53 protein-coding genes and 1 other RNA gene (1 of these 54 only partly in view) are annotated in these 57,671 nt (G+C 38.9%); 17 read left to right on the forward strand and 37 right to left on the reverse strand.

Features of this window, described 5'->3' with window-relative positions:
- Nucleotides 1–23: 23 nt before the first annotated feature.
- Both HMPREF0013_RS11235 and pnuC read right to left on the reverse strand, forming a co-directional pair.
- Nucleotides 24–323 carry a hypothetical protein gene (locus tag HMPREF0013_RS11235; RefSeq protein ID WP_005803025.1) on the reverse strand — a complete coding sequence of 100 codons (300 nt, stop codon included), beginning with the start codon at nucleotides 321–323 and terminating at the stop codon, nucleotides 24–26.
- 14 nt (nucleotides 324–337) lie between these two features.
- A complete protein-coding gene (gene pnuC, locus HMPREF0013_RS11240; RefSeq protein ID WP_005803027.1) occupies nucleotides 338–919 on the reverse strand; it encodes a nicotinamide riboside transporter PnuC in 582 nt (193 codons plus the stop codon).
- A gap of 245 nt (nucleotides 920–1,164) precedes the next feature.
- Here pnuC and HMPREF0013_RS11245 point away from each other — a divergent pair, with 245 nt between their 5' ends.
- On the forward strand, nucleotides 1,165–1,953 hold the full coding sequence (locus HMPREF0013_RS11245; protein ID WP_005803029.1) for a crotonase/enoyl-CoA hydratase family protein: 789 nt from the start codon (nucleotides 1,165–1,167) through the stop codon (nucleotides 1,951–1,953).
- 111 nt (nucleotides 1,954–2,064) lie between these two features.
- Here the strand turns inward: HMPREF0013_RS11245 and pgaD are convergent, their stop codons facing one another.
- From pgaD to HMPREF0013_RS11270, 5 genes are all read right to left on the reverse strand, one after another.
- Nucleotides 2,065–2,484, reverse strand: a complete 420-nt coding sequence (gene pgaD, locus HMPREF0013_RS11250; protein ID WP_002117522.1) for a poly-beta-1,6-N-acetyl-D-glucosamine biosynthesis protein PgaD — start codon at nucleotides 2,482–2,484, stop codon at nucleotides 2,065–2,067.
- 83 nt (nucleotides 2,485–2,567) lie between these two features.
- Nucleotides 2,568–3,827, reverse strand: coding sequence for a poly-beta-1,6-N-acetyl-D-glucosamine synthase (gene pgaC, locus HMPREF0013_RS11255; RefSeq protein ID WP_005803031.1), 1,260 nt, complete (start codon nucleotides 3,825–3,827; stop codon nucleotides 2,568–2,570).
- 13 nt (nucleotides 3,828–3,840) lie between these two features.
- Nucleotides 3,841–5,835 carry a poly-beta-1,6-N-acetyl-D-glucosamine N-deacetylase PgaB gene (gene pgaB, locus HMPREF0013_RS11260; RefSeq protein ID WP_005803033.1) on the reverse strand — a complete coding sequence of 665 codons (1,995 nt, stop codon included), beginning with the start codon at nucleotides 5,833–5,835 and terminating at the stop codon, nucleotides 3,841–3,843.
- Nucleotides 5,836–6,081: 246 nt separating this feature from the next.
- Nucleotides 6,082–6,420, reverse strand: coding sequence for an FKBP-type peptidyl-prolyl cis-trans isomerase (locus HMPREF0013_RS11265; protein ID WP_002117532.1), 339 nt, complete (start codon nucleotides 6,418–6,420; stop codon nucleotides 6,082–6,084).
- A gap of 88 nt (nucleotides 6,421–6,508) precedes the next feature.
- Entirely contained in the window at nucleotides 6,509–7,039 is a 531-nt protein-coding gene (locus HMPREF0013_RS11270; RefSeq protein ID WP_005803035.1) for a YaeQ family protein, read from the reverse strand.
- 189 nt (nucleotides 7,040–7,228) lie between these two features.
- Between HMPREF0013_RS11270 and dctA the strand changes: the two genes are divergently transcribed.
- Entirely contained in the window at nucleotides 7,229–8,491 is a 1,263-nt protein-coding gene (gene dctA / locus HMPREF0013_RS11275) for a C4-dicarboxylate transporter DctA (RefSeq protein WP_025464111.1), read from the forward strand.
- Nucleotides 8,492–8,536: 45 nt separating this feature from the next.
- On the opposite strand, the gene HMPREF0013_RS11280 is transcribed toward dctA, so the two are convergent.
- Nucleotides 8,537–9,535 (reverse strand): CobW family GTP-binding protein, encoded by a 999-nt coding sequence (locus HMPREF0013_RS11280; RefSeq protein ID WP_005803039.1) that lies wholly within the window; start codon nucleotides 9,533–9,535, stop codon nucleotides 8,537–8,539.
- Nucleotides 9,536–10,035: 500 nt separating this feature from the next.
- Between HMPREF0013_RS11280 and HMPREF0013_RS11285 the strand changes: the two genes are divergently transcribed.
- Entirely contained in the window at nucleotides 10,036–10,236 is a 201-nt protein-coding gene (locus HMPREF0013_RS11285; protein ID WP_005803041.1) for a hypothetical protein, read from the forward strand.
- Nucleotides 10,237–10,367: 131 nt separating this feature from the next.
- Here HMPREF0013_RS11285 and HMPREF0013_RS11290 read toward each other — a convergent pair whose 3' ends face one another.
- From HMPREF0013_RS11290 to HMPREF0013_RS11305, 4 genes are all read right to left on the reverse strand, one after another.
- Nucleotides 10,368–10,883: an acyl-CoA thioesterase gene (locus HMPREF0013_RS11290; RefSeq protein ID WP_005070756.1), complete on the reverse strand. Its 516-nt coding sequence runs from the start codon at nucleotides 10,881–10,883 to the stop codon at nucleotides 10,368–10,370.
- Between the two features lie 250 nt (nucleotides 10,884–11,133).
- Nucleotides 11,134–11,748 carry a MarC family protein gene (locus tag HMPREF0013_RS11295; RefSeq protein WP_002117499.1) on the reverse strand — a complete coding sequence of 205 codons (615 nt, stop codon included), beginning with the start codon at nucleotides 11,746–11,748 and terminating at the stop codon, nucleotides 11,134–11,136.
- 11 nt (nucleotides 11,749–11,759) lie between these two features.
- Entirely contained in the window at nucleotides 11,760–13,826 is a 2,067-nt protein-coding gene (locus HMPREF0013_RS11300) for a choline transporter (protein ID WP_005803043.1), read from the reverse strand.
- A gap of 121 nt (nucleotides 13,827–13,947) precedes the next feature.
- Nucleotides 13,948–15,570, reverse strand: a complete 1,623-nt coding sequence (locus HMPREF0013_RS11305) for a BCCT family transporter (RefSeq protein WP_005803045.1) — start codon at nucleotides 15,568–15,570, stop codon at nucleotides 13,948–13,950.
- 264 nt (nucleotides 15,571–15,834) lie between these two features.
- Here HMPREF0013_RS11305 and betI point away from each other — a divergent pair, with 264 nt between their 5' ends.
- From betI to HMPREF0013_RS11325, 7 genes are all read left to right on the forward strand, one after another.
- Nucleotides 15,835–16,458 carry a transcriptional regulator BetI gene (gene betI, locus HMPREF0013_RS11310; RefSeq protein WP_005070763.1) on the forward strand — a complete coding sequence of 208 codons (624 nt, stop codon included), beginning with the start codon at nucleotides 15,835–15,837 and terminating at the stop codon, nucleotides 16,456–16,458.
- Nucleotides 16,451–17,923 (forward strand): betaine-aldehyde dehydrogenase, encoded by a 1,473-nt coding sequence (gene betB, locus HMPREF0013_RS0105285; protein ID WP_017481349.1) that lies wholly within the window; start codon nucleotides 16,451–16,453, stop codon nucleotides 17,921–17,923. The genes betI and betB overlap by 8 nt, the downstream gene beginning before the upstream one ends.
- A gap of 95 nt (nucleotides 17,924–18,018) precedes the next feature.
- Nucleotides 18,019–19,677 (forward strand): choline dehydrogenase, encoded by a 1,659-nt coding sequence (gene betA / locus HMPREF0013_RS0105290; RefSeq protein WP_017481348.1) that lies wholly within the window; start codon nucleotides 18,019–18,021, stop codon nucleotides 19,675–19,677.
- 510 nt (nucleotides 19,678–20,187) lie between these two features.
- Complete coding sequence (gene mqo / locus HMPREF0013_RS11315) at nucleotides 20,188–21,828, forward strand: malate dehydrogenase (quinone) (protein ID WP_017387098.1); 1,641 nt, start codon at nucleotides 20,188–20,190, stop codon at nucleotides 21,826–21,828.
- Between the two features lie 90 nt (nucleotides 21,829–21,918).
- The gene (locus HMPREF0013_RS0105295) at nucleotides 21,919–22,389 is read left to right on the forward strand and encodes a hypothetical protein (RefSeq protein WP_005803052.1); all 471 of its coding nucleotides are present in this window, start codon (nucleotides 21,919–21,921) and stop codon (nucleotides 22,387–22,389) included.
- A gap of 216 nt (nucleotides 22,390–22,605) precedes the next feature.
- The gene (locus HMPREF0013_RS11320) at nucleotides 22,606–23,484 is read left to right on the forward strand and encodes a homocysteine S-methyltransferase family protein (RefSeq protein WP_005803054.1); all 879 of its coding nucleotides are present in this window, start codon (nucleotides 22,606–22,608) and stop codon (nucleotides 23,482–23,484) included.
- 5 nt (nucleotides 23,485–23,489) lie between these two features.
- Nucleotides 23,490–24,824: a basic amino acid/polyamine antiporter gene (locus tag HMPREF0013_RS11325; protein ID WP_005803057.1), complete on the forward strand. Its 1,335-nt coding sequence runs from the start codon at nucleotides 23,490–23,492 to the stop codon at nucleotides 24,822–24,824.
- 55 nt (nucleotides 24,825–24,879) lie between these two features.
- Here HMPREF0013_RS11325 and HMPREF0013_RS11330 read toward each other — a convergent pair whose 3' ends face one another.
- Together HMPREF0013_RS11330 and HMPREF0013_RS11335 are read right to left on the reverse strand one after the other, a co-directional pair.
- Nucleotides 24,880–26,793, reverse strand: coding sequence for an esterase/lipase family protein (locus tag HMPREF0013_RS11330; protein ID WP_005803059.1), 1,914 nt, complete (start codon nucleotides 26,791–26,793; stop codon nucleotides 24,880–24,882).
- A 148-nt stretch (nucleotides 26,794–26,941) separates the two neighbouring features.
- Complete coding sequence (locus HMPREF0013_RS11335; protein ID WP_005803061.1) at nucleotides 26,942–27,649, reverse strand: YoaK family protein; 708 nt, start codon at nucleotides 27,647–27,649, stop codon at nucleotides 26,942–26,944.
- A gap of 321 nt (nucleotides 27,650–27,970) precedes the next feature.
- On the opposite strand from HMPREF0013_RS11335, the gene HMPREF0013_RS11340 reads away from it, so the two are divergent.
- Entirely contained in the window at nucleotides 27,971–28,246 is a 276-nt protein-coding gene (locus tag HMPREF0013_RS11340; protein WP_000061143.1) for a hypothetical protein, read from the forward strand.
- Nucleotides 28,247–28,248: 2 nt separating this feature from the next.
- Here the strand turns inward: HMPREF0013_RS11340 and HMPREF0013_RS11345 are convergent, their stop codons facing one another.
- The 9 genes from HMPREF0013_RS11345 to HMPREF0013_RS11385 all read right to left on the reverse strand — a co-directional run bounded on the left by HMPREF0013_RS11345 (nucleotide 28,249) and on the right by HMPREF0013_RS11385 (nucleotide 38,710).
- Nucleotides 28,249–28,689, reverse strand: coding sequence for a YbaN family protein (locus tag HMPREF0013_RS11345; protein WP_005803063.1), 441 nt, complete (start codon nucleotides 28,687–28,689; stop codon nucleotides 28,249–28,251).
- 28 nt (nucleotides 28,690–28,717) lie between these two features.
- Nucleotides 28,718–29,317, reverse strand: coding sequence for a biliverdin-producing heme oxygenase (locus tag HMPREF0013_RS11350; RefSeq protein WP_005803065.1), 600 nt, complete (start codon nucleotides 29,315–29,317; stop codon nucleotides 28,718–28,720).
- 32 nt (nucleotides 29,318–29,349) lie between these two features.
- On the reverse strand, nucleotides 29,350–30,270 hold the full coding sequence (locus tag HMPREF0013_RS11355; protein WP_005803067.1) for an energy transducer TonB: 921 nt from the start codon (nucleotides 30,268–30,270) through the stop codon (nucleotides 29,350–29,352).
- Between the two features lie 10 nt (nucleotides 30,271–30,280).
- The gene (locus HMPREF0013_RS11360; RefSeq protein ID WP_079377674.1) at nucleotides 30,281–31,747 is read right to left on the reverse strand and encodes a porin family protein; all 1,467 of its coding nucleotides are present in this window, start codon (nucleotides 31,745–31,747) and stop codon (nucleotides 30,281–30,283) included.
- A gap of 102 nt (nucleotides 31,748–31,849) precedes the next feature.
- Nucleotides 31,850–32,641 (reverse strand): Slam-dependent surface lipoprotein, encoded by a 792-nt coding sequence (locus HMPREF0013_RS11365; RefSeq protein WP_002041986.1) that lies wholly within the window; start codon nucleotides 32,639–32,641, stop codon nucleotides 31,850–31,852.
- A gap of 190 nt (nucleotides 32,642–32,831) precedes the next feature.
- Nucleotides 32,832–36,005 (reverse strand): TonB-dependent receptor domain-containing protein, encoded by a 3,174-nt coding sequence (locus HMPREF0013_RS11370; protein ID WP_005803072.1) that lies wholly within the window; start codon nucleotides 36,003–36,005, stop codon nucleotides 32,832–32,834.
- A gap of 139 nt (nucleotides 36,006–36,144) precedes the next feature.
- A complete protein-coding gene (locus tag HMPREF0013_RS11375) occupies nucleotides 36,145–37,161 on the reverse strand; it encodes a FecR family protein (protein WP_005803074.1) in 1,017 nt (338 codons plus the stop codon).
- Nucleotides 37,162–37,683, reverse strand: a complete 522-nt coding sequence (locus HMPREF0013_RS11380; RefSeq protein ID WP_005803076.1) for a sigma-70 family RNA polymerase sigma factor — start codon at nucleotides 37,681–37,683, stop codon at nucleotides 37,162–37,164.
- A 136-nt stretch (nucleotides 37,684–37,819) separates the two neighbouring features.
- On the reverse strand, nucleotides 37,820–38,710 hold the full coding sequence (locus tag HMPREF0013_RS11385) for a LysR family transcriptional regulator (protein ID WP_005803078.1): 891 nt from the start codon (nucleotides 38,708–38,710) through the stop codon (nucleotides 37,820–37,822).
- 187 nt (nucleotides 38,711–38,897) lie between these two features.
- On the opposite strand from HMPREF0013_RS11385, the gene HMPREF0013_RS11390 reads away from it, so the two are divergent.
- The 4 genes from HMPREF0013_RS11390 (at nucleotide 38,898) to HMPREF0013_RS11405 (ending at nucleotide 43,754) form a co-directional block, all read left to right on the forward strand.
- Nucleotides 38,898–39,842, forward strand: coding sequence for a dihydrodipicolinate synthase family protein (locus HMPREF0013_RS11390; RefSeq protein ID WP_000050879.1), 945 nt, complete (start codon nucleotides 38,898–38,900; stop codon nucleotides 39,840–39,842).
- Nucleotides 39,843–40,014: 172 nt separating this feature from the next.
- Complete coding sequence (locus tag HMPREF0013_RS11395; protein WP_005803081.1) at nucleotides 40,015–41,400, forward strand: MFS transporter; 1,386 nt, start codon at nucleotides 40,015–40,017, stop codon at nucleotides 41,398–41,400.
- Nucleotides 41,401–41,478: 78 nt separating this feature from the next.
- Entirely contained in the window at nucleotides 41,479–42,825 is a 1,347-nt protein-coding gene (locus tag HMPREF0013_RS11400) for an OprD family outer membrane porin (RefSeq protein WP_005803083.1), read from the forward strand.
- A 644-nt stretch (nucleotides 42,826–43,469) separates the two neighbouring features.
- Entirely contained in the window at nucleotides 43,470–43,754 is a 285-nt protein-coding gene (locus HMPREF0013_RS11405) for a hypothetical protein (RefSeq protein ID WP_005803085.1), read from the forward strand.
- A 272-nt stretch (nucleotides 43,755–44,026) separates the two neighbouring features.
- On the opposite strand, the gene HMPREF0013_RS11410 is transcribed toward HMPREF0013_RS11405, so the two are convergent.
- The 7 genes from HMPREF0013_RS11410 to HMPREF0013_RS11440 form a co-directional block, all read right to left on the reverse strand.
- Nucleotides 44,027–44,512, reverse strand: coding sequence for an NF045616 family extracytoplasmic (lipo)protein (locus tag HMPREF0013_RS11410; RefSeq protein WP_025464113.1), 486 nt, complete (start codon nucleotides 44,510–44,512; stop codon nucleotides 44,027–44,029).
- 73 nt (nucleotides 44,513–44,585) lie between these two features.
- Complete coding sequence (locus HMPREF0013_RS11415; RefSeq protein ID WP_005803088.1) at nucleotides 44,586–45,029, reverse strand: hypothetical protein; 444 nt, start codon at nucleotides 45,027–45,029, stop codon at nucleotides 44,586–44,588.
- A 25-nt stretch (nucleotides 45,030–45,054) separates the two neighbouring features.
- Entirely contained in the window at nucleotides 45,055–45,537 is a 483-nt protein-coding gene (locus HMPREF0013_RS11420) for an NF045616 family extracytoplasmic (lipo)protein (RefSeq protein WP_005803089.1), read from the reverse strand.
- A 49-nt stretch (nucleotides 45,538–45,586) separates the two neighbouring features.
- Nucleotides 45,587–46,045 carry a hypothetical protein gene (locus HMPREF0013_RS11425; protein ID WP_005803091.1) on the reverse strand — a complete coding sequence of 153 codons (459 nt, stop codon included), beginning with the start codon at nucleotides 46,043–46,045 and terminating at the stop codon, nucleotides 45,587–45,589.
- 6 nt (nucleotides 46,046–46,051) lie between these two features.
- Complete coding sequence (locus tag HMPREF0013_RS11430; protein ID WP_000506972.1) at nucleotides 46,052–46,684, reverse strand: hypothetical protein; 633 nt, start codon at nucleotides 46,682–46,684, stop codon at nucleotides 46,052–46,054.
- A 1-nt stretch (nucleotide 46,685) separates the two neighbouring features.
- Complete coding sequence (locus tag HMPREF0013_RS11435; protein WP_005803094.1) at nucleotides 46,686–47,225, reverse strand: PAAR domain-containing protein; 540 nt, start codon at nucleotides 47,223–47,225, stop codon at nucleotides 46,686–46,688.
- A 17-nt stretch (nucleotides 47,226–47,242) separates the two neighbouring features.
- Nucleotides 47,243–47,671: a PAAR domain-containing protein gene (locus HMPREF0013_RS11440; protein WP_005803095.1), complete on the reverse strand. Its 429-nt coding sequence runs from the start codon at nucleotides 47,669–47,671 to the stop codon at nucleotides 47,243–47,245.
- Nucleotides 47,672–48,012: 341 nt separating this feature from the next.
- Between HMPREF0013_RS11440 and HMPREF0013_RS11445 the strand changes: the two genes are divergently transcribed.
- Both HMPREF0013_RS11445 and HMPREF0013_RS11450 read left to right on the forward strand, forming a co-directional pair.
- The gene (locus HMPREF0013_RS11445; protein WP_005803097.1) at nucleotides 48,013–48,501 is read left to right on the forward strand and encodes a hypothetical protein; all 489 of its coding nucleotides are present in this window, start codon (nucleotides 48,013–48,015) and stop codon (nucleotides 48,499–48,501) included.
- Nucleotides 48,502–48,629: 128 nt separating this feature from the next.
- Entirely contained in the window at nucleotides 48,630–49,157 is a 528-nt protein-coding gene (locus HMPREF0013_RS11450) for a hypothetical protein (protein ID WP_005803099.1), read from the forward strand.
- A gap of 114 nt (nucleotides 49,158–49,271) precedes the next feature.
- Here the strand turns inward: HMPREF0013_RS11450 and HMPREF0013_RS11455 are convergent, their stop codons facing one another.
- The 7 genes from HMPREF0013_RS11455 to HMPREF0013_RS11475 form a co-directional block, all read right to left on the reverse strand.
- Nucleotides 49,272–50,222: a hypothetical protein gene (locus HMPREF0013_RS11455; protein WP_005803101.1), complete on the reverse strand. Its 951-nt coding sequence runs from the start codon at nucleotides 50,220–50,222 to the stop codon at nucleotides 49,272–49,274.
- A gap of 321 nt (nucleotides 50,223–50,543) precedes the next feature.
- On the reverse strand, nucleotides 50,544–51,650 hold the full coding sequence (locus HMPREF0013_RS11460; protein WP_005803104.1) for a restriction endonuclease subunit S: 1,107 nt from the start codon (nucleotides 51,648–51,650) through the stop codon (nucleotides 50,544–50,546).
- A gap of 5 nt (nucleotides 51,651–51,655) precedes the next feature.
- Entirely contained in the window at nucleotides 51,656–52,081 is a 426-nt protein-coding gene (locus HMPREF0013_RS25285) for a hypothetical protein (protein ID WP_019767906.1), read from the reverse strand.
- A gap of 14 nt (nucleotides 52,082–52,095) precedes the next feature.
- Nucleotides 52,096–53,703 carry an HsdM family class I SAM-dependent methyltransferase gene (locus HMPREF0013_RS11465; RefSeq protein ID WP_225247875.1) on the reverse strand — a complete coding sequence of 536 codons (1,608 nt, stop codon included), beginning with the start codon at nucleotides 53,701–53,703 and terminating at the stop codon, nucleotides 52,096–52,098.
- Nucleotides 53,704–53,879: 176 nt separating this feature from the next.
- Nucleotides 53,880–54,239, reverse strand: a transfer-messenger RNA (tmRNA) gene (ssrA, locus tag HMPREF0013_RS24485).
- A 160-nt stretch (nucleotides 54,240–54,399) separates the two neighbouring features.
- Nucleotides 54,400–56,385, reverse strand: a complete 1,986-nt coding sequence (gene ggt, locus HMPREF0013_RS11470) for a gamma-glutamyltransferase (RefSeq protein WP_017481339.1) — start codon at nucleotides 56,383–56,385, stop codon at nucleotides 54,400–54,402.
- A gap of 303 nt (nucleotides 56,386–56,688) precedes the next feature.
- Nucleotides 56,689–57,671: the 3' portion of a DHA2 family efflux MFS transporter permease subunit gene (locus HMPREF0013_RS11475; protein WP_005803108.1), read on the reverse strand. Its footprint extends 541 nt past the window's final position; only the last 983 of its 1,524 coding nucleotides appear in the window; the start codon falls outside the window, past its right edge — the gene reads right to left on this strand; it ends in the stop codon at nucleotides 56,689–56,691.

A 57,671-nucleotide genomic window follows, 5' to 3' on the forward strand; every position in this document is an offset into this window, starting at 1 on the left:
TTTTTTAGATTTTATTTTATAAATCAAAAATTACTTTTTAAAACATTCCCATTCATATCCTGAAAGATAATTGTCGAATTATTTTCTTTAATATCAAATTTCAAATACTGTTGTTTAAACTGAATAACTGCATAAAACTCTTCAGCACCATCATCTAAACCAGTAGCTGAAATCTGGCTACCTTGTGGAAAACCGTTGAGCCATGCAGCGTTATAAAAATCAGATACAGAATTAAATTCACAATATTCTTTTGGCTTGGCCATTATTTTTGCAGCCATTTGATCAAACTGTTGTTGTTTATAAACCTCTAAGCTCAACAACATGATCGCTCTCCAAATTAAAGCTGGTTTGAGGCTAAAAGCTGTTTCTTTTTAACTTTTTCCCATTGATACCAACCATAAGCGGCCATCATAACAAATGCTGCATATAACGCAGCTGTTAAAAATAAATCTTTATAGATGAACATCCCGACATAAATAATATCGACAAATACCCAAAGTATCCAAGTCGCAATATGTTTTCGGCTAGTCCAATACGTTGCGAGCAAACTAAATGCGGCAAGTTGTGAGTCGAGCATAGGAACTGCTGCATCGGTAAAGTTTTTAAGAATTAAGCCAAAAAGCAAACCACCTACCGCAGCAATAATCATTTGGATGATAGCGGTTTGAACTGCAATCGGTTCAATTCGAATATCGTGATCTTGCTGCTTTCCTTTAAGCCAGTAGTAAAAGCCATAAAAATTTACCACCATAAAAAAGAACTGCAAAATCGTTTCGCCATATAGCTTAAATTCGTAAAACAAATACGCATATAAAACAAAGGCAAAGAAATTAAACAGCCAACACCACATATTACGGATTACCGTTAATCCGACTCCAATCAGGCTAATCAAGACCGCAAAGATTTCTAGAGGTGACATAAAACAGCTGCTTATTGAGATCAATTTGACGAGGTATTATGAGAAAAATATAAAGCTAAGCAAACTGCTAATTTAAATAAATGATGGAAATTAAAGTTATCTTAGGATTGGTCCTTTCGCATGAATTTGATTTACTTCAATACATAGACAAAAGAAATACTGATCGAGTCATCAACAAATTATATTTGCTAGTTTTTAAATGATTGTTTAAAACATGATTAAAGACAAATAAAGAGCATGACAATATGTCAAATCAAGAAGGAAAAGTCAGCCGTGAAACTCGCGGGCATATTTTTTTAATTGGTCTAGATCGGGCAGCAAAACGTAATGCTTTTGATAGTCACATGATCAAAGACTTATCACTAGCACTCACTGAATATGAAAATAATGATGCCCTGCGCTGCGCGGTTATTTTTGCTCATGGCGATCATTTTACAGCTGGTTTAGACCTAGTTGAGTTACAACCTAAACTCGCTACAGGTGTTTTTGATTTTAGTGAAAATGAGATTAACCCTTGGGGCACAATCGGCCAAAAGCTCAGTAAACCTTTGATAGTAGCGGTACAAGGTTATTGTTATACCGCTGGTATAGAACTATTTCTTAACGCAGATATTACGATTGCGAGTGAAAATACACAATTTGCTCAAATGGAAGTTCAACGTGGCATCTTACCTTTTGGCGGAGCTACTGCACGTTTTACTCAAGCCGCAGGCTGGGCCAAAGCCATGCGTTATTTACTCACTGGTGACTTTTTCGATGCAAAAGCAGCATTTGACATGAACCTGATTACCGAAATATGCCCAGAAGGCTCTCAGCTCAACCGTGCAATAGAACTTGCTGAATATGTTTCGCAAGCTGCTCCTCTTGCTGTAAAAGCGACTCTCGCCTCTGCTCGCGAAGCCATTAATGAAGGTTATGAAACTGCTTTTAGCCAATTACAGGGTCATCTTCAGCCTTTACTCACCACAGAAGATGTTCAAGAAGGTGTGTTTGCCATGTTGCAAAAAAGACCGCCTGTTTTCAAAGGTAAATAATACCCGCACAAGCACTGCACTCTACAGTTTAAAACTTATGGATATACTGAAATTAGCGTAAAAAAAGCCCACATGATGCGGGCTTTTTTCATTAATTTTCATTAATCTTCTTTATTCAACTCTAACGATTTTACCTAATTCATCATGGTGAACGACTGTAATTTTCTGACTACGTCCCTGCTCAATTTCATGTTCAGGTAAATCAAAATAGCGCGCATAATCATCTGTCTGTTTTGCTTTAAGCGCATTACCGCCAACACGATGCTCAGGCAGCACATGACTCCACAACAATAAGCAAATTGCACAAGCAATTAACGCAGTAATGCCATGTTCAATGCCCAAACCAAAGGCACTAAACAAACGGTGAACTAAATGTGTTTTTTGGAGTTCAGCCAATACCCAGATCAGTACAAATGGACGCCACAGCAACAACCAAACCGCCCACATCATGGCCGTGCTTGTTGTAGAAGCATAGCGTTTATGCCATGGTAATTGACGGCGTAAATCAATAATCAACGAATTTGTCTTCATTTCTCTCTTTACCTAACGAAGTGCTGCGGTTTTCCCCAGACATCAATACAGCACGATCTTTAAAATCTCATGACTCTTGCATTTCATCCACGAATGCCCCGATCCGGGCTCACCCAACGCGCACGTTTCTCATCTCCACGTTTTAAAACTTTCGGAAATGCCACAATAGTTGCCGAGATGGTGATTAGCCAAAAGACCAATGGATACCAGATCATCCAGAAATAGTTTTTTCCTAGATGTGGTTCATAACGACTATCCATCCATTTGCTTAAAGCAAACTGAATGAGACAAGTCGCCCCCAATAAAATACCGCTACCATACGGTAAAAATGGAGAGCTCACAACGGCTAAAGCAGGGACTGGTAAAATAAAATGTACCAACCATAATAAAGCCATCGCGAGCATTAAATATGACCAAACTAAGGTTAAGCACAGCTCAAACATTAATGGCCATAAAAAATTTAATTTTGGCTTAGTGAACACATCAATATTTTTAATTAATACTTGTGCTCCACCCATAGCCCAACGTAAACGTTGTTTCCACAAACCGTTTAAAGTTTCAGGCATTAAAATCCAGACTAAGGCATTCGGTTCAAAACGAATGTCCCAGCCTGCACGCTGCAATTTCCACGTAATATCGATATCTTCAGTCAACATATTTGGTGACCAATAGTCCACTTGGTGAACAGCGCTCTTACGAAAAGCGGTAATTACACCCGATACGGTAAATAAGCGTCCAAAGGTACGTTGTGCACGTTTAATCATGCCGACAATCGAAGAAAACTCACCGACCTGAATACGCCCTAATAAAGTTGAGCGAGTACGGATACGTGGGTTACCCGTCACAGCTGCAACTGTTGGATTTTCCTGAAAATGACGAATCATCCACTTTGCTGCATGAGGATCAAGTAAAGCATCCCCATCAATACCAATTAAAAACTCGGCATCGGTCATTAAGCTTCCGGCTTGCAACCCCATGGCTTTACCTTGGTTTTGAGCCAAATGAACAATACGGAGTTTTTCATGTTGTGCTGCTAAACGGTCGAGTACCTCGCCTGTATTGTCCGAGCTACCATCATTAATCGCAATCACTTCAAAATGAGGATAGTCCAGTTTTAACGCATGGCTAATGGTTTCTTCTGCATTATCCCCTTCATTAAAACAAGGAATTAACACAGCGACTTTTGGATAACTCTCTAATGGAGCAGGTTGATCGTAAGGCGGAGCCTGACGTTCTTTCCAATAGAAAATGATCGCGCCAATCATCCATAAATACGACATGAATAATGGATAATAGAAAACGAATTTTAAGGCATGCGACCATATTGCAGCAAAGATTGTCATGTTTTAGCCTCAACTACGGCACAAGACGAGATGATTTTTCAGCAAATGCTTTATGCATAGTGTCCACATCCGGTTGATCTTTAATTGGGTCATCTGGGTAATATCCGACATGCATTACACCTTGCTGATAAAGAGAATGAATTGTTGCGGCCATTTCAGTTGAAGGTACCTTTTCGTTTTTACGCCAGTCGGTTGCCTGTAATTCAAAAACAGTTTTCTTAATGCCATTTGGATATTGTTTCACACGATCAATCATGTCTTTATAGAATTGATCAGAGTTATCGACCTGTTCCATATACGGCATTGCCATAATAGCCGTAAAGTCATAGCGTTTTAACGACTCTTCAAGCGATTGTGAATACCAGTTTTCTGCATATGGTTTTAAAGCAACTTGCGCATATAAGTTACGTGCGGTGAGCAAGAACGGTTCATATTGTCGCACGTCATCAACAAGTTGCATTGCAAAATCATCTAGATATTTTGTCTTATATGCAGTCCACTTTTGCAAATCTTGATCGTTATCGCGAATTTTTGCCAAATCTGTAGGTAAACCTTGTTTCGCATAAGCTTTTAAGGCATCTGGGCTTGCATCTTCATAGTCAGATAAGGTGACGTCGTCATGGAATAAAATTCCGTTAAATGAAGATGACTTAGCCAAATCTTGATAAATCTCACGAATAGTTTGGCGTGCGTCTGCTGAGAACGGACTTAAACGGATATACCCCATGTTGAGGTGTTCACCAGATTTTGCCTGCTGAGTCACTACCAAATCTTTAGAAACTGGATCAGTTTTTGGTAGTTCCCATGCCAATAAAGGCATCCATGCATAAATACGACTTACAGGCGTACGGGTTTGAATTTGCCATGCTACACGGTTAAACAAGTCGGCACGCATTGGAAGGTGACGGTTCGGGAAATAAACCATATCGGCAGAGCCATTGGCATCTGGATCTGAAAATGCTTGTAAATAGACAGTATTTACACCCATCGCATTAATTCGGTCTAATAAGTGACCTAGATTACGCTCTTGCTGTTTCGGGTCTGGATCATAAATATAGTCCAGATCGATATGCATAATTTTTTGCGGACGATTGTTATCCGTTAAATTCAATTCACGATTTTTAATTTCTTGAGCCAAATCATCAGTCGTCATATCGCCTTCTACCAAAATACGGCTCATATTTTGTAGAGATTGTTTTGCGTGATCAGCCCCATCATCAAGTGTAATGGTAATTGGCATACCCAGCTTTTTAGCAATTTGAACAGTTTGCATATTATAGCGACCATAAGGCCAGACCATAATACGTGGTGAACGTAAGCCGTGTGCTTTTAGTAGTTCGTTATTTTTCTTTAAGTCGTTATAGATACGTGACTGATATTGTGCATCGTTCTCGTAAGTTTGAGTTTTTACATCATAAAAACGAGTTGTTGCAGCAGGTTCAGAGTTGCCTTGTGGGTTGCCTGTAATACCACGGTGCAAATGATAGCTATGGCTTGCGATCTCAACAAAGCCACTATCTTGCATCTCTTTCAGCTCAGGCCAGCTTAAGATTTTGTCACGTGGAATTTCTTCCCCTGAAAAATCGACTTTCTGCCCTGCTTTTGGCTCTAACCATGAACCTACGACAGCTAGAACAACCGGAATTTTTTTAGCTTTAATAATAGGATAAGCATTTTGATAAAAAGATTGATAACCATCGTCTACAGTTAATAGAACAGGTTTTGTAGGTAGTTGAAATTTACCTTGATGAGCACGGATCAACTGATCAACCGTAATAAAATGGAATCCATTTTTTTGCAGCCATTCAACATGCTGTGTAAATTGTTGCGTCGTTACTGCATATTGAGGAATTAATGCATTTTTAGTATCGGTAATTTCATGATAACCAATCACCGTAAGTGTTGATGCGTCCAGTTTAGGTGGTTTGGCTAATGCCATACCCGACAAGCCAGCCAAAGCCAAGCCAAGTGATATGTTCAACAAAGGAGATGCAAAGCGGATAATCATGAAATAGCGTCTCAATAACAATATAGATTATTTATGCGAAGTTTGATTTTTAGAACGCAAACTTTTTTGAAATTTGGTCTTAATATCATCCTGCCCACAAATGAACAGTTTTTCAGTTAGCATTTATAATCAAATAATCTGAAAATAATCTTAAATATTCATAAAGCTAAAATATAAATTAATAATGTATTTATATTTAAAGCTCATATAAACAAGAAAGCCCTCTAAAGGGCTTTAAGTTCTTCACTAGTCACGAGTTTTGACATCGAATAATTCAATTTCAAAAATTAAATTAGAATTAGCTGGGATAATCTTACCCATTTTACGCTCGCCATAAGCTAAATGAGCAGGTACGATTAATTTACGCTTGCCGCCAACTTTCATTCCCATAATGCCTTGGTCCCAGCCTTTAATTACACGGCCTGTTCCAATCACACATTCAAAATAATTACCGCGGTCAATTGAAGAATCGAATTTTGTGCCATCTTCTAACCAACCTGTATAGTGAGTCGTGATTAAAGCGCCTTTAACAGCCTCTTTACCCTCGCCTACTTTTAAATCGATAATTTCCAATTCATTTGACATGGTTTACCCCTTAATCTGAATCTTTAAAATCGCAGTTGGTACATTAGTGTACCAACTGAATCTGTAGAATTTGTTGCGCTTTTCTGTGTTACTGTAACTGTGTCCACACAACAGTTGCCTGGCCCTTTTCACCTAAAAGCGTCCACTCGTTGTCCATGACATTTAATTGAAGCTGCATCGTACGTTCACACAGTTGCTCTAGCTCTACTGTACTTTGAGGGGCAATTTGCCAAACCTGAACGTTACTTAACGTTTTAATTTTACTGTTTCGTTTCCACCAGTCTTCGACTTGTGTGCCATAAACAACAATCGCCACTGTTTTACAACGTGCACTGGCTTTTTTGACTTTATCTTCAGATGGCAAACCAACTTCAATCCATGTTTCTAACTGACCCGTTAAATCTTTTTGCCATAACGCTGGCTCGTCAGTTTCAAAAAGGTCTTTAGTAAACTCAAGCTCATCACTTGCGAAACGAGCAAAGGCCATCAAACGAACCATTAAGCGTTCTAAAGTTTCCGAAGGATGCAAGGCAAGCGTCAGTTGATAATCACCATAAATATGGTAATCCATATTGGCAATATTCAAGTCTGCCTTATAAATTGTTGCTTTAAGCGCCATGATTAATATGTCCCAAAATTTGGCGCTAAGGATACTCGATTTTGGATAAGAAATTATAAAAAAACTGAACAATCCAAAGCATAGTCATGTGAAATTTGCATATTCTTCCAAAACACTCAGCTTATTTTATAGTTGGCCGGCTTTTTGCTTTAGAGAGAGATATTTTCCTCTTGCTAAAATTGATGACTTATGTGGCTAAAGCTCAAGCGTAGTTTATTTTTACAGGTTCTTTGTGCTCTCTTTCTTGGGGTTGCAGTTGGAATCGGCTTTCATGATTTCTCCCTTTCTCTAAAGCCATTAGGTGATGGTTTTATTTCTTTAATTAAGATGCTGATTGCACCAATTGTGTTTTGTGTGGTTGTACTGGGAATCTATGGTGCAAACGACATTAAAAAAATGGGCAAAGTCGGTGCAAAAACCATTCTTTATTTTGAAGTGGTCACCAGTATTGCCTTAATTTTAGGCATTATTGTGGCTTATGTATTTAAACCGGGCGTCGGTATGAATATCGATATTAGCCATTTAGATGCAAAAGATTTAAGTACGTATACCGAACGTGCCCACGAGATGCATACGGGTTCGGAATTTCTACTCAATATTATTCCGAAGACCTTCACTGCTGCTTTTGCAAACGGCGATATTTTACAGGTTTTATTGATCGCTATTTTATTTGGTGTTTCCCTACTTTTAATTCCTAAACATTTAGCAGAGCTGGTACGTCAAGCGCTTGAAGCTTTTTCGGAAGTCTTCTTTAAAATTATGGGACTTATTATTCGTTTAGCTCCAATTGGTGTATTCGGTTCAGTCGCCTATACCACTGCTAAATTTGGTTTAGATTCACTCTTACAATTGGGTTATTTAATTTTACTGTTTTATGCAACCTGCATTTTATTTGTCGTTATTGTTTTAGGTTCGATTTTAAAACTTGCCGGTCTCAACATTTTCAAATTTGTGGGCTATTTTAAAGATGAACTCGCTATTGTTTTAGGTACCGCTTCTTCTGACTCTGTTCTTCCTCAAATTATGAAAAAACTCAAAAATTTGGGAATTAAAGATTCAACTGTCGGTCTGGTTATTCCAACTGGTTATTCATTTAATCTAGATGGCTTTTCAATTTACTTAACTTTAGGCGTGATCTTTATTGCACAGGCCTGCAATATTAATTTGTCTATGCATGACTTACTGGCTATTTTGCTGGTTTCACTCATCACATCTAAAGGGGCGCACGGCATTCCCGGCTCGGCTTTAGTTATTCTTGCAGCCACGCTTTCAGTGATACCAAGTCTCCCTGCAATTGGCTTAGTGCTTCTACTTTCAGTCGACTGGTTTATCGGAATTATTCGTGCCTGTACCAACTTAATTGGTAACTGTGTCGCGACCGTAGTGATTGCTCACTGGGAAAAAGATATTGACCATGCGCAAGCTAAAGCTGTGTTAGATAGCAAACCTTAATCCCACTCTTCAGAGAACATTGAATTACTTTTGGTTTAATGTTCTCTATTCTTCAAGCTGACAGGCAAGTAATGCTGTTTCAAAAGCTAACCAATCATGGTTATGTTCGCTAATGATTTCAATACGGTTATCAATGCCCTCTTCACCAGACTTATAATTAAACTGATCAGGATTAAAGTTAAAAACTTTCCACCCTTGATCTGTGTTAAAAATTCCCTTAATTCGAAGCCAGTCTTGCTGCGCACATAATAAATCTAGCAAATTATAAAAATCGAATTTCCAGCGTTTAGGTAATTTCCAACCTGCCACAATATAGCCTTGTGCCGACTCGACATAATGATAAGGTAATTGCTGAATTTCCTTCTTAACCTCGGTTTCAGTCATTTGTTTTTGAAGTTTAAGTAAAGGTTGTATAAATCGCTCAGTTAAACGAGCAGCTACATCAATTTTATTTAACGCTAACTGACCATGTTCAGTTTTAATCCACTCTTGGTGATAAGGCTGGTATTCGTCTTTTAATAACTCAAGCGCTTGATCATCTTCAAAAGTCATCACATCGGTATGTGACACCACCACAATTTGGGCAGCTTTTAACTGATCTTCATAAAGGTTTTGTTTAACCCAATTGGTATCGTGTAAACGACTGCCATCTACCACCGTAATCAGTGCTCGCATGGCTAAACTACTTTGCCAATGAGGCTCAGTCAGTTGGTCAAATAACTGAGAAGGATGTCCAAGTCCAGTCGGTTCAATAAAGAGTCGATCTGGCTTTTGTTCACTCAATAGACGGGCTAAAGCAATATGCATCGGCAATTGACTGCTACAACATAAACAACCGCCTAATAGTTCTTTGACTGCATATCCTTCATCTTGAGGTAAGAGTTGTTGGTCTACTCCAATTTGTCCAAACTCATTCATTAATACAGCCCAAACCTCATCTTTAGGCTTTTGGCTTAATAAATGCTGTAATAATGTGGTTTTTCCTGCCCCTAAAAAACCGGAAATAATATGGGTAGGAACAGTTTTTGGGGCAATCAGTTTCACAAGCGGCTCAAATCAACAAGGTTCAAAAAACTAAGAAAGATATATCACTGTTTAAGTAGCATGAAAATGATTTTTCACTTTGAAGATATACTTTTCAATTATCAGGCCAAAATAGTTAATATGTGACATACATCTCATTTAAAATCTATATTAACTCTGGATAATTATAATTCAAACGGAATATTCTATTTAGGCGCATTCACAATTCATGCCAGAGTGTTAGGTTTACGTAACAAAGTTGATCTTTTTTCATTCGATAAGAAATATTTTTTCACATTTTAAGGTTTATTTAAGCCCTTTTATTTTACAGATTGCTCACATAAATGACCCGTATATTTCATATTGTTAAGATAGCCGTAATAGATTGTTAAGTTAATTGATGTAATACCAAGCTCGGCTTAGCATGTGTCCTAGCTTAGTCATTCAGCCATACAGGTTTCAGGTATGTATGAACGATTAGGTTTAATTTATTTTTAAATGAAATTTAAGGATGCCATAAAATGAAATTAGCTAAAACTTTACTCGCTACTACACTTGCTTTAACTGCTGCTTCAACTTTTGCTGCTTCTAAGCACGACCAAGCACATAACACTGCTGGTGAAGAAAAAGTTGTTGTTTCAACTCAAGAACAAGCAAACACTGCAAATGCTGCATCTGATGCTGTAGGTTCTGCTTCTGAAGCTGCTCCTGCAGCTCGTTAATTCTCTCAGCATTCTCCTCCAAGCTCAGAGATAATTTTACTGAAATGAAAAATGGACGCTGAATTTTGGTAAAGAAGAAAAGGATCGAACCATGCTGCGGTTCGATCCTTTTTTAATTCGATGTATTTTTTTTAAGAAGTTTTCTTATACATGCTACAAGATGGGTTGTGGTTTTCTTGCAGACGTAAAACCTTACGATGCTCAGCAGCTTCAAAGCGGCAACGCTTCCATTCTGTATTGAGATTTAATTGAGGTACTTCACATGGCTTGCCCTGTTCATCAACAGCAACCATCGTGAAATAACAGCTATTGGTATGGCGCACTGTCCGCTTCTGGATATTTTGCGCTTCAACACGGATTCCGACTTCCATTGAAGTACGACCTACATGGTTCACACTTGCCAAGAAGGTCACCAGCTCACCTACATAAATAGGTTCTTTAAAATTTACTTTATCTACAGATAAAGTCACCACGTAGCCACCCGAATAACGACTTGCGCAAGCATAAGCGACTTGGTCTAGTAGTTTTAGAATCGTACCACCATGAACATTACCTGAAAAATTTGCCATATCAGGCGTCATCAAAACTGACATCGTCAATTCAGACTGATCATCAGTTGCTGTGGTCATTTCATCTAATGTAGGCATAGCTCAACTCTGTCTTAAAACAAGCTCAGTCAACATTATGGTTGATAATTCACAAAAAAAACATGCTTAAATCCACAACATAGCATTGTATTTTTTAATATCTTTGATTGTTTTTTAAAATTTAATTTTTTAAGACACTATTTTTAAAGTTATTTTTTAAAGCTGTTTTATTTATCTTAGAATTTTTTAGAAGATGCTATGCCATTTTATTCCATGTTCAATGGCATAGCAGGTTGTTATGAGTGACTTGCTAAACTTTATTAATGACGCCTGTCACACCATTAATGATCATATCAATGGCGATCGTACCAATTAATAAAGCAGATAAACGCCCAACAATATCAAAATAGCGGTCGATATGCTTGGCATGTTTATAGCGTAAATGATCATGTGAAAATTTCATTAAAATCAAAATACTGCAAGTTAAAAACAAAGTGAAGGCAATCACTAGGGCTGCTTCACCAATTGACATTTCAATTCCTGTGACTACCGCAGCGCTAATAGTCCCTGGACCGATCATAAACGGCATGGCAATGGTGCCAGCCAGATGTTCTGGAGCACCACGCATTTCTCCAATGGTGTCGGCACCCTGAAACACATAGCGGTAGCCAATCACCAAAAAGATAAGGCCTCCAAAAATCTGAAAGGCTTCAAAACGTACATTCAGATATTTACTAAAAATTGTTTCGCCGCCCCATGCAAATAGCATGAATACGACAAAAGCAATCAAACTTCCCTGAATCAGTGCTTTATTAAACACCTTGGCTTCTGAATGGCGGATCAGGCCAATCATATAAATGCTCATTAAAAATGGATTGAGCAACGAGAAAAATAAAGCAAAAGAATGTAGATAAGGAGAAGCCATGCATTTTCCTCTTAAGCTTGTGGATCTGGGAACAATGGACGATTCCCGGGGCTAATACGATTAATATGTAAGAACGTCATATGTCTTTCATATTTATCTAAAATATCGTTAATGACCTGTTCTTTACTGTAGCCAACCAGATCGTTATCTTGCGAGCCGTCATAAAGATAGGTTTCAAGTCGGAAATAGAACTGTTTGCCTCGTTTTACACGCTGACTGAAGTTCGGCGCGCTATAGCGTACAGGCCAGATCTGATAAACAAAGTTTTGCTCTTCTTCCAAATGGATAGTCAGATCTAAATGGTAAAGCGTATCTTCATCTTCAAGCGGGGTTTGCTGCACGTCCACATTCATACCCTGCTTAATCAACTCATCAGCAACAGCCTGAACAGCTGGCAAACACACCGTATCTAGCATGCGCTGTGTTTCAGTGGTTCCCGGATGATGCATGACTCGAGTTAAACGCTGTTTCCAGTTCAGAATATCAACGTTCCCTACCACTGGTGCCGCATTCATACTGCGACTAGCATGCCTGTAATCTTCAAGTCTGAGTGACTTATAAAGCCCTGCCATCACAAGGAACATCACAAAACTAAACGGCAAACCCATAATAATAGTTGCGTTTTGCAAGGCTGTAATGCCGTTGGTCATGAGCATGGCTAATGTGAGTAAACCAATCGCCACTGCCCAAAACACGCTTAACCAACGTGGAGCATCATTATCGATATTCGTGAGTTTAGTGGTGAAGTTACCTAAAACCAGAGCTCCTGAATCGGCAGAAGTCACGTAGAACAAAAGTCCTGTTACGGTGGCAATTGAAGCGATAAAGGTAAAGCCCGGATATTGCGCTAACAGGTCATAAAAACCATGAGCCGGATTTGCTAACACAGTCGCTGCTAAGGTTTGATTGCCTTCAAAAATAACGCTATGCAGAGCACTATTACCAAAAATAGATAACCACGTAAGTGTAAATAGAAGTGGAATAATTAAGGTACCGCATACAAACTCACGAATGGTACGTCCTCTTGAGATACGTGCCAAAAAGAGTCCTACAAATGGAGACCACGCAATCCACCACGCCCAGAAGAAGAAAGTCCAACTACTCATCCACTCTTTAGGCTGTTCAAAAGCAAAACTTTGTAATGCTAAAGCAGGGAAACGAGTTAAATAGTCACCAATATTTTGGACAAGGGCATTGAGTAAAAACTCAGTATTTCCCAAGAATAAAATAAACAGCAATAACCCGACCGAAACATAAATATTGATTTCAGATAAAATCCGCAGGCCTTTATTAACCCCAGATGTCACCGAAATAATACTAATACCCACTGCAACAGCAATCAGGATAAATTGCATCCAGATATTTTCTGGTAACCCCAATAACACATGTAGGCCGTAATTCAGCTGTACTACTCCAATCCCGCAGGTTGTTGCAATACCAAAAATTGTCCCGATCACGGCAGCTGTATCAACACTATGCCCAATCGCACCATTAATTCTGTTCCCGAAAATTGGGTAAAGTGCAGAACGAATGGTAAGCGGCAAATTATAACGATAGCTAAAGTATCCCAATGACATACCAATCAAGGCATACATACACCAGCCTGTTAAACCATAGTGAAACAATGTCCAAACCATACTTTGGCGTGCTGCTTCATAGGTTTGACCTGCTCCGACCGGAGGTTGCATATAATGAGATAGTGGTTCAGCGACCGAGAAGAACATGAGGTCGATACCAATACCAGCAGAGAACAGCATGGCAGACCAACTCAGTAAACTAAACTCAGGCTTTGAATGCTTAGGTCCTAATTTGATACTGCCATATCTTGAGCAGGCAATAAAAATCACGAAGGCCATATATAATGTTGCGGCGAGCAGATAATACCAACCAAAGGTTGAAGTCACCCACTGAAGCACGGCATTCATGACTCGATTTGCAAAATCGTTGAACAAAAACGTGACGAGAGAAAAAATTAAAATAAGTACAGCTGAAAAATAAAAAACCACACGGTTGAGCGGGTCTTTTTTAGATTTAGATAATGTTAAATCATCAACTGCTCTTGGATTATCTGTTGCCATACAATCCTCAAGGAATAAAATAAAAACAAAATATTTAATTTCGTCTTTTCACTCTTATTTAAAACAATGAAAAGACGACTTTAAACGCAAAAAAATAATATATAGATGTGATCGATTGAGGTTATAAAACCTCGGTCACTTTATTCTGTCCACAGTTCGATGGGACTGAAATGTCTTTTGAAACAGCTAACTGTTTTTTCACTAATTGAGGGTCAAAATCATCTTGCTTTAACGCTTTGGCTAAACCAAACATATAGAGCAAAATAATGACTGAAAATGGTAAACCACATAACACCACAGCACTTTGCATGGAGTTAAAACTACCGGCTAATAGCAAGCCAATACTTACAATGGTAATTACCACAGACCAAAAGACGCGTAACCAGATCGGTGAATCACTATCATTGGTGCCCCCTTTTGAGGACAAATTAGCGATCATTAGTGTACCAGAGCCAACTGGTGTCAAAAATAAAACGAAACAAATTACAACAACAATACCCGCAACGTACGGATTAAACGGCAGATATTCGAGTAATTTAAATAAAGATAATGCTGGATCAGTTAAGACCATATCACCTAATACTTTCTGTTTTTGCTGCAAGATAAAATAAATTGCAGTGTTTCCAAAAACTGAAATCCAAGCCAATGTAAAGCCTAGTGGAATCAGGCATACACCCAATACAACTTCACGAATGGTACGTCCTTTTGAAATACGGGCAATAAACATACCGACAAAAGGCGCCCAAGCAATCCACCAAGCCCAATAAAATACGGTCCACGAACCCAACCAGCCACTGGCTTTTTGATTGTACAAATACATATCAAAACTTTTACCAATAAAATTATTGAGATAATCGCCCGTATTTTGTACCAGACCATTTAATAAATGGTTAGTCGGACCCGTTAAAAATACAAATAAAAGTAAGGCATACAGCAGACGTAAATTAATACGCGACAACCATGCTAAACCTTTTTCAATACCAACCACTGTCGTAATCGTCGCAACGAACATCATGATGAGCACGGCAGTAATTAAGGTCGCTGAGTTATCCGGAATTTGCGGCAGTAAGTAACAAATGCCCGATACCAGCACTAATGCTCCGATTCCCAAGTTGGTGACTAAGGAAATAACCGTCGCTAAAATTCCAAAACCATCGACAAAATCACCCACCAAGCCATGTACTCGCTCTCCAAAAATTGGGTAAAGCGCCGAGCGAAGTGCTAATGGCAAGTTTTGTCTAAAAGCAAAGTAGCCTAAAGTAACTCCGAGCAATGCATAGAGCACCCAGCCATGAATCCCCCAATGCAAAAAGCTATAAGTCATCGCATTACGGGCTGCCTGAATCGTTCCTGCCTCGCCTTCTGGCGGTCTTAAAAAATGGTCAACCGGTTCGGCCACACCATAATAAAGTAGCGCAATACCAATCCCTGCCGAAAACAGCATTGAAGTCCAAGCCAAATAACTAAACTCTGGTTTGTCGTCATCTTTTCCCAAAGGAATCTGCCCTACTTTTGAAAAAGCGAGCCAACCAACAAAACCCAGACACAGCACAATAACCAGCATGTAATACCACCCAAAAAAGTGATTTACTTGCACTTGTACATAGGTCAGCCAAAACTGACTTTTTTCTGGAAACAGCACAAAAAGCAGGCCAAAAATACCGATACTGATTGCTGAACTCCAAAATACGAAACGATTTAACCGAATATGGTCTGAAGAATATCCATCACTTTTCAACACCATCTTATTGCTCCTTGCAATCGGTGTATTTTTCTCAAAATAACGTGATAAGTAATGTACTTATGCGCATCATCCTATCCTTAAGAACCTTTGATTTCACCTCTTTATTTTTAGAAGCTTGTTCAAAAATTCATTGATTTTTACATATCATACTTGTTATTGATTGAACGTTCAATCAATAACAAGTATGATAAAAAAGTGCTATGATGCTCTGCAAGTTAACATGTTGAATTTTAAGCACCACTAAAAGTGCTGATGTGGACAACCATGACAAAACGCAGAGTAAAACCAGAACATGTGCGACGTGAAGAAATCATGAACGCTGCACTCGACGTAATTTATGAAGTGGGGTTATCTAATACCACCATTGCACAAATTGCAAAAAAAGCCGAGCTGTCGACCGGCATTGTTAGCCATTATTTTGGCGACAAACAAGGGTTGATAAATACCTGCATGCAAGAAATGTTAAATGTTCTGCGTCGTAAAACCGAACAGTACAGAGCAGAAGCAGATTCGCATCCAGAGAGCCAGATTAAGGCCATTATCGACTCTAACTTTGACATTAGTCAGGTCAATGAAAAAGCAATGCGGGTCTGGTTGGACTTTTGGTCAGCAAGTATGCATGTACCAGACTTAAGCCGCTTACAAAAGATTAATGATCAACGCCTGTACTCCAACTTAAAGTTTTATTTTCTTAAGTTAATGGATGAACAACAGGCCAGTGTTGCCGCTAGAGGTTTGGCAGCATTGATTGATGGATTATGGTTACGAGGCAGTTTAAGCCGTCATAACGAATTTGACAGCAATCTTGCTCGTTCCATTGCTTACGATTATGTACAAACGCAATTGCAATTTGCGAACAAGCCTTTGCAGGAGAGACAAAATGAGTGATGTACAAGTTCATCAATTGTATATCCATGGACGCTACGTTAAAGCAACCAGTGGTAAAACATTTAATAGTATTAACCCTGCCAACGGCGAGACAATCGCGACTCTTCAGCAAGCTTCTGAACAAGATATTGAAGCTGCTGTACAAAGTGCCCAACAAGGACAAAAAATCTGGGCTGCCATGACTGCCATGGAACGTTCGCGTATTTTACGTCGTGCTGTCGACATTCTTCGTGAACGTAATGATGAGCTTGCCCGTCTTGAAACACTCGACACAGGTAAAGCTTTTAGCGAAACATCTACAGTCGACATTGTGACTGGCGCAGATGTACTCGAATACTACGCAGGACTTGCAACAGCCATTCAAGGTGAACAAGTTCCACTTCGCGAATCAAGTTTCTTTTATACACGCCGTGAACCGTTAGGTGTGGTTGCTGGTATTGGTGCTTGGAACTATCCAATTCAAATTGCTTTATGGAAATCTGCCCCTGCCCTTGCTGCGGGTAATGCCATGATTTTCAAGCCAAGCGAAACCACTCCACTCACTGCATTTAAACTTGCAGAAATCTATACAGAAGCTGGCGTTCCAGACGGCGTATTTAACGTGGTGCAAGGTCCTGGTCGTGAAATTGGTCAGTGGCTCACTGAACATCCTGTGATTGAAAAAATCTCATTCACTGGCGGTGTGGAAACTGGCAAAAAAGTCATGGCAAGTGCTGCTGGTTCTACGCTTAAAGAAGTGACCATGGAACTCGGTGGTAAATCTCCACTGATTATTTGTGAAGATGCCGACCTGAACCGTGCAGCAGATATTGCAGTCATGGCGAACTTCTTTAGCTCAGGTCAAGTATGTACCAACGGTACGCGTGTATTTGTTCCAAAATCACTTCTAGCCGACTTTGAAAAAGCCGTTGTAGAGCGTGTAAAACGTATTCGCATTGGCGACCCAATGGCTGAAGACACCAACTTCGGTCCACTCACTAGCTTCCCTCACATGGAAAAAGTGTTGTCTTTCATTGAGTCAGGCAAACAACAAGGCGCTAAAGTGTTAATTGGCGGTTGCCGCGCAACAGAAGGCGAACTTGCAAAAGGCGCTTATGTACTACCGACGGTATTTAGCGACTGCACTGACCAGATGGCGATTGTTCAAGAAGAAATTTTTGGACCTGTCATGAGCATTTTAAGCTATGAAACCGAAGAAGAAGTCATCCGTCGTGCCAACGATACCACCTTTGGTTTAGCTGCCGGCGTGGTTACTCAAGACATCAGCCGTGCTCATCGCATTATTCACCAAATTGAAGCAGGTATTTGCTGGATTAACACGTGGGGTGAATCGCCTGCCGAGATGCCAGTCGGTGGCTATAAACAATCTGGTGTAGGCCGCGAAAATGGCTTAACTACGCTTGGGCACTATACTCGTATCAAATCTATTCAAGTTGAACTTGGCGATTATCAAAGCATTTTTTAATGCCTCCATCGCTTTAAACACTTCAACCTAAATCACATATGCCGAGCAGTCTTTATAGATTGCTCAGGCAAACTGTTAGTAAAAAAAGGATAGTTATGAATATTAAAGAATATGATTACATTATTATTGGCGCAGGATCTGCCGGAAATGTACTCGCTGCGCGTCTTACTGAAGACAAAGATACCACCGTTTTATTATTAGAAGCGGGTGGACCAGATTATCGCTTGGATTTCCGTACACAAATGCCGGCAGCTTTGGCCTACCCTCTTCAAGGCCGTCGCTATAACTGGGCTTATTTAACTGATCCTGAGCCACACATGAATAACCGCCGTATGGAATGTGGTCGTGGTAAAGGTTTAGGGGGTTCATCTTTAATTAACGGCATGTGCTATATCCGCGGTAATGCAATGGATCTAGAACAATGGGCAACACATAAGGGCCTTGAAAACTGGTCTTATGCCGACTGTTTGCCATACTACAAAAAAGCCGAAACCCGTGACATTGGTGAAAATGACTACCATGGCGGCAATGGTCCTGTGTCCGTTGCTACTCCTAAAAATGGCAACAATGTGTTGTTCCATGCCATGGTTGAAGCTGGTGTACAAGCCGGTTACCCGCGTACTGATGACTTAAATGGTTACCAGCAAGAAGGCTTTGGTCCAATGGACCGTACAGTTACCCCAAAAGGTCGCCGTTCAAGTACTGCACGTGGTTATTTGGATATGGCAAAAGGTCGTCCAAACCTGACCATTCTGACTCACGCTACAACCAATAAAATATTGTTTAATCAAAAGCAAGCCATTGGTGTTGAATACATTATTGGTGCTGACCAAAACAACTTGCAACGCGCATTGGTTAAACGCGAAGTCTTACTATGCGCAGGCGCAATTGCGTCACCACAAATTTTACAACGTTCAGGTGTGGGTCAAAGTACCTTCTTAAAATCAATGGACATTGATGTGGTTCATGATTTGCCGGGCGTAGGTGAAAACCTGCAAGACCATCTAGAAATGTACTTACAATATAAATGTAAGCAACCTGTTTCTTTATACCCTGCCTTGAAATGGTATAACCAACCTGCAATTGGTGCCGAGTGGTTATTTAACGGTACAGGTATTGGTGCAAGTAACCAGTTTGAAGCAGGCGGATTTATCCGTAGTTCGGATGAATTTACATGGCCAAATATCCAGTATCATTTCTTGCCAGTTGCTATTAACTACAACGGTAGTAATGCAGTGAAAGAACATGGTTTCCAGGCTCATGTAGGTTCAATGCGTTCACCTTCACGCGGCCGTATCAAACTTAAATCGAAAGATCCATTTGAGCATCCAAGTATCTTGTTTAACTACATGTCGACTGAACAAGACTGGCGCGAGTTCCGCGATGCAATTCGTATTACTCGTGAAATCATGCAGCAACCTGCACTTGACCCATATCGTGGTGAAGAAATTAGTCCGGGCAAACATTTGCAAACCGATGCAGAGCTTGATGACTTTGTTCGTAACCATGCAGAAACAGCTTACCATCCATCTTGTAGCTGCAAGATGGGTGAAGATGAAATGGCTGTTGTAGATGGTCAAGGTCGTGTACACGGTATGCGTGGTTTACGTGTTGTCGATGCCTCTATCATGCCGCTCATTATTACCGGTAACTTAAATGCAACTACCATTATGATTGCCGAGAAAATTGCAGACCAAATTCGTGGACGTGAAGCGTTACCACGTTCAACTGCACCATTCTATGTAGCATCATAAAATCTGAAAGGGCATATTTCTTATGCAGAGATATGCCCTTAATTTAATCTTTATATAACCAATATTAATAATAACAATGTATGACAGAAAATGAGCGCTTACGAGCAGCTTATTTACATAAATATGATATGAAATAAAAATTAATCGATTTTTATAGGCAAATATTCTTCAAATGATTTAACTTTAATCAAATTAAAATTATTAATTTGATTTCAAATATTTAAATAAAAATATTTGGCTTAAATTATCTTTTCAAAGCTCAATTTGATTAAATATAAATCATATTTATGATTTTGATGAACCCCATTTATTATAAAAATTGTCTTGTCAATGCAAAATTAGTCTAAAATATAGAGTGTTTGCGATAATCCCAAGTAATTTTTATTTTTTTCGAAGTTCTCTAATTTTGAGAATTTACTTTCGCATTTATATCCGTTTTGTCTGGATACGCTGTCTAGGTTTCCTCACACCTTAAGTGACTCAAATAACTTATTTTAAGGTCCCCCTTACATGAAAAAGTTTTTGAAATACCTTCTGGTATTAATCATTCTTATTCTAATTGCAGGTATTGCATTCTTGTTTAGACCAACAACGTCAAAACAAGTTGAAACTGCAAAAGATGAGCCAGTTGTTGATGCTGTTCTTGTTGGCGGCGGCATCATGAGTGCTACTCTTGGTACTTATTTAACTGAGCTTGAACCAAACTGGCAAATTCGTATGTTTGAGCGTCTTGATCAAGTTGCTCAAGAAAGCTCAAACGGCTTTAACAATGCCGGAACAGGCCACTCTGGCTTTATGGAAATGAACTATACCGAAGAGAAAAACGGTAAAATGGAAATTGCCAAAGCTGAAAAAGTTGCTTCTCAATTTGAAGTTGCTAAACAGTTCTGGTCATATCAGGTAAAACAAGGCGTTTTAGCTGAACCGAAATCATTCATTAATCCAGTTCCGCATATTGCTTTCGTTTGGGGCGATAACGTTCAATTCTTAGAAAAACGTTATGCTGCCATGATTCAAAGCCCGTTGTTCAAAGGTATGAAATTTACTGAAGACCCTGCTGTGATTAAACAATGGGCACCTTTAGTCATGAATGACCGTGATCCAAGTCAAAAAGTTGCCGCGACCCGTATGGATGTTGGCTCTGACGTGAACTATGGTTCAATCACTAAACAATTAGTAGGTCATTTAAATCAAAACCCGAATTTCAAATTACAGACATCAACTGAAGTGACAGGCATCAGCCAAAATGATGACAAAACTTGGACTGTGTCTTTCAAAAATTTGAAAACTGGTAAAGTAGATCACGTTAAAACACGTTTTGTATTTATCGGTGCAGGCGGTGCAGCAGTTAAATTATTGCAACTTACTGGTTTACCAGAAGCGAAACAATATGCTGGCTTCCCTGTTGGTGGTGAGTTCTTAATTACTGACAACCCAAAAATTACTGCTGAACACACAGCAAAAGTGTATGGCCGTGCTGAACTTGGTGCGCCTCCAATGTCTGTACCGCATATTGATACACGTTATATCGACGGTAAAAAATATGTATTGTTTGGCCCATTTGCAACGTATTCAAACAAGTTCCTGAAAAATGGTTCTCAGCTTGATTTACTTGCATCAACCAACAAAAACAACGTTTTACCAATGACCACTGTTGGCTTGGAAAACCTTGATCTTGTTAAATACTTGGTGAGCCAAGTCATGATGTCAGATGAAGACCGTCTAAATGAACTTCGTAAATACTACCCAGATGCGAAAGCTGAAGACTGGCGTTTAAGCCAAGGTGGTCAACGTGTTCAGATCATCAAGAAAGAACCGGGTAAACCAGCAACGCTTCAATTCGGTACAGAAATCTTTGCGTCTAAAGATGGTGCTGTAACTGCATTGTTAGGTGCGTCTCCGGGTGCTTCGACTTCTCCATACATCATGCTTAACTTACTTGAAAAAGCTTTCCCTGAGCAAACTGAAGGTAAGTGGAACCAGAAGCTTCATGAAATTGTAGTGTCTTATAAACAAGACTTAAGCAAAGATCCTGTGTTACTCGACAAAGTTCGCCAGTACACAAGTTCTACACTTGGCTTGAACTATACATCTCCGTTCAAGGCTGCAAACGATGAAACTGCTGCTGCCCCAGTTGCAAAAGCAAATTAAGTTTGACGATGTATAAATAAAATTCCAAAAGGATGAATTTCGATTCGTCCTTTTGTTTTTAAGACCTCAGCTGAGATATTTAGATTCGCTATGACGCCTTTAAAATCATCACCTCGCCTTTTGTCATCTGGTTTTAAGCTCGTGCTTTTTTTGCTGCTGGCTTATCTTTTGGTAAGCGGTTTTTATATATGGATGATTGGTGGTACAGCAATTTACATCAGCTCAGCCGTACTACTTGCCATCACCGCTTATGCATTTAAGCTCGGTAAATATCAAAAGCTATGTTCTGTTTTAAATCTGCTCATCAGTGCAGCGGCGTTATATTTCAGTACTGCTCATTTATTTTTCTCCCCTGTTCAATTCTTTATATTTTTACCTGCCTTATTTTTTGTACTGTTAGCTTTTGCTCGCCTAGAAAAAGTTCGCAGCTTATCTAAGGTTTTATTATTCATTAGTTTATTGATTTGGTCAGGCATACATTTTATGCAACTTGAACAACTTAAAGCGTATTATAAAACGCAGCACACTGGCGAAAGTTGGCAGCAATTTGGCGCGTTATAAGATCATTTTTTATTCAATGTGTTCAAATAAATACCTCATCTTTTTCACGTGAAGTTCATCAGTAAAACTGAACATCGTCTACAGAAATCCTCTTAAGAAAAAATATTCATAACAATCTAATTTATTTAGAAATATATCGAGCATATTCGCGATTGAACACAATCCATCTACACGCTAGATTAATCAAATATTTTTTCTCCCTTTATGTTGTAATTTATGAAGATTTTAGATGGCGGTTTAGGCCGTGAATTGGCCCGTCGTGGCGCTCCGTTTCGTCAACCAGAGTGGTCTGCACTTGCACTCATTGAAGCTCCAGAAACAGTAAAAGAAGTACATCTTGATTTTATCAATGCTGGTTCAGAAGTGATTACCACCAATAACTATGCTGTTGTGCCATTTCATATTGGACAAGAACGCTTTGAAACTGACGGTGTGCGTTTAATTAAAGTTGCAATTGAACAGGCAAAAAATGCAGTTAAAGAAAGCGGTAAAAATGTCAAAATCGCAGGCTGCTTACCACCGTTATTTGGTTCTTATCGTGCCGACCTGTTCCAACCTGAACAAGCTAAAAGCCTTGCTGAGCCGATCATTAACACATTGGCACCAGAAGTAGATTTCTGGCTCGCTGAAACTCAATCGTGCTTAAAAGAAGTTGAAACAGTACATGCGTTATTACCACAAGATGGTAAAGACTATTGGGTATCATTTACGCTGCAAGATGAGATTAAACAAGAACAAGCACTCCTTCGTTCTGGTGAAAATATGCAGCAAGTGGCTGAGTTCATCAAACAATCAAATGCCAAAGCAGTGTTGTTTAACTGCTGCCAACCTGAAGTGATCTTGCAAGCAATTAATGAAATTAAAGGTCTTATTCCAGAGTCTGTGCAAATTGGTGCTTATGCCAATGCTTTCCCACCGCAAGATGAAAGCGCTACTGCCAACGATGGTCTGGATGAAATTCGTAAAGACTTAGATGCTCCAGCTTATCTAGGTTTTGCTAAACAATGGCAGCAAGCAGGTGCAAGTTTAGTGGGTGGTTGCTGTGGTATCGGGCCAGAACACATTGCTGAACTTTCTCAATTTTTTAAAGAATAAATACCATGTCTGCTGCCAAAATCGGATTATTGTCTCTTACAGCGCTGGTCTTTAGTTCTATGGTGGGGTCAGGCGTCTTTAGCCTCCCCCAAAATATGGCTCAGGTTGCCAATGGTTCTGCCCTTCTAGTCGCATGGCTCATTACTGGGGTCGGTATTATTTTCTTGGCCCTCTCATTGTTGCATTTAACGCGTCAACGACCAGATCTTGACGGCGGTATTTATAACTATGCACGAGAAGGCTTTGGAGACCTGATCGGGTTTTGCTCAGCGTGGGGCTATTGGTTGTGTACTACCATTGGTATTGTCGGTTATGTGGTGATTGCCTTTTCAGGCGTCGGCATGTTTACCGATAACAAAGACCATATTATTTTTGGTGAAGGTAATACGCTCTATTCACTGATTGGCTCAAGCATTTTTGTGTGGCTGGTGCACTGGTTAGTAAGTCGAGGCATTAAAGAAGCTGCGATTGTGAATTTACTGGCGACCATTGCCAAAATTATTCCAATGGTAGTTTTCATCTTCTTTACCTTCATTGCCTTTAAGTTTGATTTGTTCAAACTCAACTTACATGACTTTTCTTTGCAAGTTCCACTTTGGCAGCAAGTGAAAGACCTGATGTTGATTACCCTTTGGGTATTTACCGGTATTGAAGGTGCTGTAGTTTTATCATCACGTGCAAAAAAACGTCATGATATTGGTAAAGCAACTATTTTAGGTGTTTTGCTGGCATTAAGTTTTTACGTGATGGTGACCGTATTGGCTTATGGTGTGGCAAGTCGTGAAGCGCTTGCAGGCATGCATAACCCATCAATGGCGACCATTTTGCAGCAACTGATCGGCTTGCCGGGTACCATCATTATTACCATTGGACTCATTATTTCTGTTGCATCCTCTTATTTAAGTTGGACTTTATTTGCCACTGAAATTCCATTTCTGGCTGCAAAAAATGGTGCTTTCCCGAAATTTTTTTTAAAGAATAATCAAAATAATGTACCAATCTCATCACTTTGGCTGACGACGCTTGTGGTGCAAGGCTCACTCATTGCCGTGTATTTTTTCAATAAAAACTACACTCAGCTTTTATTGATTTCATCGGTCATGATTTTGCTGCCTTATTTTCTGGTGTCGGCTTTTTACCTTAAAGAATCCATTCGCCATAAACGTACACCTCATATTGCGATTGCAAGCGTTGCTTCAATCTATGCGCTTTGGTTGCTCTATGCCGCAGGACTAGACTTACTACTCTTGTCTGGTGTGTTGTATTTGGTCGGTTTGGTTATTTTTTCAATCAGCTACTTTGAGCATAAAAAATCGCTCAAACAAAATCAGCTAAATTAATTATTTCAACCACTGTTGACCCAGTTCAGCAGTGGTTTTCTAAGAATAAAACTCTCTACTTTGAAGACTGCGACTGCTTTAAATGCAATCGTAAAATACGGCGTAATTCTAAAATTGCCTCAGGGCTAGTTTGAATCGAATGGCCACCTTTAATGATCAACTCAGACTGCTCCCCACCCAAATGCGAACTTTGATACGGTACAATCCCATCACTGCTTTTTAACTTATCAGTTGTCCGATTAATATTACCCATAATTGAGTGATAGACCACTTGTGGCGATGGTTGAATGGCTTGAGTCAACTGCATGAAGTTAGAAGAGCGACTTAAATTACTCGCCCCATTTTCAATTAAGCCTTTTCTGAGTTTTGTATTTTTCTCATCTCTCATTTCAACTGCAATAAAAAAATCAGCTGGCAAACGAATGATACGGCGGGCAATTTGGGTAAACCATCGATCAGCGTAGTCTGTACCATGATGCGGTGCCGAAACAAAAACAACTCGATTAAAATATGGCAAAGCCTTGAACTGAAAACGCTCACGAATTACCGGATTTTCTTTTAAACGATTTAACTGCGCTTCATTCATTTTTTGTATGGCTTGCTCTGAAATATCGGCATTACTCACCAGTAAACGGCTAATCACACCGCCCATACTATGCCCGACCAACACTGCATCGTGTGCCGCATAACTGTCTTTCGCAATGTTTTGAAAAGCCTGATTCAACAATGAATAAATCTGAAAACGACTTTCAAAAATCGGCATATTGGTTGAATAAAACACCTGCCAAACCTGATAGTTTTTCCTTAATTCAGCATCGCCCATAATGTCATTGGTTAGGCTCACCCATGCCTCTGGGCTACTTGCTAAACCATGAACAAACACAATAATTTTCTTATTTGGGTTAAAAGGTTCCAGCATATATAAATGCGGCATGATTAAATTGGCTTCTTTATTAATTAAAGACCAATAACCTGCCGCACCTAAATTATATTTCGACAACCAAAGCCCATAAGGAGCCGAATAGTTTGCAGTCAGTGGATAGTCCACACCTTCAATTTTTACACGGTCTTGTCGATATGGATCGAACATTGAAATTTCTAACTCTGCCCCAGCAATGACCTGATCGGCTGTGGCTTTTTGTTTTGGATATGCAATGGCAGTAGCTGGAAAGAAGCGTGGTAAGTGAATATTAGGATTGGCTTGGTGAGCATAAAAATTATCGGGGTCTAAAATGAAGCCGTGATTCACATCATTTTCTTTACGCCCAACAATAAACTCTGCCCCCAAACCATCCTTACGGTTAACGGTATTAAAACCAGAAAAGTTCATGTTATAGCTTGAGCGAAAAGTATCGACTTCTATTTTTTGTACATCTAACGCGTGGTCAAAATTGACGTGGTACTCATGCCCATTTGCTTTCAGCAATGGCGGAAAACGATGTGTATTTAAATGATTAAAATACGTGGTCATAAGCTTTGACAAGGCGACGTTATAAAAAATACGTACCTGATTTTGGCGATGGTCAAACACCCGATCAAACGGCGACTCTTCAGAATCAAATAAATAGACATAACTATAGCGCAAGCTTTTATCGAACAGCGCTAACTCTTGCTCAACGCAACTCTTACTTTTATTAATAACATGACACTGGCTACTACGCCCGACATCTAAAGCTTTTGCCAAGTAAATTTCACTCAGCGCAGCATAGCGTTCTTCTCGGCTACTATTTTCGGACAAGCTCTGAATTTTCTTTAAACAATCATCAAAATTTTGCAGGCAAGTTTTTTCATCTTCTTTGACCAAATACAGTAAGTTTTGGGTTTGATGACTTAAGGTGCCGTCGGTCAAAATACTTTCATTCTTACTTTTTAAAGCATTGCTTAAATTACTTTCTTTTAAATGAATGACCTGACAACCACTGAGCAAAGCCATTATTGTTATGATTGAATAATGGTAAGACTTTGTCATTCTGCCTTCCTTAATCGAATGTATTCCCCATCTGGTCATTATGCCTGTAAAGCAATGAACGAACAATTTCGACTCCGCTTCCGTCTTCCTTTATTTCAAAAAAAAGCCTGAACTCATTTTAATTCAGGCTTTTTGTTATTTTTTCAAATCAAGCTTGGTTGAACTTTTGCTTTGAAGCTAAATAAGAGAAATACAAAATTGGTAAGATAAACGGCGCTACACTCCAGAAATCAAAATAGACATAGAGGATCGCTCCCAAGAAAGCACCAATCACAAAACCAATTACAATACTGGCACTTTTTAGAAAGCTGGCCCGATTGGCTGCATTATTGTTTTTAAGTAAGTTGGCAATATCAATCCCAAGCTGGGTAGTGTTGCCTGTCATCATAGTGCTTGGGCTAATATTTTTAATAAGGGTTTTGCTTGAAGTATTACGAATAGCCAAAGCAATTAAACCCAGTCCTCCTGTTACTGCAACTGTTAGCGCATCCGGATCTTTAAATGGCTCGAAGTAAAGCCCTGCCACCATAAAGGCACATAGAAAAATAGCTTCAAATAAAAATAAATAAGACAGCGTTTTGTGCTTGACCTGACTGCGGTCAATCAACAGTTTGGTAATGACAACAGTCAAAATAAATAGTGGAATTGCTGCGAGCTTTATCCATAAACCAGAGCCACCTTTAACCCATGCTGCCCCTGCCAACACTAAGTTTCCCGTCACATGCGCGGTGAAAAAGCCAAACAATGCAATAAAGCCAATAGTATCAATTGCTCCACCCACCATGGTAAGTAAAACAGGATCTCGACATATTGCCCAGGTACTTTCTGTGTCTTTTTTAATTGGGGTATCTGTCATAAAAAATATCCTGTTAAATTAAAACTTTAAAGTAAGCAAGTTGTATATAAATGATTTAAAAATGAATAATACTAAAGCGTTTATGAAAGCAAAAAATCATGTAAAAAAATAGGGTGCGTAATGTCGTAACACTGTCTTTAAAATGGCAACAATCAAAATTGACTATTTTTAAAACACTAAACTGTTCTCCTCCTCAAATCAATTTGACCTCCAAAACTGTTCTAACTATGATGAAGCCGCTAGTTGACATCAACTGGTTTTGGACCTGAAAAAGTTATGCCAAAATATGGATAATCAATAACAACAATCACGAGTAGATATATGTCACTTTATAATTTTTCAGTTTTTTTAGGGGGATTATTATTTGTATCTGTTGCCTTCGCGGGTCAAAAAAACAGTCCTCATCGTGATTTCTATTTGAAATGTATTGCTGCTGGTCACAGCCGTGCAAGCTGTACATGCATTTATCATCGTTTAGAACGCCAATACTCCCCTAAGCTCATGCATAAACTTGGAAGTTTGAGTTTACAAAGTCCTGAAATACCGCGTGATTTTGTAAAATCCATGATGCGTACCATGCAAAAATGCCAGTCATAATTTTATTTTTTAAGCCACATCCACGCCAATACCCCAGCCATACATAAAATTGCTGGATAGACAAACCACGGATGCGGAATGGTCCAAATCATCAGTCCCGCAGCCAGACTCATACTTAAGGTCGAGATGTATTTCGCCTTTTTGGGAATACGACGATGTTCTTGCCACTCACGAATGAGTGGGCCGATATAGCGATGATTTCGAAACCATTGATGGAGTTTTTCAGAACCTCGAGCAGCAAAGAAAACCGCCAAAATCATAAAGTCGACAGTGGGTAAACCCGGAATAAAAATACCCAATATGCCAAGCGCAATACACAACCAAGCCAAACCAATAAACACCCAACGTGCCCAAACAGAACGGGAAAGCTTACTGACTGGTTGAGCGGGTGCTAACGACTGCTCATGTTTTACGATTACATTTACTTGATTGAGTTTATCCATATCGGGTATTCCCTTTATCCACTTTTTATTATTTCAATTCATCAAGCTGATCAAGCGCTTGACCAAAATATCCAAAGGCATCTAACGCTCCTTGAACAACTCGGTCTTGCTGGGTTTGGTCAAAGCCTGCTTCATCAAGTGCTTGTACAAAACGTTTCCAAACTTTAGCGCGCCCTTCGGGATAGGCCGCTAAATTACGCGCAGCAAACGTTTCAGAAAAACCTAAATGCTTTTGAGCTTCTTTAAATAAAAATGCAGCCCCTAAAGTTGAACCTTCAGACACATAAATCCAGCCTAAAGCTTCGGGTAGCTGTACGTTTTCACTCTGTAATTGCTGCCCGTTGGGTTGAATACCCAAATCATTTAAATCGGCAAGTGCTTGTTTTGAGCGGCCACGAATGTCTAAGTCTGGAATCAGGCCTGCTACCCCTTCTTTCTCAAAAAGATGTTCAATTTCACGCTGAAAGTAATATTGAGACAACGTAAATTGCGCGTATTTTTCTTTACTTGAAAACACCTTTGCCTCTGACATTAATTGATGCATACGTTCGTGTTCAGCAGCAGTTTCTTGTTTCAAACGTAAAGACAAGCTGTTGCTAATGATTTGGTCTGTAGATGAGTTCATCATCTTTCTCCTGCAAAATGGATATCGCTCATCGGTTAACGGCCCCGATTGAGTTTGAGTTGGACTGGAAAATCCACAACAATGGTCACGGCTCGACCGTTAATTTTGTGGGGTTTAAATCTGGATTTACGTGTAGCTTGCATGACCCGTTCATCAAGGCTTTGAATGCCTGAACTTTGACGTAATTGGATGTCAATTGACTGCCCTTTTTCATTAATGCGAATTCGAAGCTCAACCAAACGATTTTGTTGTTTTAACTCGCGGTCATCGTAGTCAAGCCCGCCAAAACTCAGCACATCCACACTACTCACCTGAACAACATCATCGTGTTCAACTTGAGTGCTCGGTGCTTTGGAATATTCTTGCTGCATTGCGGGTGTTTTGATACCGCCACTTTTGGTTTCGCTATTGGTGTTTTGTAGCAAATGCTCAGTTTGCGTTTGTTCAAGGTCTGTCGAACTCAGTTTTTTATCGTTATGAGCCACTCGCCTTTCTGTAGGCTGCGCTGCTTGAGACGAAGCTAGATTGTTTAAAGTCATTTTGGGTTGTACTTGCTGTTTGTCATTTAAATTATTTTGCACAACCTCTTTAGGGGCAGCTTTTGACACTAATGTTTGGACATTGGTAGGCGATTTTTTTGATTCTTCAGGTACTGAAGAGACTGAACTGTTTAACGTAGATTGAGGCGTTACACTTTTTTTAGGTTGGCTTTCGATCTTTTCAGCCGATGGCTTTTTAGCAGGCGCCAATGACACAAAACTTACTTTTAAGGCATCTACTTTGGGTGTTGCTTTAAAAGTATAAGGTTCAATTAAATGACTCAGCATCCAGACAGCAAATACATGCAGTCCAATCACCACCACTACGGTTAAGCACTTATAAAAGTGCTTCGGCCCTTGTGGTAAAGGCAACATAACCATCGGCTTATGTGTAGGGAATAAAGATTTTGATTTCATGGCTTATTCCCTAAAAACGATGCTCAAGCTTGAGACTAATGTTGTGTTTATCGTAGGAATACAGCCAATCAACATTGCTTTTATTATGGTTATAGCGATAGGTTAAATTAGGCGTCATGCCATAAAACTCAAAGCGCGGCATTTGCACAACAAGGGTATAGTTTTGTTCAAAATCATGACGACGAGCTAAGAAAGTTTCTGCGTATTTATCAAACAGGCGCCAACGATAAGAACTCAGCAAAGTGGTATTAAATCCTGTACTCCAAGATTTGCTTAAGCCCAATCGCACACCTTGCTGTTGGTAGGCAGCCATGTATTTTTCTTGGGTCGAATGGTCGAGCACATCTAGACCACCAAAAAAAGTCCACTGGTCTGGAAAAATCTTCCAGAAAGTAGCAAAAGCTGAGCTTTCTACCCCATCTAGGGTTTTATATTTCTGATAATTTAAATCTTTACTCTCAGCCTCAAGCTTGAAAGCTTTATCTGCAGAGATAAAATGCATCCACTCGGCACGCGCACCCCAGGCATTGTAAAGACCATCATTGCCATAACGTTTATGTTCAAATAGCGGACTCACCCCAATTTGATTTTTTAAGTCAAAGTAGCTGTAGCCTGCATTAATGTTAATGGTAGATTCATTAAATGCCGCGTGGTCGTTATAGGACTGTCCAAACGCCAGTGCACGTAAAGCCATGCCATGATGCCCCTTAATCGCATAGCGTTTAATCAGACTGGCTTCGTAATCTAACCCCGTTGCCGATTCAGCTTTAGGGGTCCCACGGGTAACTTGCTCAATTGGGATAATATTACCGTCACTATCTTTGCCATAAAGCGTCCATGTTTTGCTTTGTTCAGACGAACTATTTAAATTACTAACATAGGTATAACCCGCTGAAATCGAGCCTTGCCAAGAGTCTCGTTTTTTTAATGCTTGGACAAAGGTATTCACTGTTGTTAAAACCCCAGAAGGAATAACAGCGGGATCACTTTGTTTCAGTTGGTCTTGAATGGAAATAAAAAGGCGTGCTGCTTCCTTATTTTTCTGTTGTTCAAACAGCACGCGCGCTAACTCAAGTTCACAAATTAAATTATGAGGTTGTTGTTTTAAGCTGCTTTGAAATTTTTGTTCAGCCAATTTCAGTTGACCCTGAGAACGTGCAACTGCCCCTTCGGCAAAGTCGGTTAAAGCCCGATCGTAGCCAACATATTTTTTATAATGTTCTAAATAAACCGTGGCTTTGAGCCACTGTTTTTGCATGACTGCCAAATATAACGCCTTGGCAAGATCATTCGGATTTTGCTCAACACTATATTCTTGTCCATTAATTTGAAGTTTTGGTAATTGCTCGGTACTACGAATGGTTCCCTGCTCGTGAAACTGGCGCTGTTCTTGTAAAAGTGTTTGGTCCAAGCTTTGATTGAGACGAAGCTGTGTGTCTTCGTCGGCATATAAAAATGGACAACTCAACAATGTCAGACAGCACAAAAGCGTTCGTTTCATAAAACAATAAACCTGAAGCAACCAAGCAAAAGCCCAAAAACAAAAGGAACCTACATATTTAGATTCCTTTTGCATTGATTAATTTTTAGCACCGCCAAATGCAGTGTTGTAAGACACGTTATCAAACTGGGCAATACCCGCTAAAGCCGAAGCATTTGCACCGAAGAATTGACCTTGAACTACACCAGAGTTGTCGACACCAGCCGTACCATTAGCCGTTGCCAAACCTGCAAACGCAGCAGTACCTGGGTTAAATGCCACACCATCTAGGCTTAATGATGAAACAGCCGTACCAGTTCCTGTAAGCGTTCCTTCAAGTGTACCAGCGCCATAATTTGCCGTGAACGTACCACTTAACAGATTGCTTCCAGAACCGTTAATCCCTGCAACGGTATAGGTTGCAGTACCCGCGGTTGGAACAGTGGTATTGGTGTTATCACCCGCGTAGTAAACGGTATGGCTCGCGCTTGCCGGCGTGTCGCCCGCTTTCCACCATTCACCAAAATAGACTTCCTGTGTGCCCACCTGACCAAAGTTAAAATTACCTAATGCACTGTGTGAAGGTGGCATTGCAGACACTGGAATATGTGAAATATTAAAGGTTTTGCTGCCAACCGTTACATTGGTGTTACTCGTTCCCTGAGCAGCAAAAGCCTGAGCCAAACCTTTTAACGAACTAAAACCTGTAAAAGCGTTATATGGTGCACCCGCAGCTTGAACCGACACCGCTGCTACACCACCCGGATGGCTTGCATTGGCAGCAGCACCGATTTTGATGTTACTTTCATTACTCGAAATACCATCAATTCCTGCATAAGCAAATGCAGTTGAACAAGCAACGAGACCCAAGAACAATTGAGAGATTTTCATTTGTTGTTACTCCATCTTTTTTAAAACTAAGTTATTGTTTAATTTAAAATAACGATTTCGCTATTTTTTAGTTTATTGAGTAGGCCCAGCTGCAAACCTACTCTCTTCTTGTAAATAATAATCATTCAAACTTATTATTTACCGTTACCTGACTCCCTTTTATGTATGTGTAGAGGGAATCAAATTCTGTTTAAAATTTGGTGGTCCAACTAATTTTCATCGTTCGGCCGGGTGCGGCCATGGCACTACGAGTTAAAGGATCGATATAAAACTGGTTAGAAAGATTACTGCCGACAAACTCAACCGTGTTGTAGTTATCGAACTGATAACGCGCATAGGCATCAAAAATCCACGTGTCATCCCAAGCCAAAGGCACATTGAGGTAATAGCCTTTATTGACGCTAGCATCATTGTTTTTGCGTAGCGGGCTTTCATAAGCTTTATAGAATGTTGCGCGTGCACCGAGCTCTAACTTTTCATCAAAAAAGCGTGCGCCAAGCAAACCGTGGAAACTCAGTTCAGGAGTGGCCATTGTTACCAAGTAGCCATTTGGGAAACCGTCATCGACACAACGCTGATACGGTTCGCGGAACTCAAGGCCCTGCTCGGTTTGAACCGTGCCGCCTAAAATCATTTTGTTAATGGCACTATTGGTGTCACATACTTCATTTTTTAAGTTATAGGCCACGCTCAAGTCTGTGAAAAAACCGCCATTATCAAAACGACTTTGTAACTCTAGACCTGATAGCTTTTGCTCATCCATATTGGTAAAAATAAGGTTTTGGTCACGCTCAATCACATTTTTGGTTTTGTTGTAGTAATAGGCGAGCTTAATGTCGGCATTGCGCGCTGTGCTAAACCAATCACGCATGTCATAGACATACCCTACTTCGTAGTTAAAAGCGTGTTCAGGTTTGATTGCTTGATATGGCAACATGGCAGAAAAACCGACAGTGCTTTCAAACAAACTTGGTAAGCGATATTCCTCTGCATAGCGTGCATAGATTCTGCTGTTTGGCGTAAGGTGAATTGAGGCACCTAACTGCGGTGCCCAGCCGCTATCTTTAACTTTGTCGGCAGACTCAACTGGAACTTGGTCTACCACCGACATAAAATTCCCGCCAGTTACGACGTACTTTTGGCCAGAGGCATTGAGCTGGTTTAAAGGATTATCGGCAAGCGACAATTGCCCATTCGCATCGGCTTTCCAGGTCAGCGTATTTTTCTGTGACCAGATCATGTTATATAAAGTGCTCTCAGATGCAGGTACAGTGTCGAGCTGCCCATCCCAATCAGGATTTTTTGTGGCATAACGCTGTTTTAAAACATTGATTAAACGCTGCTGAGTCGAGGTGTAACTCTCAGGCATGGTCTGATATTCAAAGGTATATTCTTTAAGCCTACTTTTTTTGGTAAACAGCGGATTTAAACTCGGGTCAATCTCGCTCTGCAAAGACTTATTTAAAAAGTCATCAACAGCCCAATATGAACGATAACGCATGCCCGCATCAAAACTTAACCAAGATAGCGGTCTATAATTAAAGTTAAAGTCGAATGTTTTTTCCTCACGGCGCCCTGCTCGTGGCAATGCTTGATAGAGCGAATAACTTGGGCCAAATTCGCCATATATATCGTCAGATGTCAGCTTTTCTTTTAAGAAACTTCCACCGAGTGTCAAATCAAGCTGGTCTAACAAACGGGTTTTATTGCTGACCGTAATGCCTTTACGCGTATTGTCAGAATGGCTTATCGCCGTGTTAATAATGGTGTTATCTCGAAAATCGATTGTGGTTGGCCATCCACCACGTGTGTAGGTCTGGCTTTCGGTGTCGGTTTGCCAAATGTTGGCGTAGAAATCAATCCAGCGATTATTCTCAGGCTTAAACTTATATTCGAAGCTATAAGCTTTAAAGTGAATATTGCTTAAAGGCCACTGCGGAACACCCAAGTCAGGCGTAATGCCCCAAACAATTCGAGATGGCATAATTTCACCAAAAATATTTTTGGTATCTCGGTAGGTCAGTTTAAGAGTCTGGTTATCGGTTGGGCGATAGGTCCCTTTTAACAACCACGACTCCATATGGCTTGAAGTGTTGGGAACTTCATCTCCCGGTTGATAGGCATAGGCAAAGTAAGGAATAAAATCGAGGCTACTGTCTGGCGTCGCTCGTTTATAGTAGCCCGCGCCATGTGTACCCGAAAAATAGTTGCCGCGCTCACGTACTGCATAAACTGCCAGTAAATCGAATTTGTCTTGCTTGGTGGCAATTGCCAGTCGGCCCGCTAAGTCATCGCCCGAAAAATGAGAGTTATCACTTCTGGTCCGGTTCTTTTTATAAATATCGGGGTCATATTTTGACCCGTTCATGTCGATCCAAGGCGTTGTGGCATCGTAGTTTTGGCCCACTTTACTCATATCTGGCAAAGATGGATCGATTGAGTTAGTTGAGCCTTCTACTTTTAACTCTGCACCAAAAGACTTACCCGGACGAACAATGTCATCGGCCTCTAGCGTTTTAACTACCACACCACCACCTACAGAAGTTGTCGTATTGCGCTCTAAAGATGGGCCTTTAATGACTTCAATGCCCGCAATGAGATTGGGGTCGATATAGTTTCTGTTATTTACCCCGTTGTAGCCACGCCACACGGCAATCGACTGTTCAGTGCCATCAATAGTTAAAGGCACACGACCAACACCCTGCACACCACGTACACTTGGGTCGAGTGCGCCACTGTTACGGGCATCACCGCTATAGACTCCCACCATACCTTGTAAAACATCGGCTGGGTTGGTTCCTTTAAAGCGTTCGACATAGTCTTTGCCCGCATAGACCGAAGAACGGTTTGCGTCATAAACTTTGTTATAGCCTTCTGTGTCACGGTCTTCTTTGCCGTACACCACAATTGGCGTAAGTCGTACCGACGCATCTTCTTCAATTACAGCACTACTTGGCGGCAGACTAGCGGTCTGGACCTTAGCGGGAGTGACTCGCGGCATAGATTTTTTGGTGAGTGTGTAGCCCTGCCCAACTTTTACAGCATTAAATTCGGTTGCTTTTAAAAGCTGCTCAAAACCTTGTTCGACTGCAAAGTTACCTTTTAAGCCTAGGCTATGTAGCCCTTGGAGTTGTTGGGCATCCATTGCAATTGAAGTACCCGATTGTTCGGCAAACTGATTCAGTACGTTAGCAAGACGGCCCGCAGGAATGTTATAGCTTTTAACCCCAGCTGTTTCTGCATAAGCCTGCTGCATAGGAAGTACAACAAGCCCACCCATCGACACAGCATGTATTGCAAACGCCAGTGTTGAGAATCGAAAAATCGATCGATTCCGCTTTTGCCCTGTTCCCGCTTTTTTCATTTGCCCCGCCCCAGTAAATCGTAATAAGAATCATTCAATACAACAAATTAAAATGATCCATATTTATTGCTTCTACTTACTATGACGAACGACTTTCAAAAAAGTGGAACCTAAAATCGAAAATAAATTTAATTTTTTATTATTTTAAAGAAACCATGACCACAAACGGCGTGATTTGCTTAATTTTCAGGTCTGGAAAAACCGTAGCCAAAAGCTTAAGCGATTCTGTGGTTTGGTCTAAAGGTAATACCGCATTGACCCGCACGTGTTGCAGTGCCGCATCATTAAAAATAATTTTGCCTTTGTAGTTGCGGTCTAGCTCTTGTAACACTTGATTCAGCGGCAGGTTTTCTACCATAAGCTGATGCTTTTGCCATTTTTGTTGTTCGTTATAAACATTCAGTTCAGGCAATTTTTGTACGCCATTTTGGTCCATTTTAATGGCTTGACCTGCCTCGACAATAGCCTGACGAGTAGCGTGCAATTGAGTGGTTTTAACTTGCGTGGCTTCTACTTTTACCTTCGAGTGCAACATGTTGAGTTCGGTTGCCGAAGGGTCATAACTGACGCTAAAAGCTGTGCCGAGTGCCTGAATTTGTCCATGACTGGTTTTGACCAAAAACGGTCTAGTTTTATCTTTGGCAACATCGACATAAATTTGACCTTGCACCAACTCAACCACTCGCTGGTTGGTTTTAAAATCAAGATTGACTGCGCTTTTACCACGTAAAATTAAACGTGAACCATCTGGTAAGGTTTGCGTGGTCCACTGCCCCGATTGTCCTTGAATATCGGCAGTCACATAGGCCACAGTGGTGTCAGTTAAATAAAATAACGCCCCACTCATGGCAACAAACACAACGGCAAAAGCTGTTCCTGCCCGCAAATGTTTATAGGCTTTGCCTGAGTTTAGGCCAGCTTTAAGGGCAACTTTAGTGACTTTTTTATGTCCGCTGGTTTGGGAAAGTTTTTGAATTGACCCAATGCACTGTTCAATATCGGCAGCCACTTGACGGTGTTGCTCACTGGTTTTTTTCCACTCTTCAAATTTTTGCTTGGCGTTTTTTCGTGAGCTTTCATCATCCGAACTCAGTTGAACAATCCAATGCGCGGCTTCTTCAACCAACTGGTGATGTTTGCTTTTATCCATGGCCATTTAAATGCAAGCGTCCATGTCTTGTCGGTTTTGGTAGCACTGAATTAAACAGCTCGCCAAATATTTTTGAATCATTTTGGTCGACACATTTAAACGCTCGGCAATTTCTTTATGGGTATAGCCTTCGAGATAATGCAAAATAAAAGCTTGCTGTGCTTTATCAGAAACTCCTTCGAGTGCTTTACAAAGCTGGTTAATCGCTTGAATAATTTGCATTTGGTCTTCGGGTGACGCCACTGCATCAAGCATATATTCCATTTGACTCAAGCCATCTAAATAAGCTTGTTCAATGCGTTTACGGCGCACTTGGTCAATGAGCAGATTTTTAGCAATCGAGGTTAAATAAGCACGCGGTTCCTTAATGCCGAATAGCTCGTCTCGGGTTTGTAGCAGTTTAATAAATATGTCCTGAACCAGATCTGCGGCCTGATCAGTATTACCTAATTTTTGTCTCAACCATTGGTGAAGCCAGCTTTGGTGACTTCTATATAACTGATCTACAAGCAAAGAAGTTTTGTTCACAGCAATTGGACTCAAAACAAGGAACCCACAAATGATAATAATTATCATTTAAACAAGTCAAGCAATAATTCAAGTAAAACTTAAATCACTGTTTAATAAATTGAATTAATTATCCGCTCGCTTTGCTGCACTTTTCTTAAAGCAAATCGGCAAGATTTCTAATTTCTTCCATTACCGCCTTACACGCAGGTGTTAAATAGCCGTGCTTAGAAATAGACAAAGAAATGTAGCGCTTGAGTGCGGGGTTAATAATTTTTGCGGCTTGAATTGAGGTGTATTGGCTGGCTTTTTTTAAAGCTTGCGGCCCCAGCATGGTGTACATGCGAGATTCGGAAACCAAATGCGTTTGTAAACTAATCGAGTCGGCCTCAAACACAATATTTAGCTCTACCCCATTTTCATAAGCCATGTGGTCTAAAAAATTGCGCCAGTTACTTGGCCTGCAAAACGTGACCAGTGGTAACTTACTTACCTCTTTAAAGTCGACTTCATTGGCCTGAGTTAACTCATCACCTTCGCATCCAACCAAATAAGTATCGGCTTCGGTAAGGTAAACATCGCCTTGTTTAGGCGTTGGATTAAAGGGATAAAGTATGGCTAAATCGACGCTGCCATCTTCAAGCCATTTTTCCAAATGCACCCCTTGCCCTTCACGCACCGACAGTTTAATTAAGGGATATTTCTCTTGAAGCACTTTATACAACGTTGATAACAATGGATGTGCAGTAGACGGCAAACTGGCAATGCGAACCGTCCCGATCGGTGTATCGGTCGAATGTAAAATTTCATTATTGAGTTGGTCGGTTACGTTTAGCCATGAACGAATTTTAGGAAGTAAATGCTGACCTAAATCGGTGAGTTCAACGCCGCGTCCAGTTCGGTTAAATAAACGACCACCACATTGCGCTTCAAGCTCGTTCATTTGCCGACTGATTTGCGGTTGGTTGGTGTTATGCAGCATCGCGACTTTGCTTAAGCTACCGAGTTCCACCGCGTCTAAAAATATTTTCCATAATTCATAATTCATCGATTCTTCCTAAATCGTAAATAGGCAGTATTTTGAGCCATACATTTTGAGTATAACTGAAATTCAAGAATTGGTAATTCCTACATAGCTCACCTATTTCTATACTCCAATCATGTTCTCTACAACACGATTTAAGTCAGATTAAGAACCAGAGAATATTTAATTACACTATATAGGAAGTACGATTATGAGTTTAGATTTACGTGGATTAACCCCAGCACCTGTGACTCCTTTTACCCGTGATGGACAAGTAGACCATAATGCAATTCAACGTTTAGGTTCATGGTTAGGCAGTATTGATGGTGTGAAAGGCTTGGTTGTTCTTGGGCATGCAGGTGAAGGAACATTCTTGTCGCAAAAAGAACAAATGCAGGTCATCGAAAGCTTTGTTAAATCGGTAGATGACAAAATTCCGGTAATCGCAGGGATTACACTCGAAGGTACTTCGGTTGCAGCAGAAGAAGCAAAACGTGCAGTCAGCGCGGGTGCTTCGGCAGGTTTGATTTACCCTTCACACGGCTGGTTGCGTTTTGGCTATCAAAAAGGCGCACCGCAAGACCGCTATAAAGCGATTTATGAAGAAAGTGGTTTGCCATCTATTTTATTCCAATATCCAGATGCAACGAAGGCCACTTACGACCTAGAGACTCTACTCGATATTTCTGCACAGCCAGGTGTGTTTGCCATGAAAAATGGTGTACGTAACATGCGCCGCTGGGATGTCGAAATTCCGATTATTCGCCGTGAACGTCCAGACTTACAGGTGTTGACATGCCACGATGAATATTTGCTTCACACCATGTTTGATGTAGACGGCGCTTTGGTTGGCTACGGCAACATTGCCCCTGAACTTTTAATTGAAATGATTAAAGCAGGCAAAGCCAAAGATTACGCCAAAGCACGTGCTATTCACGACCAATTATTACCAGTGACTCGCAATGTCTATCACCGCGGTTCACACATGGAAGGCACAGTCGCGCTTAAACATGCACTGGTTGCTCGCGGAATTTTGGACCATGCCACTGTGCGTTCGCCTCTGCTTCCACTGGCAGATGGTGCTGAGCAAGAAATTCATGATGCAATGCGTCAAGCTGGAATTGGCAAGGTCGATTTAACCCAAGCCGTTGCTTAAATTCTATTCGGGCTAGCATGTACGCTAGCCTTTTTTTCCTGTACGCTGCCTGAGGCCAAACATCGGGCATGTCTCTTAAAAACAATAATAAAAAGCATGCAAACTGTGGTGAACAGGTAGTGCGAAATAGAACAAAAAAACTACGAGGAATGTAGTAATAAGGAGATAGAAGATGACAAATCTAGCGGATGTAGAACAAATTAGTCATCATCAAAAAAATGCGGAAATTATTGCAAGACTTGAACGGTTACCCGTCACTGGTCGGTTGCAATTTATGCGAATTACCATTGGTATAGCGACTTTTTTTGACGCTTATACTGTTCTAGCAATTGCCTTTGCTTTACCCCAACTCATTACCGAATGGCACCTGACGCCTGCCTATGTCGGTGCGATCATTGCTGCGGGCTATGTCGGGCAACTGGTCGGTGCAATCTTTTTTGGTTCTCTTGCCGAAAAAGTCGGTCGTTTAAAAGTACTGTCTTTTACCATTTTACTGTTTGTGGCAATGGACATTTCCTGTCTGTTTGCGTGGAGCGGAATGTCGCTGTTAATTTTCCGTTTCTTACAAGGTGTTGGAACAGGTGGCGAAGTGCCTGTTGCGAGTGCCTACATTAACGAGTTTATTGGTGCAGAAAAGCGCGGTAAGTTTTTCTTGCTCTATGAAGTTTTGTTCCCACTTGGTCTTATGTTTGCAGGCATGGCGGCATTTTTCCTGATGCCAATTTACGGCTGGAAAGTCATGTTTATTGTGGGACTAATTCCATCTTTACTGGTCATTCCTTTACGGTTTTTCTTGCCTGAGTCACCACGTTGGCTTGCTTCCAAAGGCCGCTTTAAAGAAGCCGATCAAGTCGTCAAAAGCTTTGAAGACGGTGCCATCAAAAGCGGTAAAACTTTGCCTGAACCTGTGGTTAAAGAAATTAACCCGCAAGGCATGGCAAAAACCGACTGGCGCGAGCTGTTCCGTGGCATTTACCGCAAACGTACCTTTACCCTGTGGGGCATGTGGTTTTGCGTGTATATGGTGAACAATGCCATGGTGACTTGGCTGCCATCTCTCTACAAACAACACTTTGGTCTGTCGCTGCAAACCAGCTTAGGTTATGGCTGGATTACCTCGGGCGTGGGTGTGATTGCCTCTATTATCTGTGCGTTAATGATTGATAAAGTCGGCCGCCGCCCTTGGTACAGTGCAGCGTTTTTCTTGGCGATTATTCCACTCATGAGCCTCTCGGTTTTAGGCGCTAAATCGGCCATGGAAGTTGTAATTTTCGCAACGATTAGCTATGCCATTTTGCAGACCATTTCATTCTCTTTATACCTTTACGCTGCCGAACTTTACCCAACTCGCCTACGTGCGATGGGCATCGGGTTTAGTACTGCTTGGCTACGTGCCGGCTCTGCAATTGGGCCTGTTATGGTGGGTCTCGTAGTTGGTGGCTATGGCATTCAATATGTGTTTAGTGTGCTTGCCGTTGTGGCACTCATTGGTGGCCTTGTGACCTTCTTGTTTGCCATTGAAACCAAAGGCCAAGTGCTCGAAAAACTCTCTCCTTAATTCATCCATTTCATAAAAAGCTTGCCTAACCTCAGCGTTAGGCAAAGGGCTTATTCATGCTTAAAAAAGGAATTTAAAATGAATAAATATTTGCTATGGGGCTGTATTGGTTTAAGCAGCGTGAGCAACGCATATGCAGAGCTTCCTCAAGAATTTGGCAAGTTAGAATTAAAACTTAATACCCGTTACTGGAACGATGAAGGCACTGCCCACCCCACGCTTGCCAACCCTTCGCCTTCATCGAGTGAATATGAACAAAGTGCCTTAGGGCTTGAGTTAAATTATCAGTCACCTTACTTGTGGGACTGGCTTGGGGTAGATGGCTCACTCTATGCAGTCACCAAGTTGTTTGACTCTGGCAAGCCGAGCGCTCAGCTTTTAGAGGTCGAAAATAACGGCAAACTCGACCAAAACTTTGCAACTTTAGGCCAGTTCTACATCAAAGCAAAACTAGGCGATAAAGGCGAAATTAAATTAGGCCGCCAGTTACAAGACTCACTCTTGCTTAAAAGCACCAATAACCGCGCGGTGCCCGACACTTTTTCGGGTGCGAGTGGTCAGTTTCAACTGAATGATCAGCTACAAACTTACATGGCTTACTATGACCGCTGGAAACCGCGCAGCATGGACTCTTTTGAAAAACTGGTGACTGAAAATGATGAGCGCATTGATTATGTCGGTTTGCTTGGTGCCAAGTATCAATACAAAAACTGGAGCGTAAATGCTGAGTATTTAAATAGCAAAGATTATTTAAAAAAGTACGGGGCGATTGCTCAATATAAATTGCCCTTGCATGGCTTGGTGTGGACATTTAACACGGGTGCTCTTTTCTCGCGTGACGATGGCAAGCTGTTTAAATGCGGTGCCGAAACCGAGTTGGACTGTGTAAAAGGCCAAGACGTTAACAACCGTGGTAATGGTTATTTTGTAGATGTAAATGTGGCCAAGAATAATATTGAAGGGGGCATTGCCGTTTCAAAGTTTGATGGTTTTTGGATTGAAGATAACTTTGCCGTGCACTCCGCCCGCAACTCGGTTTTAACGCAAGACCACGGCACCAACCCGTTTCCGACCTCTGCTACCATTGGCCCTGACTTTACCAATAACGATGAAACCGCCGTTGCCCTTCGGTTGAAATATAACTGGAAAGACTATGTGAAAGGTTTAAAAACCGAAGCGAAGTATATTTATGGCTTTGGCGCTCACCAAAGTAACATCAGCAGTGATATTGAGGGTAAAGAGCGTTACTTTGACTTAACATTAAGTTATGCCTTGCCGTGGGTGAAAAACTTAGATGTGCGTTATTCATTTTTACATTATGAGTCAAAGTTTGAAAATGCAAACCTAGGTGAAAAAATAAATGGTATGTCTCGGAAAGATTGGGACCAGCACCGTGTATTTATTAATTACCGTTATACATTTTAAGAGCAGGCTAAACGTTTAGTTTAGCTTTATTATTTTTATTAATTTACGGCTTTAAATATATTAACTTTTGAGTTTAATTAAAATATAAATTTATATTTAAAATTTTTATAATATTTTATTTAAATTGAATTGACCTGTTAAAAACTTATGATTATTATGGTCCCGCTGGCCTACATTGCCAGTCGGTTTTGACAGACCGAGTATACAGCGTATCAGGTTTATACTTCCTGAGTATCAGACTTGTGCGCAACCTGCACCTCCCCCTTACCGTTGCGGTAGGACGGGAGGGGGACGCGCTTGCGCGTGCTGGTGTATACCCAGTCTGTCAACCCCTTCTCGTTCTACCACCCAAATCAATTGACGGTGATTTTTGGTGGTAGAGCTCCATAAATTTTTAGGAGTTAACCATGACCTTTTTTAGATTAATCCCCTCTCCCTTATAAACTTTTTATTTATTTAAAATTTGGGTTTTCTATTATCTAAATTTTCAAATTTATAAATTATTTTTATTTTAAAATTTAAGTCATTTTATTTTATTGCTTTTATAGGCAGGTTAACTATTGCCTTTAAAAAATGATTTTAAAACTTAAATTTAGCGGTTTATTTTTTCTCATTGATATATCCCCAATCATTACGAGAATAATATGAAATTTTATAAAACTATTTTGGTTTTAGGCCTTGTGATCGGTGATTACAGTGTTTCGGGTTGTGACCTCCACACTCAACAGGATTTTGAAAAAATTTGCCTGTCTGGTGGGCACAGCCAAGCCAGTTGCAACTGTATTTACCAACGGCTTGAACAAGTGTATTCGCCTAAGCTCATGCAACGTCTAGAACATGTCAGTTTGCAAAGTCCTGCTCTCCCACAGGACTTTGCCCCTACTTTTTTTAGCGTGATGCGGCGGTGCGATAAAGAAGACATGGGCTAAGCATTTGGCTTAGCTCCCTTATCTCTGTGTCGCAATGGTAAATGACTTTAAATCAGCGCAAAAAATTAAAGTTCTGTTGTGGCACGGGGGCCTGCTTATAAGAGAGTTTGGTTCAATTGTATCTTTCTCCCATTTCGACTACTCGAAATGAACTAGATTCGATCAATTGTGTGTCAGACTATAGAATAAAAAACTCTTCACTTGTGGAAATGAAGAGCTATAACTGAATACATATATAGTATCCAAAATCATCTATGATCTCTTTAAGTGTTTTAATTTAAAAAATTAATTACCCAATAAAAGAGATTTTTTAATTTAGTCCAAAGGCCATTACTAGAGTAATCATATTGATTAATGCCACAATATATACCTTTATCAAGGTCTGCTTCAGCTTCTAATAATGTTATGTGACCTTCTGAAGTCTTATTTGCGCAAATTCTTTGTGTATATGATTGGTCTGTTTCAAGAACAACATCATATGGAAAAGGCTCTTTAAATTCAGAAGATTTAATTTTAATACAGTTTTCTTCAATAATAGGCATTTTAAGATTCAAATAAGTTTTTGAATATGAAGAGTGAAAAGCATTAATTCCATCTACTTTACCCATATAAATTAAAGTCTGGTTTCCATATGCTTTATCATAACCCCCTTTTGTAAATACACACACATTATTGTTTTTAATTTTTACATATAATGTTGAACTGGGAGAAGCACTAACAGAACCACTCATAAAAATCAGTAAATACAATAATTTAATGCAAAGTACTTTTAATGTAATCCCCCCACTACTAGGTCTGAGGTTAAGCATCTGCGTAGTTTTATTTACAGCATTATAAATCATGGCATTTTTGAATAAATGTATTAGTGTTCTCACTTTTCTGTTCGGTAAGAACCTTATCTTTATACAAACAAAAACCTATAGTAGTGAATCCAACACTAGTGTTATTTAATCCTTGTTCTCCTAGCAACATATAGTAAGCATGTTTTTCTACAATTTCATTTGATTTATAGTTCTCCAAAATAATCTCTTTCATTTCTTTGTCAATTTCTTGAGAAACAAATAGTCGTTTGTAAGTCATACCATCTGATTCAAAGTTTTCATAGTCATTAATTTCATAATGATATACCAAAACTTTTTTATCTATCGGGAATGAGAAATAGAGATTTCCTTCATTTTTATAAATAACAATATCGGTTCTTGTTCTGTTATAGCTTGTACAACCCATAACTAGAAAAGGAATAAATAAAATAAGAAACTTATTAAGTGATTTCATATAAAATACTTTGAATTTTAAAGCTCTAAAATAAGCTAACTAACCAATAATAAAGATTTTTTAATTTAGTCCAAAGGCTATTGCTAGAGTAATCATATTGGTTTGTGCCACAATATGTACCTTTTTCTAGATCTGCTTTAGCATCTAATAATACAGTTTTTCCTTCGGAATTTTGATTTACACATATTCGTTGATTATACTCTTGATCAGTTTCAAGCCAAATCGAATAGGGCAAATTCTCTTTAAACTCTGATTTATTAATTTTAATACAGTTCTCTTCAATAATAGGCATTTTAAGATTCAAATAAGTCTTTGAATAAGAATCATGAAAAGTATTAATTCCATCCACTTTTCCCATGTAAATCAAAGTTTTGTCATCCGGTGTTTTATCGTAATCTCCTTTTGTAAATACACAGACATCATTGTCTTTAATTTTTACATATAGGGTGGCATATGGAGAGGCGTTAACAGTACTACTAATAAAAAGTAATAAATATAATAGTTTCATTAAAATTTTATCTTGTTAATAATAAATGATTACTATCAGGGTTAAAATTTTATTTATCTTTAGCATGACATTTTTCTATAAAATCTGAATCCTTCTCTCGGCTACTTTGTAATAGCACACTATTTCCTTTTATACAGAAACCTAGAGATTTTAGTCTAGCATTTAAATCATGATCATTTTCTTGAGTCATAACATAAAAATAAGCATGATCTGGTATAATGTTGTATTTTGAAATATTTTCTATTTTTATATGATCAACTTCTTTGTAGTATGAGTTTTCTAATACTTTTCTATACTCTGTTGGTCCATTTGGAGTTGAAAAATTATCTTTTTCAAAATCTTTAATTGCATAATTTTTAACAAAGATTTTATTTGGGAAATTGATAACTAAGCTATCATGTATCAAGCTTATTTTAAATTCTTCATTCTTATTTTTATTGAGCATAAAAATAATTGAAATTAAAAATAATGTTACTAAGACATATCCAACAATTTTTTTCTCTTTCATATCGATCTACTTAATTACTTCTCTTATTTTTGCTTCATAGACTGCTATTGTAGCCTGTAAGTTATTTCTATCTATATTGATTAAGTTTTTTCTACTAATAGCCTGTAAATTATTTGTTTTTAATGCCCAGTAATCTGCAAAAATTTCTGCTTGTGACTCTAGGTTGTAATTTACAAATTTCTTATTACTCTTATATCTGACATAGTCAGCCACAGTGTCGGCATTATGTATATTATATTTATATGGGTCCTTAAAAACTGTACATGCCTGTGCTATTCCCGCACTTATAAGTACTCTATTCTTTCTTTGATGTTGCCAAACATGCCCCATTTCGTGAATAAATAAATGTTTATAGCTTATATCTTCCTTACTATAATCCAATAAAAAATGTTTGGTTGGAATGAAAATATGTCCATTTGGAGTCACAAAAGTATCTTCATTCTGTAAATCAAATGGAAAAAAACTACCTTCTATAATTGTAACTTTAGAATAATCTATTGTATTTTTATAGACTAATTGGCATAACTCAATTTCCCCTGCTGTTAAAGTTCTCGTCCTTAATTTCAATTTGGCTAAGCTATCTTTCTTATTATTAGTAATTATTTTATCTAAATTATTTTCAAGAATACTAAAGCCCATTTTACTCTTCTCCATCTAAATCTGAGAAATATTTAATTTTGTCTTTAAAAAAGATTTCAAATTCAGAAACCTGTGCAGCATTCTGAGTTTCAAATCTTTCTGTTTTGCCATTAGAATCTAAAGTTCCCTCAATGACCTTTTCTCCAACTTTAAGTCTATAGCCTAATCCTGCAAAAAGCTCTGAAAAACTGTTATTGATTTCTACTTGAACTTGCTCATCAAATTTTTTATTAATAGATGAATCTTTTTGGTTGTCCTTTCCAGAATAAGGACTACCACTCTCTCCTACAACATGAGACTGTTGTGGTTGAATCGTTGCACCACATGATAATTTATCACCCACATATGCTACTGGTTTACCATCAAAAATCACATGGTCATGACTTTTAATAACTACTGACCAACACCTGCATTTAGGGCACATATGACCATCACCAGCTCTAACAAACAAGTTTCCCATCTGAGAACTTCTCGATTGTGTAGATGGAACAACTCCACCATGATCAGTAATAGCGTTGTGAATCGCAAAACCTTTAGCCATAGCCTACCCCTTAAAAATTAGTCATGACTCAAAAAGTTTTGAGGTAAGGCCTGATCTTTGTAAATTCTAATCGCAATAGTATTATTCGGAATCTCAATAATTTCATCCCCATTTTCTAATCGACTGCCCACTAGAGCTACCGGTGATCCATCAACAATACATGCTGTACCAGCACCAGAGATGATTTTGGAGGTTGTGCCATCTGCATAAATAACTTCATCTCCAACACGGGCAATAGATAATCCTTTAATTTTTGTATTAGTAGAAGATACATTAACTAAACCATCGTTCTGAGTTTTAGCACCATGTACAGCCACGTAGTAAATAATATGAGGTTTATTATCCCAATAGAGTTTTTCAGCATTAGAAATCTTTTGAATATCATTTTTTGAAAGCTTTTCTAATTGTTCAATAGGAAGGTCTTGTAAAAAAATAGGACTTGTCATTATAGTTCCTGCTCTAATTTTCAATACAATAATATCAAAACTTACTTAAACTAAAAAATAAGTTATATGTAACCATATAGGGTTAATATCTTAGAAAGTTATTTAAAATTTCAGAGTAAGTCATCTTTATGTCAATAGAAGATTTCTTTATGAAAGACTCCTCTTTTAAGAGATATCTTTTAATTAGTTTAGCCTATTCATGTTAATAATCGACCATGCCTATTAATGAGGATATATAAAAAAGTATTTAATTATCCGTATGATAGTGCTACCGTATCGCAGTTTATACGACAATATCAATATACACCGCCGCTCAGTAGTTTCTAGTCACGAGTAATAATATGAAGAAAACGATATTAATATTTTTAGCACCGCTTCTTTTGGTTGGCTTCAATGGATGTAAAGCATCTGAAAAAGAGGATGTAGATACATTTATTCAAAAGGACTTCAAGAATTACGTTACTGATAATAGAAAGTTGATTTTGGAAGCCAATAAAGACATAAAACAAGAACCAGCTCTAAAAGAGATCATTTTCAAAAATACTTTTGTAAAAGTAAGAACTGCACAAAGTCTACTGAATGATGAGTATGGTAATTGGTTAACTGGCTTAGATAAAAATAAGTTTGACTATACCGATCTCAACGATGTCTGTTGGCTGACCGTCTACATGCAAAACTATATAAATAATATGGATGAGCGATATAAAGCCAATATCACCGAAGACACCAAGAAAAGTGTTAAGCAACTATATGAAGCAAGAAATGAAATTATCAAGCTAAGAGATAGCAAAGACAAATCTCTAGCAACTTTTCAACAAGTTTGTAAATAATTGAAAATATTAATCAAATATTACTATATAAAGCTCCAATTAATAGGAGCTTTATATAGCTAATTTTATAAATTAGTTATAGCTAAATCTAGTTATTCCCTGCCTGAATAAGAAATGGTTAATTAATTGTGAAATCTAAACTTTGTATTATTTTATTGTCTCTTTTAACGGTAGCATGTAGCCAAGTCCGCCCTCAAAAACTTGGAATTACTGAAGCTGATATAACCCAAGCATATGAAGCATCACTCTATGCCCAGTTTAATCAGCTTTATTACACAAAATTCTTATATAAAGCAGCATACAATGAAGCTAACAAGGTAACTCAAACTAATGATCAGTTGCTAAGTTATGCCACTTTTTTAATGTATGCAGTCAATACAACTTACGATTCTTTAGACATAAAGCTTAATGATGACCTAGATTTGATGGCTTCGGGTCAAAAAAGTAAGATGTCAATTGATGCATTAGATTCATTATGTGTAAGTAATAAATATATTGAAAAATATATAAAACTTAAAGAAAAAAGCGGAAGTGAGATATCAGCTAAAGCGAAAGAACTTTCAAAAGAGGCTTTGTTACTTCAACCCAAAATTGAAAAAATCATTATGAAAACTGATTCGCCGTTAAATGATATTGAATGTAAAAAATTGATCTAAGCTAGAAAAAGCCCTGATTATTCAGGGCTTTTTCTAGAGAGAATTAAAGTTCTGTTGTGGCACGGGGCCTTGGGGATACCCAAATAACTAATTAATAACGAGTGATATATAACTTTACTTATCGGCCTTCTGAGTTCGTTCTACAGTAATGTATTCATTAGGAATGACTAGCTGCTTTTCAATATCCTTCACCTTATAAGAAATTAAAGTGCTTTTACCAATGCCTTGAAATAATACTTTAACATCTTTAAAAATAAAGGTTTGATACTGGCTCAGTTCTTTAGTAGTCGTTTTTGGTAATTCAATTAAATTGGCATAAGGTTCTTTGATATATAAAGTCGCTTTTTCTATTCTTACCCCAGTATTTTGCATAGTGGTATTAAGAAATACTTTACCAACATCACCAATAAGAATCAGGGGTACAAGCGGAGTTAAGCTAATAAAAAACACTATTTCTAAGCTATCTTTAATATGCGTTTCTAATCTCTTTAATTTTTTTATTGCAAATGTTTTAAGATGCTCACTTACATCAGGATCATCAACAATATCTGCTAGATTTTCAAATTTTATATTACATTCTTTAATCTTCAGCCGATTGATATAAAAAGGGTAATACGCAAAGGCAATAAAAAATACGGTAATACCTATGTATAGATTGACTTTCCAATGCAATAAAAATATGCCATGAATAACGTATAAAAGATAAAGAGAGCCAAATAATGTAATAATATTAATCTTTGGAAAAGGAAGTTTTTTCCCAATTTTAATATGTGGTGGTAAATACTTATCAACCCAGCTTAAGACAAGATATGTTACTGGTGCTAAGGATGCGCCAAAGATAAAAAGCATAAATCCTAATACAGTATAAGCAATAGAGAACGCGGTAAAAATCAGTAAGAAAATGAATGTATCGCCAAAGCTAATTTCTGAAGGGATATAGCCAATTGTTAAAAGGTATGCAACTAAGCACAACACTCCTATTGCAATTATCGCTTTAGTCATTGTCAGCGCAACTTCATGCCACTGCCCCAGATTACTTAAAAATCTCGTTATTAAGTTGTTCATTTGATCTAACCAAATTTTATAAATTTATTCAAAAATCAATGATTACCCTTTCTTAAATCGCTCCCCAGCGGAGTAATCATGTTTTGAAATTTCCCCAAATTTCAGAGTATGTCCCTGCATACTGTTTAGCTAGTTATTCCCTTGCGTATATACACATAATATTGCACTTTTTAAAAGACAAAATTGAAGTCATATGTTATAGGACTCTATTAAAAAAAATTACTATAACTTATCCCTACATCATTTTAAAAAATTTTATATACTTATTTTCCTTATAAGCCCCTATATTTTATTTAAATAAAATATAGGGGAGGTTCTAGATTACCAATTATCATTTTTAAGATTATTAATATAAACCAAAATATCTTTCACTATCATTTTTTGAATCGCACCAATAAAATTTCTCATAAAATTATAATCTATCTGTTGATTAATCACAGGAAGTGAGATTTTATCTTTTTGTATTTTTTTATGACTAATACTATCACCCCATGAGTATTTATACCCTAAGCTTTTTTTAATACAAGTCGCGATAAATAAATAATTTAATTTATCTCTATATGAATTTTGCTTTAGTTTTAAAGTTAAGTTATGACTATCATTTGAAAAAAAGTCTTTCTCTTGATACGTAACAACAAATGTTTTCCCCCCTATAAAAATACATCCGCCTTCTTCCAGATACTTTAAATCATAAGAAATATAACTACTTACACCATTATTTTCACTACTAGCACATAAGTACGGAATAATGCCACTATCTTGAATAATATCTCTCGATAAAATATTACTAGTATTCTTGATATTAAAAATATCTATTATATTAAAATCTTCAAATTTTAAATTTTCAAAATCTTTGAGAGCTTCTTTTTCTTCACTAGTTAAATCACAATCTTTAAAATCATTTAAATTTAAATAATCCTCAAGATCATCAATATATATTTTTCTTAGATCTGAAATAAAACTTTCTATAAATTCAAAATCTATCTGACTATCCTTTATTGGTAATTGAATCTTAAAATTTGAGTTTCTAAGTTTAGAGCTTGATAATTGAGTCCCATATCCAAACCCTTTTAAAGCTGGTTTTAATGCACAAGCTATAAAGTTTCCACTTTTTTTATTCATATCTACATGATTAATTTTTAAAGTATGTACTTTCATCTCAACACTAGCAATATATGGATGAAAAAAAATACCTCCATCAGAACCAAAAAAATTCACTGTTATAAAATTTTGAAAGTGTCTTGCATGTTCAATATTAGTTGTATCAAAATAACCTAATATTCCATTATTATCAGACTTAGCTGAAATTCTTGGTATCATGCCTATCTTTAATTCATTATTTGATAAAAGGGAACCTGTCCCTATTTCAAACAGCTCACCTATTTTAAACTCTCCCCACTTAACCCCAGCTAGTTTATGGTTAAGCAAGGTATCTACTTTCCCAGTTTACTATTCTCCTTAATATTTCCTTTAATAAGACTACTAATTTCCCATGCTAAGTAATCTCCAACAGTTTTTTTGAAATCCTCAATTGTTGGCTTAGTATCTATAGGTGCTATTTGATTCCAATCCGCTCCATTTTCAGGATCTATAGTATTTTCATGATATTCATTATTACTCAAAATTTTAAGTTGACTTCTCCCAAAACGGACTAATTTCACCAACTCATCATAACGTTCTCTGGCATTATCAGTATCTTTAAGATTATTACTCGCCTTTTTACGGTTAGTTCTCGTATACCCATCATTGGAAAAATCAATAAATTTTACCATTTCATCTGGATGATGAGGTTCATTAACTTTAAAAACATATATATAAGTCTGAACGTTTGCTTTACCTATAAATAAATCTATTGGCATTTTTATACTTGCTACTAGGGTATTTTTTTCAAAATTCTTTTATTATATTCAATAGCTTTACCAGAACCTGCTGAGCCTTGTATGATAATAGCTGCATAGCCTTTTTCCATCATACCCAGTGCTTTTTCCACAAAATTCATTCCATTGCCATTAACTGAATAAGGCGGGTTTAGTACAAACGCATCGGCCGGAAACTTTTTATCTGTATCACCAAATCCATATTTCCCATCAAAATCATTTAATGAGTCTTTATTTAAAATATTAGAGCTACCATCTCCCATTAAAATCATATTTAAAATTGCCAACATATAAACACTTGAAAGCAGTTCTAGACCTAGAAGTTGTTCAGCTTTAATTTCTATCTCTTTTTGATAAAGTTCATCTGGGGAGGTAATTTTCTTTTTTGCATCAACTAACATTTCATTCATTGCTGCAACTAATAGGCCAGCTGAACCAGTAGCAAAATCCCATACATACGAGTCTTTATTAACTCTAGCTAATCTTACAAGTAAAGTTGCTATATAAGAGGGTGTTAATACTACATCATTTAGTTTATCTTGAGAAAAACCCAACCACCCATACATTTCATTGAAGAGCTTACCAGTGAAATCAGTTGTTAAACCAATCTTATAATATATACCTAAATCATCTACAATTTTAGAAAAGACACGTTTAAGCTGACTCTCTCCACTTTGAACTTTATTAATGTTTTCTGTTGTAAGCGTGTTCTCCAATGTCCTAACAATTAAATTTTTCTTTTCTTCCGGAATTTCTTTTTCTTTCAAAAAAGCTTTTATTTTTCTTATTATAATATCACCATCACGGTTACCTACTTCATTTAAAGATTTCAAATCTGACTTTTCTAAAGGTGCAACTTTTCCTGGTATACCAAGTGTAGCAATAATAGATGCTGCAACAAGATAAACGCGGTCATTCTCTCCAAGCCCTTTTTCATTATGATAAATATCATTATTTAATTTAACCAGACTAATATCAATTTCACGTTCACGTTGTGCTTTAAGCCGATCTAAATCCTCTTGAGATAAACTTAGTGTTTTGACTTTTTCAATAAAATCATCAAAATGCTGTGGAGCTAAAAAAGAAAAATCTGAATATACACCTACTTTTTGTCCTGCACCTAAATTGGATTTAGAAACATAATAAACACCTATTTCATGAATAATTTTTCCACTTTCATTCCTATACCCAGTCATACCAATAGCAATAATATCCGTATAGCTTGTATGATGTAACAGAGCATTTGCATAGTGCACAGCACCATTTACCGCAAATGAATTTATATTTTTAAAGTTGGGTTCATTTTTTGAATTTTTATTTTCAACTTGACCATTTTCGTCCAACTTAACTAATTTATCTTTATAGCCTTTATACTCAATAAGTATAGGATAAAAGTTTAGATTTTTGTCTTGTAATAACAGTTTTACATCAGGCCTATTAGTACCACTTCCACCATTTTTAGTAAAATAATCAAAAAGAGCTTTATCTATCTCATCGTTTAAAGATTTTTGTTCTAATTTATAATCTAATTTGAAAGATTTAAGCCAGCCATTAGCTAAATCAGCAATATTAGGTTCTATTGACTGTACTGTTTTCTTTGCCATTTTAATAGCCTTTGAAATGTGAAACTAATGTCGATCCGCTATTGTACGTTATGAAATAAAGGTGTCAATTTCCTATATCCATGAATCAATAGAAGACCATTTTATAAATATTTCGCTTCATATTTAACTTAATAAAAAAACCCCGAAACTTTCGTTTCAGGGCTTTTCACGAATTTTGGTGGAGATGGCGGGAGTTGAACCCGCGTCCGCCAGCACTACGCTCGAGAATACTACATGCTTAGATATCGTCTATTGTTTTAACACCAAGTGACCCGACGAACAGGGTACAAGGTGCGATCCTCTAAGTTTGGTATAAAGCCCCGAGGCTTGACTCTATACGGACTTGTGTGCGTGCGCTACGGTCGGGTTCCTAAACCACAAGTATTCTAGGAAGCGGACAAACTGCCCTTAGGCAGCTAGAGCGTAAGTTTCGTCGTTTGCGACTATTAAAATGCAAATTTTATTTACGAGAGAAAATGCGCTCTCGGCATGCATCTATGAGTTTCATCACCGGCGTCGAAGCCAATAACATCCCCATGAATGTCTGAACATCATAGCATAACTAAAATAAAATGCTGTGCAATTTATCAACAGTCTGCTACTGATGAACATATTTACATAATGGAGAGCCTTTTGTTTTTTTCAAGGCCCCTCATAAAAAAGCTGCCAAAAATGACAGCTTTTTTTAAGTTGGGTCTATAAAGCACCATTGCCTAGCACAATACCTTCACGGCGTGGGTCTACCCCACCTGCGTATTTACTTTGATTATTTATATTTACTTTCATAATCGTGGAAATACCACTGGTTTGCGCAGTGTTCGATATGCCATGCCCTTTTGCTTTTAAGCCTTCAATTAGGTCAACTAAGGAAAGCTGTACATTCGAGCTATCAATATTGGTGTTTTTGCTATTGGTCGCACCAAAGTTAACAAGTGAAGTGGCCTGCTGTGCATTTAAGTTCCAGTCCAATGCTCCCACCAATGTTTTAACCACATATTGAATGATGGTACCGCCACCTGGTGAACCTGTTGCCATATAAAACTCATCTGGCGTAGTGCCTTTAAATACTAAGGTTGGCGCCATAGTACTACGTGGGCGTTTGCCGCCTTCTACACGGTTGGCAACCAGTGCCCCAGTGCTATCATAAGGGTTCGCGCTAAAGTCAGTTAACTGATTCGACAGCAAGAAACCATCCACCATGTGGAATGAACCCATGCTCGATTCAACAGTCGATGTCATTGAAACCACATTGCCATAGGCATCTACAATGGTGAACTGAGTCGTGCCATGTTCAACAGTCGTGTCGACACCCGAAGCTGGGTTGAAATTACCCGCTGGTGCAACGCCCATACTTTGGTTCGGGTTAATCAGTGCGGCACGTTGTTTCAAGTAATTTTTATCAATAAAACTTGGAATACCCTGTGCAGGCAAACGAACAAAGTCGGTATCTGCGACATATTTGTCACGGTCAGCATAGGCCAAACGCTCTGCTTCAGACACTAAATGCACACCCATGACATCGGGCACACCGCCTTCATTTTCAGGGTTCTTAGGTGGATACAGCGACATATCAAAGTTTTCTAAAATACCTAGCGTTTGCGCAACCGCAATCCCTCCCGAAGATGGAGGTGGCATGGTGCAAACATAGTAACGGTCACGATACGTCGTACAAATCGGGTCGCGCTTTTTAACCTGATAGTTCGATAAATCCTGCAAGGTCATCAAACTTGGAGTAATTGGAGTTTTTGCTGGGTCATCCCCAAATGGTTGTGCAGCTTTTTCTACAATCGCTTGAGCAATTGGACCGCTGTACATTGCATTTGCTCCCTTTGCAACAAGTGCTTCTAGGGTTTTTGCATAAGCCTTATTGGTCATGGTCTCACCGACTTTACGTGGTGAACCATCTGAATGAAAATAGGTTGCCATTGCATTTGCATCAAGCGCTAAGCTGTTTGCATTACTTGCAATTGCATCTGCCAAACGTCCCGGTAGGCGGAAACCATTGTCAGCCAAACCAATCGCTTCACCAAAAAGTTGGTTCCACTTGAGTTTGCCATGCTCTTTTTGTGCTTGTTCAAGCAAACGCATCACACCCGGCACACCAATCGAGCGACCACTACGGCGCGCACTTGGTACAGGCGCAGGTGAATTTGGGTCATATATATTTTGGCGAATTAAATAAAATTCGTTAGCTGCCGCTGGTGCGGTTTCACGGCCATCATAGGCAGTGACCTGTTTGGTTTTGGCATCGTAATACATCATAAAGCCACTACCGGCAATGGTACTCGACTGTGGTTCGACTAAACCAAGCACGGCTTGTACCGCAACGGCAGCATCGACTGCACTACCGCCTGCTCTTAAAACATCACAACCTGCTTTTACCGCAAGTGGCGTGTTTGCCACCACCATATATTTATCTGCGTATTTAACCGTGTTACCGAGTCTATAACCCGAAGCACCCTCAGGCGCTGCTGGGTCACCATTTTGGTTTGAACCGACCACCACACTTGAACCGTCTTGGGCCAGCTTGCTACAACTGGTCGGGTCATTATCTACAATTAAATTGGGCGGGGTTGTATTTGAATCATCCTTGGGCTGATCTGACGAGGAGTCATCTCCACATCCTTGTAATAAACCGACTGCTAATAAACTACTGAACAAAAATGAATATCTTTTATTCACGTGATAACTCCAATATATACGCCTGCCTATCCATGCAATTGCCATGCAAGCTTCTTTGTTTTCAGGTCTTCAGTTTTTTAATCTTTGATAAAAATAAAGTTTTAATAATATTAAATGATTAAGGATGGTTATTTTGTGCTCTGTGTGATGTCTCCTTGTTTGTTATCACACTCTTTTATAACTGATTTGCCCAATTCTGGCATGCTTTATTTCTTTAAATAAAGGCAAAATCTGCTATTTATAAATTCACTCATTTTGTAGTTGGCCTAAAAAAAGCACCTCCGAAGAGATGCTTTTTGATGTTTAGTGAGAAGGCATGCCGCTGACCTGTTTGGGTTTTGGGCACAGCCAAATCACCAGTCCTGCAAAGACAAATACAATCGCAAACAGTAAAAATACATGGTTTGCCGACATGGTAATGGCTTCTTTATCGACAAGGTTTGAAATAATTCCAAGCGTCGAGTCAGCCGTAAAACCATTTTGCAAAAGTGTGTTTTGTACTTCAGTTGTATGAAGGTTTGAAACCATTTCACTGCGTGCAACTTTGGCGTGGTCGTCCCATACGGTGACTGCAATTGAAGCACCAATCGCCCCTGCCATGGTTCTTAAAAAGTTCATGAGGCCCGCAGCAGATGCAATTTCTTGCTGGAGTACCGAACCCAGTGCAATGTTTGACAGTGGAATAAAGAAGAACGGTACAGCAAAACCTTGCAGGATTTGTGGCCAAGCCAACGCCATAAAGTCGGCGTCTGTCGTCCAGAATGCCCGCATTAAGGTCACAGCACCCAGCAAAATCAAACCGAAACTTGCCAGTGCGCGCGGGTCATGTTTGGTCGAAAGCTTTGCCACAATTGGTGACATGGTCAAACTACCAAAGCCCATGGTTGCAGTTAAATAGCCGGCCCAAGTCGCGGTGTAGGAAAGGTTCATTTGCAGCCACTGGGGAATCAGTACAATACTGCCAAAGAACGCGCCAAAGCCAAGCGACAAAGCCAGCACCGATATGGCAAAGCCCCTATGCCTAAAGACTTTGACATCCACGACGGGATGTTTGTCGGTGAGTTCCCATATGAGGAACACCACAAAGCCAATGGCGGCAGTTAAAGCTAAAACGATAATGCTGGTGCTATTAAACCAGTCGCGTTCGTGCCCCAAATCGAGCATGAGCTGTAGCGCACCAATCCAGAGAATTAACAAACCTAAACCGACCGTGTCGATTCTTAAAGAAATCGTTTCTGTTTCGGCTGGTTTAAGCAAACGGATTGCCGCTAAAACACAAATAATCC

Source organism: Acinetobacter sp. SH024 (genome assembly GCF_000163635.1).
Lineage (GTDB): Bacteria > Pseudomonadota > Gammaproteobacteria > Pseudomonadales > Moraxellaceae > Acinetobacter > Acinetobacter pittii.

Coding starts and splice junctions, on each gene's coding strand:
- HMPREF0013_RS11235 (WP_005803025.1), bottom strand. CDS start 323: ATGTTGTTGAGCTTAGAGGTTTATAAACAACAACAGTTTGATCAAATG.
- pnuC (WP_005803027.1), bottom strand. CDS start 919: ATGTCACCTCTAGAAATCTTTGCGGTCTTGATTAGCCTGATTGGAGTC.
- HMPREF0013_RS11245 (WP_005803029.1), top strand. CDS start 1,165: ATGTCAAATCAAGAAGGAAAAGTCAGCCGTGAAACTCGCGGGCATATT.
- pgaD (WP_002117522.1), bottom strand. CDS start 2,484: ATGAAGACAAATTCGTTGATTATTGATTTACGCCGTCAATTACCATGG.
- pgaC (WP_005803031.1), bottom strand. CDS start 3,827: ATGACAATCTTTGCTGCAATATGGTCGCATGCCTTAAAATTCGTTTTC.
- pgaB (WP_005803033.1), bottom strand. CDS start 5,835: ATGATTATCCGCTTTGCATCTCCTTTGTTGAACATATCACTTGGCTTG.
- HMPREF0013_RS11265 (WP_002117532.1), bottom strand. CDS start 6,420: ATGTCAAATGAATTGGAAATTATCGATTTAAAAGTAGGCGAGGGTAAA.
- HMPREF0013_RS11270 (WP_005803035.1), bottom strand. CDS start 7,039: ATGGCGCTTAAAGCAACAATTTATAAGGCAGACTTGAATATTGCCAAT.
- dctA (WP_025464111.1), top strand. CDS start 7,229: ATGTGGCTAAAGCTCAAGCGTAGTTTATTTTTACAGGTTCTTTGTGCT.
- HMPREF0013_RS11285 (WP_005803041.1), top strand. CDS start 10,036: ATGAAATTAGCTAAAACTTTACTCGCTACTACACTTGCTTTAACTGCT.
- HMPREF0013_RS11290 (WP_005070756.1), bottom strand. CDS start 10,883: ATGCCTACATTAGATGAAATGACCACAGCAACTGATGATCAGTCTGAA.
- HMPREF0013_RS11295 (WP_002117499.1), bottom strand. CDS start 11,748: ATGGCTTCTCCTTATCTACATTCTTTTGCTTTATTTTTCTCGTTGCTC.
- HMPREF0013_RS11300 (WP_005803043.1), bottom strand. CDS start 13,826: ATGGCAACAGATAATCCAAGAGCAGTTGATGATTTAACATTATCTAAA.
- HMPREF0013_RS11305 (WP_005803045.1), bottom strand. CDS start 15,570: ATGGTGTTGAAAAGTGATGGATATTCTTCAGACCATATTCGGTTAAAT.
- betI (WP_005070763.1), top strand. CDS start 15,835: ATGACAAAACGCAGAGTAAAACCAGAACATGTGCGACGTGAAGAAATC.
- betB (WP_017481349.1), top strand. CDS start 16,451: ATGAGTGATGTACAAGTTCATCAATTGTATATCCATGGACGCTACGTT.
- betA (WP_017481348.1), top strand. CDS start 18,019: ATGAATATTAAAGAATATGATTACATTATTATTGGCGCAGGATCTGCC.
- mqo (WP_017387098.1), top strand. CDS start 20,188: ATGAAAAAGTTTTTGAAATACCTTCTGGTATTAATCATTCTTATTCTA.
- HMPREF0013_RS0105295 (WP_005803052.1), top strand. CDS start 21,919: ATGACGCCTTTAAAATCATCACCTCGCCTTTTGTCATCTGGTTTTAAG.
- HMPREF0013_RS11320 (WP_005803054.1), top strand. CDS start 22,606: ATGAAGATTTTAGATGGCGGTTTAGGCCGTGAATTGGCCCGTCGTGGC.
- HMPREF0013_RS11325 (WP_005803057.1), top strand. CDS start 23,490: ATGTCTGCTGCCAAAATCGGATTATTGTCTCTTACAGCGCTGGTCTTT.
- HMPREF0013_RS11330 (WP_005803059.1), bottom strand. CDS start 26,793: ATGACAAAGTCTTACCATTATTCAATCATAACAATAATGGCTTTGCTC.
- HMPREF0013_RS11335 (WP_005803061.1), bottom strand. CDS start 27,649: ATGACAGATACCCCAATTAAAAAAGACACAGAAAGTACCTGGGCAATA.
- HMPREF0013_RS11340 (WP_000061143.1), top strand. CDS start 27,971: ATGTCACTTTATAATTTTTCAGTTTTTTTAGGGGGATTATTATTTGTA.
- HMPREF0013_RS11345 (WP_005803063.1), bottom strand. CDS start 28,689: ATGGATAAACTCAATCAAGTAAATGTAATCGTAAAACATGAGCAGTCG.
- HMPREF0013_RS11350 (WP_005803065.1), bottom strand. CDS start 29,317: ATGATGAACTCATCTACAGACCAAATCATTAGCAACAGCTTGTCTTTA.
- HMPREF0013_RS11355 (WP_005803067.1), bottom strand. CDS start 30,270: ATGAAATCAAAATCTTTATTCCCTACACATAAGCCGATGGTTATGTTG.
- HMPREF0013_RS11365 (WP_002041986.1), bottom strand. CDS start 32,641: ATGAAAATCTCTCAATTGTTCTTGGGTCTCGTTGCTTGTTCAACTGCA.
- HMPREF0013_RS11370 (WP_005803072.1), bottom strand. CDS start 36,005: ATGAAAAAAGCGGGAACAGGGCAAAAGCGGAATCGATCGATTTTTCGA.
- HMPREF0013_RS11375 (WP_005803074.1), bottom strand. CDS start 37,161: ATGGCCATGGATAAAAGCAAACATCACCAGTTGGTTGAAGAAGCCGCG.
- HMPREF0013_RS11385 (WP_005803078.1), bottom strand. CDS start 38,710: ATGAATTATGAATTATGGAAAATATTTTTAGACGCGGTGGAACTCGGT.
- HMPREF0013_RS11390 (WP_000050879.1), top strand. CDS start 38,898: ATGAGTTTAGATTTACGTGGATTAACCCCAGCACCTGTGACTCCTTTT.
- HMPREF0013_RS11395 (WP_005803081.1), top strand. CDS start 40,015: ATGACAAATCTAGCGGATGTAGAACAAATTAGTCATCATCAAAAAAAT.
- HMPREF0013_RS11400 (WP_005803083.1), top strand. CDS start 41,479: ATGAATAAATATTTGCTATGGGGCTGTATTGGTTTAAGCAGCGTGAGC.
- HMPREF0013_RS11405 (WP_005803085.1), top strand. CDS start 43,470: ATGAAATTTTATAAAACTATTTTGGTTTTAGGCCTTGTGATCGGTGAT.
- HMPREF0013_RS11415 (WP_005803088.1), bottom strand. CDS start 45,029: ATGAAATCACTTAATAAGTTTCTTATTTTATTTATTCCTTTTCTAGTT.
- HMPREF0013_RS11420 (WP_005803089.1), bottom strand. CDS start 45,537: ATGAAACTATTATATTTATTACTTTTTATTAGTAGTACTGTTAACGCC.
- HMPREF0013_RS11425 (WP_005803091.1), bottom strand. CDS start 46,045: ATGAAAGAGAAAAAAATTGTTGGATATGTCTTAGTAACATTATTTTTA.
- HMPREF0013_RS11430 (WP_000506972.1), bottom strand. CDS start 46,684: ATGGGCTTTAGTATTCTTGAAAATAATTTAGATAAAATAATTACTAAT.
- HMPREF0013_RS11435 (WP_005803094.1), bottom strand. CDS start 47,225: ATGGCTAAAGGTTTTGCGATTCACAACGCTATTACTGATCATGGTGGA.
- HMPREF0013_RS11440 (WP_005803095.1), bottom strand. CDS start 47,671: ATGACAAGTCCTATTTTTTTACAAGACCTTCCTATTGAACAATTAGAA.
- HMPREF0013_RS11445 (WP_005803097.1), top strand. CDS start 48,013: ATGAAGAAAACGATATTAATATTTTTAGCACCGCTTCTTTTGGTTGGC.
- HMPREF0013_RS11455 (WP_005803101.1), bottom strand. CDS start 50,222: ATGAACAACTTAATAACGAGATTTTTAAGTAATCTGGGGCAGTGGCAT.
- HMPREF0013_RS25285 (WP_019767906.1), bottom strand. CDS start 52,081: ATGCCAATAGATTTATTTATAGGTAAAGCAAACGTTCAGACTTATATA.
- HMPREF0013_RS11465 (WP_225247875.1), bottom strand. CDS start 53,703: ATGGCAAAGAAAACAGTACAGTCAATAGAACCTAATATTGCTGATTTA.